50 protein-coding genes and 2 pseudogenes (2 of these 52 cut by a window edge) are annotated in these 57671 nt (G+C 43.4%); 31 read left to right on the forward strand and 21 right to left on the reverse strand.

Annotated features, from left to right (window positions below):
- Nucleotides 1-564 carry the 3' portion of a CatB-related O-acetyltransferase gene (locus VEZ01S_RS17030; RefSeq protein WP_021714253.1) on the forward strand. 141 nt of this gene lie to the left of the window's left edge, so only the last 564 of its 705 coding nucleotides appear in the window; its start codon lies off the left edge, out of view; it ends in the stop codon at nt 562-564.
- Here VEZ01S_RS17030 and VEZ01S_RS11695 read toward each other — a convergent pair.
- From VEZ01S_RS11695 to rfaD, 5 genes are read right to left on the reverse strand one after another with little or no spacing between them, the layout of a single operon-like run.
- Nucleotides 561-1637, reverse strand: coding sequence for a glycosyltransferase family 4 protein (locus VEZ01S_RS11695; protein ID WP_021714254.1), 1077 nt, complete (start codon nt 1635-1637; stop codon nt 561-563). The two genes, VEZ01S_RS17030 and VEZ01S_RS11695, sit on opposite strands and share 4 nt — an antisense overlap.
- Nucleotides 1634-2839: an O-antigen ligase family protein gene (locus tag VEZ01S_RS11700; protein ID WP_021714255.1), complete on the reverse strand. Its 1206-nt coding sequence runs from the start codon at nt 2837-2839 to the stop codon at nt 1634-1636. Before VEZ01S_RS11700 ends, VEZ01S_RS11695 begins: the two co-directional genes overlap by 4 nt.
- Nucleotides 2832-3866: a lipopolysaccharide heptosyltransferase II gene (gene waaF / locus VEZ01S_RS11705; protein WP_021714256.1), complete on the reverse strand. Its 1035-nt coding sequence runs from the start codon at nt 3864-3866 to the stop codon at nt 2832-2834. The genes VEZ01S_RS11700 and waaF overlap by 8 nt, the downstream gene beginning before the upstream one ends.
- 5 nt (nt 3867-3871) lie before the next feature.
- The gene (gene lpxM / locus VEZ01S_RS11710; RefSeq protein ID WP_021714257.1) at nt 3872-4840 is read right to left on the reverse strand and encodes a lauroyl-Kdo(2)-lipid IV(A) myristoyltransferase; all 969 of its coding nucleotides are present in this window, start codon (nt 4838-4840) and stop codon (nt 3872-3874) included.
- Between the two features lie 7 nt (nt 4841-4847).
- The gene (gene rfaD, locus VEZ01S_RS11715) at nt 4848-5789 is read right to left on the reverse strand and encodes an ADP-glyceromanno-heptose 6-epimerase (RefSeq protein WP_021714258.1); all 942 of its coding nucleotides are present in this window, start codon (nt 5787-5789) and stop codon (nt 4848-4850) included.
- Nucleotides 5790-5959: 170 nt separating this feature from the next.
- On the opposite strand from rfaD, the gene VEZ01S_RS11720 reads away from it, so the two are divergent.
- Nucleotides 5960-7090: an LPS O-antigen chain length determinant protein WzzB gene (locus tag VEZ01S_RS11720; RefSeq protein ID WP_021714259.1), complete on the forward strand. Its 1131-nt coding sequence runs from the start codon at nt 5960-5962 to the stop codon at nt 7088-7090.
- 15 nt (nt 7091-7105) lie between these two features.
- Complete coding sequence (locus VEZ01S_RS11725) at nt 7106-8272, forward strand: nucleotide sugar dehydrogenase (protein WP_021714260.1); 1167 nt, start codon at nt 7106-7108, stop codon at nt 8270-8272.
- A gap of 83 nt (nt 8273-8355) precedes the next feature.
- On the opposite strand, the gene hslU is transcribed toward VEZ01S_RS11725, so the two are convergent.
- The 5 genes from hslU to priA all read right to left on the reverse strand — a co-directional run bounded on the left by hslU (nt 8356) and on the right by priA (nt 14406).
- The gene (hslU, locus tag VEZ01S_RS11730; protein WP_021714261.1) at nt 8356-9690 is read right to left on the reverse strand and encodes an ATP-dependent protease ATPase subunit HslU; all 1335 of its coding nucleotides are present in this window, start codon (nt 9688-9690) and stop codon (nt 8356-8358) included.
- Between the two features lie 9 nt (nt 9691-9699).
- A complete protein-coding gene (gene hslV / locus VEZ01S_RS11735; RefSeq protein ID WP_021714262.1) occupies nt 9700-10224 on the reverse strand; it encodes an ATP-dependent protease subunit HslV in 525 nt (174 codons plus the stop codon).
- Nucleotides 10225-10381: 157 nt separating this feature from the next.
- Complete coding sequence (locus VEZ01S_RS11740) at nt 10382-10942, reverse strand: SPOR domain-containing protein (RefSeq protein WP_021714263.1); 561 nt, start codon at nt 10940-10942, stop codon at nt 10382-10384.
- A 66-nt stretch (nt 10943-11008) separates the two neighbouring features.
- Nucleotides 11009-12013, reverse strand: coding sequence for a DNA-binding transcriptional regulator CytR (gene cytR, locus VEZ01S_RS11745; RefSeq protein WP_021714264.1), 1005 nt, complete (start codon nt 12011-12013; stop codon nt 11009-11011).
- A gap of 191 nt (nt 12014-12204) precedes the next feature.
- Nucleotides 12205-14406 (reverse strand): primosomal protein N', encoded by a 2202-nt coding sequence (gene priA, locus VEZ01S_RS11750; RefSeq protein ID WP_021714265.1) that lies wholly within the window; start codon nt 14404-14406, stop codon nt 12205-12207.
- Nucleotides 14407-14707: 301 nt separating this feature from the next.
- On the opposite strand from priA, the gene rpmE reads away from it, so the two are divergent.
- A complete protein-coding gene (gene rpmE, locus VEZ01S_RS11755; protein ID WP_021714266.1) occupies nt 14708-14926 on the forward strand; it encodes a 50S ribosomal protein L31 in 219 nt (72 codons plus the stop codon).
- Nucleotides 14927-15135: 209 nt separating this feature from the next.
- Nucleotides 15136-16398, forward strand: a complete 1263-nt coding sequence (locus VEZ01S_RS11760) for a malic enzyme-like NAD(P)-binding protein (RefSeq protein ID WP_021714267.1) — start codon at nt 15136-15138, stop codon at nt 16396-16398.
- A gap of 91 nt (nt 16399-16489) precedes the next feature.
- Here the strand turns inward: VEZ01S_RS11760 and metJ are convergent, their stop codons facing one another.
- Nucleotides 16490-16807 carry a met regulon transcriptional regulator MetJ gene (metJ, locus tag VEZ01S_RS11765; RefSeq protein WP_021714268.1) on the reverse strand — a complete coding sequence of 106 codons (318 nt, stop codon included), beginning with the start codon at nt 16805-16807 and terminating at the stop codon, nt 16490-16492.
- Nucleotides 16808-16994: 187 nt separating this feature from the next.
- On the opposite strand from metJ, the gene VEZ01S_RS11770 reads away from it, so the two are divergent.
- The 3 genes from VEZ01S_RS11770 to metF all read left to right on the forward strand — a co-directional run bounded on the left by VEZ01S_RS11770 (nt 16995) and on the right by metF (nt 21626).
- Nucleotides 16995-18158: an O-succinylhomoserine (thiol)-lyase gene (locus VEZ01S_RS11770; protein WP_021714269.1), complete on the forward strand. Its 1164-nt coding sequence runs from the start codon at nt 16995-16997 to the stop codon at nt 18156-18158.
- A gap of 2 nt (nt 18159-18160) precedes the next feature.
- Complete coding sequence (locus VEZ01S_RS11775) at nt 18161-20569, forward strand: bifunctional aspartate kinase/homoserine dehydrogenase II (RefSeq protein ID WP_021714270.1); 2409 nt, start codon at nt 18161-18163, stop codon at nt 20567-20569.
- 172 nt (nt 20570-20741) lie between these two features.
- On the forward strand, nt 20742-21626 hold the full coding sequence (gene metF / locus VEZ01S_RS11780) for a methylenetetrahydrofolate reductase (protein ID WP_021714271.1): 885 nt from the start codon (nt 20742-20744) through the stop codon (nt 21624-21626).
- A gap of 169 nt (nt 21627-21795) precedes the next feature.
- On the opposite strand, the gene VEZ01S_RS11785 is transcribed toward metF, so the two are convergent.
- From VEZ01S_RS11785 to argE, 3 genes are all read right to left on the reverse strand, one after another.
- The gene (locus tag VEZ01S_RS11785; RefSeq protein WP_021714272.1) at nt 21796-22326 is read right to left on the reverse strand and encodes a PadR family transcriptional regulator; all 531 of its coding nucleotides are present in this window, start codon (nt 22324-22326) and stop codon (nt 21796-21798) included.
- 421 nt (nt 22327-22747) lie between these two features.
- A complete protein-coding gene (gene ppc / locus VEZ01S_RS11790; protein WP_021714273.1) occupies nt 22748-25378 on the reverse strand; it encodes a phosphoenolpyruvate carboxylase in 2631 nt (876 codons plus the stop codon).
- Nucleotides 25379-25555: 177 nt separating this feature from the next.
- A complete protein-coding gene (argE, locus tag VEZ01S_RS11795) occupies nt 25556-26722 on the reverse strand; it encodes an acetylornithine deacetylase (RefSeq protein ID WP_021714274.1) in 1167 nt (388 codons plus the stop codon).
- A gap of 131 nt (nt 26723-26853) precedes the next feature.
- On the opposite strand from argE, the gene argC reads away from it, so the two are divergent.
- From argC to oxyR, 6 genes are all read left to right on the forward strand, one after another.
- Nucleotides 26854-27873, forward strand: coding sequence for an N-acetyl-gamma-glutamyl-phosphate reductase (argC, locus tag VEZ01S_RS11800; protein ID WP_021714275.1), 1020 nt, complete (start codon nt 26854-26856; stop codon nt 27871-27873).
- Nucleotides 27874-27895: 22 nt separating this feature from the next.
- Nucleotides 27896-28678, forward strand: a complete 783-nt coding sequence (gene argB / locus VEZ01S_RS11805; RefSeq protein ID WP_021714276.1) for an acetylglutamate kinase — start codon at nt 27896-27898, stop codon at nt 28676-28678.
- 77 nt (nt 28679-28755) lie between these two features.
- A complete protein-coding gene (locus VEZ01S_RS11810; RefSeq protein ID WP_021714277.1) occupies nt 28756-29970 on the forward strand; it encodes an argininosuccinate synthase in 1215 nt (404 codons plus the stop codon).
- 56 nt (nt 29971-30026) lie between these two features.
- Nucleotides 30027-31901, forward strand: a complete 1875-nt coding sequence (argH, locus tag VEZ01S_RS11815; protein ID WP_021714278.1) for an argininosuccinate lyase — start codon at nt 30027-30029, stop codon at nt 31899-31901.
- A gap of 279 nt (nt 31902-32180) precedes the next feature.
- On the forward strand, nt 32181-32528 hold the full coding sequence (locus tag VEZ01S_RS11820; RefSeq protein WP_021714279.1) for a RidA family protein: 348 nt from the start codon (nt 32181-32183) through the stop codon (nt 32526-32528).
- Between the two features lie 158 nt (nt 32529-32686).
- A complete protein-coding gene (oxyR, locus tag VEZ01S_RS11825; protein ID WP_021714280.1) occupies nt 32687-33580 on the forward strand; it encodes a DNA-binding transcriptional regulator OxyR in 894 nt (297 codons plus the stop codon).
- A 113-nt stretch (nt 33581-33693) separates the two neighbouring features.
- Here the strand turns inward: oxyR and VEZ01S_RS11830 are convergent, their stop codons facing one another.
- Entirely contained in the window at nt 33694-36369 is a 2676-nt protein-coding gene (locus tag VEZ01S_RS11830) for a penicillin-binding protein 1A (RefSeq protein ID WP_021714281.1), read from the reverse strand.
- Nucleotides 36370-36501: 132 nt separating this feature from the next.
- Here VEZ01S_RS11830 and VEZ01S_RS11835 point away from each other — a divergent pair, with 132 nt between their 5' ends.
- The 16 genes and pseudogenes from VEZ01S_RS11835 to VEZ01S_RS11910 form a co-directional block, all read left to right on the forward strand.
- On the forward strand, nt 36502-37365 hold the full coding sequence (locus VEZ01S_RS11835; protein ID WP_021714282.1) for a hypothetical protein: 864 nt from the start codon (nt 36502-36504) through the stop codon (nt 37363-37365).
- Nucleotides 37362-37907 carry a PilN family protein gene (locus tag VEZ01S_RS11840; protein ID WP_021714283.1) on the forward strand — a complete coding sequence of 182 codons (546 nt, stop codon included), beginning with the start codon at nt 37362-37364 and terminating at the stop codon, nt 37905-37907. Before VEZ01S_RS11835 ends, VEZ01S_RS11840 begins: the two co-directional genes overlap by 4 nt.
- Entirely contained in the window at nt 37904-38464 is a 561-nt protein-coding gene (locus tag VEZ01S_RS11845) for a hypothetical protein (protein ID WP_021714284.1), read from the forward strand. Before VEZ01S_RS11840 ends, VEZ01S_RS11845 begins: the two co-directional genes overlap by 4 nt.
- Nucleotides 38465-38633: 169 nt before the next feature.
- Nucleotides 38634-39602, forward strand: a pseudogene (pilQ, locus tag VEZ01S_RS11850) (type IV pilus secretin PilQ); the annotation flags it as partial.
- A 151-nt stretch (nt 39603-39753) separates the two neighbouring features.
- Nucleotides 39754-40272, forward strand: coding sequence for a shikimate kinase AroK (gene aroK / locus VEZ01S_RS11855; protein ID WP_021714286.1), 519 nt, complete (start codon nt 39754-39756; stop codon nt 40270-40272).
- 35 nt (nt 40273-40307) lie between these two features.
- Nucleotides 40308-41411, forward strand: a complete 1104-nt coding sequence (gene aroB, locus VEZ01S_RS11860) for a 3-dehydroquinate synthase (protein WP_021714287.1) — start codon at nt 40308-40310, stop codon at nt 41409-41411.
- Nucleotides 41412-41434: 23 nt separating this feature from the next.
- Nucleotides 41435-42871: an SPOR domain-containing protein gene (locus VEZ01S_RS11865; RefSeq protein ID WP_021714288.1), complete on the forward strand. Its 1437-nt coding sequence runs from the start codon at nt 41435-41437 to the stop codon at nt 42869-42871.
- A 67-nt stretch (nt 42872-42938) separates the two neighbouring features.
- Entirely contained in the window at nt 42939-43760 is an 822-nt protein-coding gene (locus tag VEZ01S_RS11870; RefSeq protein WP_021714289.1) for a Dam family site-specific DNA-(adenine-N6)-methyltransferase, read from the forward strand.
- A 104-nt stretch (nt 43761-43864) separates the two neighbouring features.
- Nucleotides 43865-44536 (forward strand): ribulose-phosphate 3-epimerase, encoded by a 672-nt coding sequence (gene rpe, locus VEZ01S_RS11875; protein ID WP_021714290.1) that lies wholly within the window; start codon nt 43865-43867, stop codon nt 44534-44536.
- A 2-nt stretch (nt 44537-44538) separates the two neighbouring features.
- A complete protein-coding gene (locus tag VEZ01S_RS11880; RefSeq protein ID WP_021714291.1) occupies nt 44539-45222 on the forward strand; it encodes a phosphoglycolate phosphatase in 684 nt (227 codons plus the stop codon).
- Between the two features lie 133 nt (nt 45223-45355).
- On the forward strand, nt 45356-46378 hold the full coding sequence (gene trpS, locus VEZ01S_RS11885) for a tryptophan--tRNA ligase (protein WP_021714292.1): 1023 nt from the start codon (nt 45356-45358) through the stop codon (nt 46376-46378).
- A gap of 101 nt (nt 46379-46479) precedes the next feature.
- Nucleotides 46480-47070 (forward strand): aminodeoxychorismate/anthranilate synthase component II, encoded by a 591-nt coding sequence (locus VEZ01S_RS11890; RefSeq protein ID WP_021714293.1) that lies wholly within the window; start codon nt 46480-46482, stop codon nt 47068-47070.
- A gap of 271 nt (nt 47071-47341) precedes the next feature.
- Nucleotides 47342-48550, forward strand: coding sequence for an aspartate aminotransferase family protein (locus VEZ01S_RS11895; protein WP_021714294.1), 1209 nt, complete (start codon nt 47342-47344; stop codon nt 48548-48550).
- 24 nt (nt 48551-48574) lie between these two features.
- Nucleotides 48575-49594 (forward strand): arginine N-succinyltransferase, encoded by a 1020-nt coding sequence (gene astA, locus VEZ01S_RS11900; RefSeq protein ID WP_021714295.1) that lies wholly within the window; start codon nt 48575-48577, stop codon nt 49592-49594.
- Nucleotides 49595-49617: 23 nt separating this feature from the next.
- Nucleotides 49618-51081 carry a succinylglutamate-semialdehyde dehydrogenase gene (gene astD / locus VEZ01S_RS11905; protein ID WP_021714296.1) on the forward strand — a complete coding sequence of 488 codons (1464 nt, stop codon included), beginning with the start codon at nt 49618-49620 and terminating at the stop codon, nt 51079-51081.
- Nucleotides 51082-51120: 39 nt separating this feature from the next.
- Nucleotides 51121-51930, forward strand: a pseudogene (locus tag VEZ01S_RS11910) (DUF1338 domain-containing protein); the annotation flags it as partial.
- Nucleotides 51931-52035: 105 nt separating this feature from the next.
- Here VEZ01S_RS11910 and crp read toward each other — a convergent pair.
- The 6 genes from crp to VEZ01S_RS11940 all read right to left on the reverse strand — a co-directional run bounded on the left by crp (nt 52036) and on the right by VEZ01S_RS11940 (nt 57434).
- Nucleotides 52036-52668: a cAMP-activated global transcriptional regulator CRP gene (crp, locus tag VEZ01S_RS11915; protein WP_017029447.1), complete on the reverse strand. Its 633-nt coding sequence runs from the start codon at nt 52666-52668 to the stop codon at nt 52036-52038.
- Between the two features lie 225 nt (nt 52669-52893).
- A complete protein-coding gene (locus VEZ01S_RS11920) occupies nt 52894-53763 on the reverse strand; it encodes a phosphoribulokinase (protein ID WP_021714298.1) in 870 nt (289 codons plus the stop codon).
- Nucleotides 53764-53828: 65 nt separating this feature from the next.
- Complete coding sequence (locus VEZ01S_RS11925; RefSeq protein ID WP_021714299.1) at nt 53829-54050, reverse strand: YheU family protein; 222 nt, start codon at nt 54048-54050, stop codon at nt 53829-53831.
- A 20-nt stretch (nt 54051-54070) separates the two neighbouring features.
- Entirely contained in the window at nt 54071-55051 is a 981-nt protein-coding gene (locus VEZ01S_RS11930; RefSeq protein ID WP_021714300.1) for a hydrolase, read from the reverse strand.
- On the reverse strand, nt 55044-55508 hold the full coding sequence (locus tag VEZ01S_RS11935) for a TIGR02444 family protein (RefSeq protein ID WP_021714301.1): 465 nt from the start codon (nt 55506-55508) through the stop codon (nt 55044-55046). The genes VEZ01S_RS11930 and VEZ01S_RS11935 overlap by 8 nt, the downstream gene beginning before the upstream one ends.
- A 6-nt stretch (nt 55509-55514) precedes the next feature.
- The gene (locus tag VEZ01S_RS11940) at nt 55515-57434 is read right to left on the reverse strand and encodes an ABC transporter ATP-binding protein (protein WP_021714302.1); all 1920 of its coding nucleotides are present in this window, start codon (nt 57432-57434) and stop codon (nt 55515-55517) included.
- Nucleotides 57435-57552: 118 nt separating this feature from the next.
- On the opposite strand from VEZ01S_RS11940, the gene kefG reads away from it, so the two are divergent.
- Nucleotides 57553-57671 carry the beginning of a glutathione-regulated potassium-efflux system ancillary protein KefG gene (gene kefG, locus VEZ01S_RS11945; protein WP_021714303.1) on the forward strand. It continues 478 nt past the right edge of the window, so the window shows 119 of its 597 coding nt (coding positions 1-119); its start codon is at nt 57553-57555; its stop codon lies beyond the right edge, outside the window.

Consider the following 57671-nt stretch of genomic DNA (forward strand, 5'->3'; position numbering starts at 1 on the left):
TTCCAAGGAGAGCGCCTTTGGAGTATGGGGGCTTTTTCTTATTCACATTCTAAATTAATCACTCATGGAAACTTAACGGTAGGTCGCTATACATCAATAGCGAATGATGTGGAGTTCATGGGGGCTAGTCACCCAATAGAAAGATTTACTTCATCTCCCATTACTTATGATAAAGGGTTTCTGGGCCTTAAACATTTAAAAACAGTCGCCACTCCTCAGCAACCAGATACAACGATAGGTAATGATGTATGGATAGCTTCCAATGTCATACTTAAACCAGGAATCCGTATTGGAGATGGTGCAGTAATAGCAGCAAATGCTGTCGTTACCAGTGATGTGGAACCGTATTCTATTGTTGGTGGTGTACCTGCTCGAAAAATTAAGATGAGGTTTCCCGAAAAGCAAGTCGAGGCTTTAATGGAGCTACAATGGTGGAATTATGATTTACATCAGTGCCTGGATTTTGCGGCAGATATTAAACTTAATGAGTTTATTGCAAAACTATCAGAGAAGAAGCTCACGGGAGAGCTTCCTCTCTATAAACCGAATACTTTTGAATTCTAATTTAGTAGTTGAGAGAAATACTTTATATGGTCCGATACACTCTTCTGCAGGCTGAATTCAGCTTCCATTTTTTGTTTTGACTTTTTCCCCATAGTAATAAGATCTACGTTCGGCTCTAAAAACTGCTCAATTGCTTGGGTTAAAGCTTGTTGATCACCTGTATCAACGACAATGCCATTACTATTATTTATGATCAGTTCAGCAGAACCGCCGGCAGTTGTGACGATTGAAGGTTTAGAAACCACCATTGCTTCAATAATAGTTTTGGGTAACCCTTCTCCACTAATCGATGGCTGAATCTGAAAGTCCGACATGGCCATAAGGTTTGATATGTCTTTTCTAAAGCCTAAAAAGTGAATTCGTTCAGACATTTTGCTTTGTTTTGCTATTGCCTGAAGTGTTTCCATTCCATTTCCTACAAGCAGCAAATGAAAATTAGGGTCGTTGATTTCTTTTACCGCTTCAAGTAAGACTTGAACCCCTTTAGAGGGTCTGGAGTTAGCGACACATATGCCAATTTTGCTGGTTGATGGGATATTAAACTCATCTCTAGACGCTGAAGAAGTATCATACCAGTTTATATCGTGACCTTTATAAATCGTAACAACTTGATCTTTATTTTTCCAAACCTTAGTCAAAACATCTTGTCTTACGGCTTCACTGACACAGATTACTCCATCAACTCGTGGATGTAATATTGTTAGATAGGCAGAGGGATCATGGCGATAGAGGCCACCCGTAGTACCTCTATATGCAATGAGTTTTGCTTTAGAACCGATACATGCAAATGCTGCATTCGGAATAGTTTTGGAGTTTAATGCGTAACAGATATCAATATTATTTTGCTCTATTACTTTTTTTAAGTGTCGAATAGTACGCAAACATATCTTTTTACTTGGATAAGCATCGACTACTTTTATGCCAAACTCTGTGAAACGTTCACAATACTCTGCATCGCCTTGTGTCGCGATAGTTATATTGTGTCCCTGTTTTGCTAATTCTATAAATACCTCAGCTTCAGGGCGTACGGCATGCCAATTATTGTTGTAAGAACTACAAATTAGGATATTCATATTCGTTCCTCTGAATAGTGCTTACTATAGCTATAGAATATAATGGTAAACATGATGTAAAATAACATGCCAGAATGATGATTGATAAAGTTTTGTGTTAAACAATAACTCATGACAGAGATGATATGTATAATACCTAAGTATGAATATATATTTCTATTATCTCGATAATCTCGAATGAATACATATAGAGGACCACAAAAGAAAATTAGTAAAACAGTAATTCCTATAATACCTTTAATGGATGCTTCTTCTATATAATTGTTATGTAATCGTGAGTGACGAAGGATATTCTTAGTCGCCCAGCCATCTTTTATAGCATCCAGTTTACTTTGATTTCTTTGTTCATAACCAGTACCAAAAAGTGGATTATTTAGAAACGCATGTGCTCCTCCCTTCCACATTTCGAATCTCACACCTACAGAGGAGTATGAGGCGTCTCCAGATACATATTTATGGATATCATTGGAGGCTCTTTCAACTCTGTCTTCAACCATAGGATAGCTAAGGTACCCTATAACGAGCATAGTTATTACTATTACTACTTTAGTTTTGAGGTGAATTAAATGGTTGAAGATTAAATAAATCATAAATAAGATGAATGGACTAATTACCCATCCTCCTCTAGCTCCAGATAGTAAGCTAGCAAGTATCCCCATTCCAGCACAAACAAAAGCAAGAAATATGAGTAAAGGATTACGTTTCTCTTTTATCAGGTGGCAGGCCCATACAGTGGAAAAGAGGCCCATGCTCATAGCTATATTTCCTGATTGTATTACCATAAATCGCCATATTTGATTAAAAGGGCGAACATCTAGCACGAAGTTTTGATAAAGAGCAATGCTCCCTGCAATTGCAGAACCAATCGCTAGTCCCCAAGATAAAGCTTTTTTATTTGGTTTGAAGCTAAGTAGTAGGATAAAGGAAGGTATAATTAATAGTGCTCTACTAGGAGCGTCAAGGTTTCCATAATCACCTTTTAGAATTAACAGTGATGCAAGAGTACAAAAAAAATATGCACTGAAACTGAATGCTATAATTTTAGCTTTCTTATCAAATTTATTCTTATCACACCAATATAGACTTATGAGACCAATGATCATAAATGGGATTATTGTATACGAATAACTCTTTCCATAAGCCAGAATTGTAGCTGGAATAATAAAACAGAAAAAACTTGTTATTAAATATAGATTAATCATTAATAATTCTTTCTACAATTGATGTTGGAGATATTTCATTTAGACACTTTAAGTGATGAAGAGGGCATTCCCTTTTAAAGCATGGTCTACACTCAATATCTGTATTTACGATATCTAGTTTATTAGTTAACGGCGGAGTGTAGTCTGGAGATGTCGAACCATAAATACCGATAACATGACAACCAACAGCTGCTGATACATGCATTAAACCTGAATCATTGCTTACAACATATTGGCATACTGATAGCAAATCAATAGCTTCTTCTAAAGATGTTTTACCAGCTAAATCTACGATATTATTTTTGTATTCTAAACTTTGTTTTTGAAGTATTTCTGATGTTGTTTCTGCATCTTTGTTAGATCCAAATAGCCAGACATTATAACCGTTTGCTAATAATTGAGTTGCTAACTCGGCATAGTGCTTTGTTGGCCATTTCTTTGCCGGACCAAATTCTGCTCCTGGGCATAGCCCTATAACTTTTGATTCGGTACTTAAGCTGAATTTTGTTGTTGTTTCTAGTACTTGGTTTTTATCTATCTCTAATTGAGGCCAGAGTATATTGCTTAATCCACCAAGACTGCTTGAATTGTTCATTTGTTGCTTAGGGTGAGCTAAAGCAACATATCTTTCAGACATAAAAGTAAAAGATTGTTTGTTTAGTCGAATATCATTGAGTAGTCCAAATCTACTTTCACCCTTCCAGCCAATTCGTTGTGGGATTCTGGCAAAAAAAGGAATAAGAGCTGATTTCGCTGAGTTTGGTAGAACATAAGCATGGGTATATTGATTAGAGCGTAAGCTTTTTCCGATTTTGTACCTTTGAGCTAGCTTAAACTCACCATGTGCTAGAGGCATTTCAATAGCCTGATTAACCTCTGGCATACGAGATAATATTGGTTTACACCATGCGGGTGCGAGTACATCGATAATAGCGTCAGGGTTTTGCTCTTTTAACGTACGATAAAGCGACTGGCTCATCACCATATCACCTACCCAAGAAGGACCAATTATTAGTATTTTTTTCATTGAGATTAATTGCTCACAGGATTGTCGTAAATATATGTCCCATCTTGCTGGGAAAGTAGTAGCTTTAAGTTCCACATATACTGCTCGGGTTTATCTTCACAGCACTGTGCTATAAATCGGTTCATAGCTAAAGCATCATTTTCTGGAGAATCAGTTGGAAAATCAGCTAATGCGGGATATACATCGATTTCAAACTTTCCGCTTTCAGTATTAAATTCAGTCCAGAGTGGAATAATCTTCGATTTCGTCGCTTTTGCTAAGAAACCCATAACAGGTAGGGTAGCTTTGGTAGTGGCGCAGAAATCCACAAAGACACTTTTGTTTGGACCATGATCTTGGTCAGGTAAAAAATACCCGGTATACCCATCATTAACCGCTTTTATAAAGGGTTTTATGCCCCCTGAACGTTCATAAAGGCGACCGCCATAATGTTTACGTTGTTTGGACATTGCCCATTCGCTCAGCTGATTTTTTTGGCTCTTGACCATGGTACACATTGGGTATCCTTTGGAAGCCAATAACATGGCGAATACGTCGACAGACCAAGTATGAGGAACCAAGAAGATGACATTTTGCTTATCTTCTTTAAGTGCAGTGAAATGCTCGAGACCATTTACAATGGTATTTTTGTCTAACCACTTTCGACTACGTAGCGTAAGCAGAGGAAAACGCATTAAATACGTTCCTGCAGTGGTCAGCATTTGAGAAATTATTTCTTCTCTTTTAGTGCTTGGCATTTCTGGATAGCAATAGCTAAGGTTTACTCTTGCTCGCTGTGCTTGACCACGACTTTTTGAGCTGATTCTTCTAGCTGCATAAGAAGCCAACTTGCGATGTAATGCAATCGGTAAAAAACTAAATGGAATAGAAAATAGTATCCCAAGCCAAGTGCTCCAGAATTTTGGCGCAAGAAAGCACCATTTAAACTCTGGGTTATAGGCTTTAGGATCAAAATCATTGCGAGTTTCTTTCATTGTGCAGCTACTTATTGATGATATCTAGATACTCAGCAACACCTTGAGCCACTGATTTAAAGGTGTGGTCACAGCCTGCTGCTCTTAGTTTTGTAAGATCGGCTTGAGTGTATTCTTGATATGCGCCCTTTAAATGTTCAGGGAAAGGAATCGTTTCTACTTGTCCTTTTTGATGGTGTTTGATGACAGCTTTTGCGACTTCATTGAAAGATTCAGCATTACCTGTACCTAAGTTGAAAATACCAGATACTTCATTTTCTAAGAACCAAAGGTTTACCGCGGCTACGTCGCCCACATAAACAAAATCACGCTTAAAGTGTTCGCTACCCGCAAACAGTTTGGCATTCTCACCTGCATTCAATTGATTGTTCAGATGAAACGCTACAGAAGCCATTGAGCCTTTATGCTGTTCTCTAGGACCGTATACATTGAAATATCGGAAGCCGGTAATTTGCGACAATGTTTCGTTGTGTGCTTTGGCATCTTCAACGAGTCGACGAACATAGTTATCAAACTGTTGTTTTGAATAGCCATACACATTTAAAGCGCCTTCATACTGCTTTTCTTCAATGAAGGTGTTTGTTTCGCCATAGGTTGCCGCTGATGAAGCGTATAAAAATGGGATTTGTCGTTCTAGACAGTAGTGAAGTAACTCTTTTGAATATTCATAGTTATTCAACATCATATACTTGCCATCCCATTCCGTTGTTGCCGAGCAAGCACCTTCGTGGAATATCGCATCGATTGGACCGAAGTCATCGCCAGCCATGATTTGAGTGAGAAAATCATCGCGATCCATGTAGTCGGTGATATCAAGGTCAACAAGATTGACAAATTTCTTGCCATCTTTGAGGTTGTCAACCACTAGAATATCATTAATGCCCTTGTCATTTAGAGCCTTAACAATATTGCTGCCAATCATTCCAGCGCCACCGGTTACTATGATCATTTTGTATTTTCCTTCAAATTCAACTATTCCTGAGTATAACAAGGAACTAAAATCTAGGGAATTAAAGCTCGATTTATGAGAAACTTAAATGTAATGCGAATGATCAATCGCCTAGCTTATTGGTGTTGGTTATGACTCCCGTAGAAACGATAAGATAAAGTTATAGAGGAATGAACTTGAATCAATCTAACCACCCGACATCATCCAATCAGTCTCCTGCCGTGGATGCTCATTATCAAGATGATGAAATCGATCTTCGTGATTTATTTGTAGCGCTCTGGAAGGGCAAGTTTCTTATTATCATCTCTACCTTTATTTTTGCATGTGTGGCTGTAGTGTATGCACTGAATGCGCAAGAGTGGTGGAGTTCTAAAGCAAAAATTGTTGAACCGCAAGTTAATGATTTTGCAATCTATCGTCAGCAAGTAAAGTCTTTTCAGCCAATTTTTGATACTTATCAAGATGATGGTACGGTGCGAATCAGCAAAGAACTGGATAACCTTGTTAATCCAAGTCAGATATTTGCACAGTTTGTGCGTTCATTTAATGCAACAGCAAATAAGAAAACCTTTTTTGATAACAATGAAACGTTTTTAGCGTTTAAAGAACAACTTGAACAAGACGCTGATGTGGATACTGACGCACAACAAAGACGCCTATATAGTGAGTGGTATCAAAAAATTTCGGCATCGCCTGCAGAGCGTCGTGATGAGTACAGCTTATCATTGCAAGCGACCACTCAGTTAGATAGCTACAAGCTTCTGAATGACTATGTTGCAATGATCGAAAAGAAAGTAAAAGCTGATGCATTTAGAAACCTACAAGCGACATTAGATGCCAAACAAGTGCAATTACAGCAACAGAAAACCATTTTAGAATCTCAAGCAAAGCAGGTTTTAAGTGTTGAGTTGCAGCGCGCTAAATATGCGTATGATATTGCTAAAGCGGCATCAGTGAACTCACCTGTTCAGAATTTAGGTGATAAAGAATTATTTGCCATAAACTTAGGGGCGAAAGCGATCAAGGCTAAAATAACGGCTTTGGAGAGCGTTAAAAACTTAGCCGTAATTGAGCCAAGGTTACAACAGATTGATGCCAAATTAGATTTATTAAGTAAGTTGTCTATTGATGAAAATATCGACTTTAAATCATATCGTTTTATTGAAGATGTAGAACAACCGATTAATCGTGATGCGCCGAAGCGAGCTCTTATTGCAGTATTAGGTGTTCTGTTTGGCGGTATGTTTGGTGTGGGTATTGTTCTAGTCCGTTTTGCCTTTGGCCGCAAAGAAGATAATTAATTTAAGAGAAAAAGCATGAAAATAGCTATCGCAGGAACAGGCTACGTAGGCTTGTCAAACTCAGTGTTGCTCGCACAGCACAATGAAGTGGTTGCAGTGGATATCATCCCTGAGAAGGTTGAACTGCTAAATAAGAAAAAATCTCCAATTGCAGATGTAGAGATAGAGCAGTTTCTTGCCGAGAAAGAACTGAATTTTGTGGCGACGTTGGATAAAGAACTGGCATACAAAGACGCTAAGTTTGTTGTGATTGCAACGCCAACTGATTATGACCCGCAAACGAATTATTTCAATACTTCGTCAGTAGAAGCGGTCATTAAAGATGTCATGGCGATTAACCCGCAAGCGGTTATGGTGATTAAGTCAACAGTCCCAGTAGGTTATACTGCTCGCATTAAGCAAGAGTTTGGCTGTGACAATATTATCTTCTCACCTGAATTCCTGCGTGAAGGTCGAGCTTTGTACGATAACTTGTACCCATCGCGCATTATTGTTGGTGAGCGCAGTGAACGTGCTGAAACTTTTGCTGGCCTATTGGTTGAAGGTGCGCAAAAAGAAAATATCGATGTTTTGTTTACTGATTCAACAGAAGCCGAAGCCGTTAAGCTATTTTCAAATACGTACTTAGCACTACGTGTTGCTTACTTTAATGAGTTGGATTCTTACGCTGAAGCTATTGGCTTAGATTCTCGTCAAATTATTGAAGGTGTAGGCTTAGACCCACGCATTGGTAATCACTACAATAACCCTTCCTTTGGTTATGGCGGTTACTGTTTACCTAAAGATACTAAGCAGTTATTAGCTAACTATCAGGAAGTGCCAAATAATATTATTGGTGCAATCGTTGATGCTAACCGTACTCGTAAAGACTTTATTGCTGACTCTATCATTAAGCGTAGCCCTAAGATTGTTGGGATTTACCGTCTTATCATGAAAGCGGGTTCCGATAACTTCCGTGCTTCTTCTATTCAAGGCATTATGAAGCGCTTGAAAGCTAAAGGCATTGAAGTGGTTGTTTATGAACCTGTGTTGCAAGAAGAGCACTTCTTTAACTCACGTAATATTCGCGACCTAGAAGAGTTTAAAGCAGTATCTGATGTGATTGTGTCTAACCGTATGGTCGAAGAGATCAAGGACGTAGCAGAGAAGGTTTACACTCGCGATTTATTCGGCAGTGATTAATTGCTTTCGATATTAAATACGATAAAAGGCGCTCATTTTGAGCGCCTTTTCTATTTTTGATAGCCAACTTGAAGGATTTCGAGCTACAGAATAAAGCGACTCAAATCTTCATCTTCAACCAGCTTACCTAGTTTACTTTCAACATAGCTAGCATCAATTTTAAGTTCAGAGCCTGACTTTTCAGTGGCGTCATAAGAGATTTCATCCATTAGACGTTCCATCACAGTATATAAGCGACGCGCACCGATATTTTCAGTAGTTTCATTTACCTGCCATGCGGCTTCAGCGATATGCTTGATGCCATCTTCGGTAAATTCTACATTCACATCTTCGGTTTTTAGAAGGGCAACATATTGCTCAGTCAAAGACGCTCTAGGCTCAGTTAGAATGCGCTCAAAGTCATGGCTTGAAAGTGCTTCTAACTCTACACGGATCGGCAAGCGACCTTGCAACTCAGGGATAAGGTCGGAAGGCTTAGCCACTTGGAATGCACCCGAGGCGATAAACAAGATATGGTCAGTTTTTACCATGCCGTGTTTGGTCGATACTGTGCTGCCTTCAATCAGTGGCAACAAGTCACGTTGCACACCTTCACGAGATACGTCAGGGCCTGAGCTTTCACCGCGTTTACAGATCTTATCGAATTCGTCGATGAAAACGATGCCGTTGTTTTCAACGTTGAAGATAGCGTCTTCTTTAAGCTCTTCTTGGTTGACCAGCTTAGCGGCTTCTTCTTCAACTAACGCTTTGAATGCTTCTTTAATTTTCAGCTTACGGCTTTTCTTAGTATTACCGGCAAGGTTTTGGAACATCCCTTGTAGCTGGTTAGTCATCTCTTCCATGCCAGGAGGTGACATGATTTCTACGCCCATTTGTGGTGCGGCAACTTCGATATCAATTTCTTTGTCGTCCAGTTTGCCTTCACGCAGTTTTTTACGGAAGATTTGACGAGTATTTGAGCTGGTATCTTGTGGCTTTTCGTTTTCACCCCATGCATCGCGTGCCGGTGGCAATAAGGCATCGAGAATGCGTTCTTCGGCTTGTTCTTCAGCGCGGAATTTTACTTTTTCTGTCGCTTGTTGGTGAGTCATCTTCACTGCAACTTCGGTCAAGTCGCGAATGATGGTTTCGACTTCTTTACCTACATAGCCCACTTCGGTGAATTTTGTCGCTTCCACTTTCATAAAAGGTGCGTTGGCCAGTTTTGCCAGACGACGAGCAATTTCTGTTTTACCCACGCCTGTTGGGCCGATCATTAGGATATTTTTTGGTGTTACTTCAGCGCGCAAATCTTCGTCTAATTGCATGCGGCGCCAGCGGTTACGCAGAGCAATAGCTACAGAACGCTTGGCATTGTCTTGACCGATGATGTGTCGGTTCAGTTCATGTACGATTTCACGAGGAGTCATCTCAGACATATTAATTCCTTAGTACTCAAGTTCATCAATAGTGTGATGATGGTTAGTAAATACACAGATATCGCCTGCGATCTTGAGAGCTTTTTCTGCAATCTCTCTTGCGTCTAGATCTGTATTTTCTAGTAATGCAGTTGCGGCTGCTTGAGCAAAGTTGCCACCAGAACCAATAGCAACAAGGTCGTGTTCAGGTTGAACAACATCACCATTACCAGTAATGATGAAAGAGGCGGTGTCATCGGCTACCACAAGCAGTGCTTCTAGGCGACGCAGGGCGCGGTCGCTACGCCAATCTTTAGCCAGCTCTACAGCGGCGCGAGTCAGATGGCCTTGGTGCATTTGCAGCTTGCTTTCTAGTCGCTCAAATAGGGTGAATGCGTCAGCGGTACCGCCAGCAAAACCAGCAAGTACTTTGTCGTTGTAGAGTCGGCGAACTTTCTGTGCGTTGCCTTTCATTACAGTGTTGCCTAGAGAAACTTGTCCATCACCAGCGATGACGACTTTATTGTTTCGGCGTACGGATACTATGGTAGTCACGAGGTTTCCTTCTAATTTTAATTTCACCAGTGAGATTAAAATGAAGTGGGGACGGACGTGGGCAAATTCAAGGTGACAGTAGAGAGGAGTGCAGGCTTATAGTAAATCAAATCAAAGAAAAACAGCCTTGGTTATAATGTTAACCAAGGCTGTTAGATTAGTAACCGGGATCTTTTTGGATCATACAAGGTTCAATTTTGGCACGTTGCAGTTTGTGCATATCTCGCACGGCATCGCGTTTACGAGGGTAAGGCCCTAGAATAACACGATGATAATGACTACCCGATCTTTGTCGTATTTCACTTTTTATACCTTGAAAAGCAATGTCTACTTTGCGCGACTTGGCTTGCGCAACAGTGCGGTAAGCGCCACATTGCATTATGTAAGGTATTTTAGGCAGCTTCTCTTCTTTGGCGACGACTTTAATTTCACGCTCAGGCAATGTTTTCACATATTCCCACTGCTCTTCTGGAGGAGGTGGTAGGTTTTCTGCGCTCTTATTTACCGTCGATTGCTCTTTTGCCGTTAGGTCAACGTCTACTGGCTGTTGAGGCTCTGGAGTTTTGCTTAAGGAATATAACCCATAGCTAAATGCACCAATCAATGCGCCAGCAAAGACGATCATCTTCCAAGGTTTTTTGGATTGTTTTGATGGGGCTGGTTTACGCGTTTTTTTAGGTTGCGTACGGCCACCCTTTACATAGTCTTTTCTTGCCACTCGAATTAATCTATTCCATTGCTCACGTTTTCTATGTTAATGCAGAAAACGTTCAGATAACAGACCCTAATAACTTGGTGGTAGGGTACTTTGTCGAATGATCAGTTCTGTTTCCAATAATCGCGAGCCAGAACTGATCTCGTTGCCACTGAGTATCTCAAACAACATCTGAGTGGCTTGATAGCCTATATCATAACGGGGTTGAGAGACAGTTGTAAGTGGGGGATCACAGTATTCTGAGAACTCTATATTATCAAAGCCAATAAAAGAAATATCTTGTGGGACCCTAAGCCCCATATTTTTGGCTTCTTTGATTGCACCAATCGCCATCATATCGTTATGGCAAAAAATAGCGCTAGGTGGGGAGCCGGCATTCATGAGTTTACGTAATGCAGCAGCGCCTGACTTGAAGGAGAAATCTCCCGTTGCGGAGTTGCTAAGATCAATACTCAGCCCGGCACGGCGTAGAGCTTGCTGAAACCCTTGGCTACGGAAGCTGGAAAGAGGCGCATCGGCTGGGCCACAAATTTCACCAATGCGTTTGTGCCCAAGCTTGGCAAGATAGTTAACGGCTTGAAAAGAGGCTGTCAGGTTATCAATATGCACTGTGGGCAGCTCTAATTCAGGTGCATACTCACAAGCCATAACCATAGGTGGAAGGTTTTTTTGCTCGGTAATACTGGCATCAATGGGTAAATCAGTACCCAGTAAGATAAGCCCATCGGCTTGTTTAGAATAGACGAGATTGACCAATGAATTATCTCGGCATTTTTGTTGAGAGCTGTCACCGTGCAGGACAAGGTAGCCTTGTTTTGATGCTGCAGCTTCAATGCCTCGAATAATTTCGGCAAAATACGGGTCACAGAGGTCGGGTACAATAACCACAAGAGTTTTTGACTCATTGCGTTTCATGCTACGCATGATCGTACTAGGGCAATATCCAGATTCAATTACGGCTTCTTCTACTCGCTTGCGAGTGGAAGAGGAGACTTTTTCTGGGTTCATTAATGCTCTTGATACGGTTGCCGTTGATACTCCAGCCAGCCCAGCAACATCCTTCATCGTCGCCATAGTACGTCGTCCTCTATGAAATTTAGCACGTGTTTGATTCAATCCATGACGCAAACTTATTTCAACTTACCTAAGCTTAATTGCGAGTGAAAAATAAGTGTAACCAGTTTTCGCCAAACAGTTTAAGGGGCATGTAGCAAAATCACATAACTTACTGTGAAGTGACTCGCATTTTACTATATGCATCAGGTTTAACTTAAGTCCATCGGCTCCACATCGATGTGCCAACGGACTTTTTTTGCATTTGGAAGCATGTCTAGCGCAGGTTTTGCACTCATAAGCAGCTTTTGCATCGTTGATCGTAATTGGCACTGCAAAATAAGTTGCCAACGAGATTTTCCTGCTCGTTTTGCCATTGGTGCGGGTGTGGGGCCGAGCACCCAGCATTGCTGATCAAATAAAGGATGGGCTTCTAATGTTTGCCTAACCTGTCTTAAAAAGTCTTCAGCCAATTGTGAGTGATTGGATTCAGCTCTAAACAGAGAAAGGCTGGCATAGGGCGGCAACTGCGCCACTCTGCGCTCCATTAAGGCACTTTGTGCAAATTCTGGATACCCTTTGTGTAGTAGAGCTTGCAGCAGAGAGTGCTCTGGATGGTGCGTTTGTAAAACAACGTGTCCGGGTTTGCTGGCGCGTCCTGCTCGTCCCGCTACCTGTATAAATAATTGCGCCAGTTTTTCTGATGCTCGGAAATCACTGCTGTATAGCGATGAGTCCACATCGAGTAACGCCACTAAAGTTACATCGGGAAAGTGGTGTCCTTTGGCGAGCATTTGTGTACCAATAAGAATTTGATATTCACCATTGCGAATAGACTCCAATGCGCTCTCTAGACTGCCTTTACGACGTGTATTGTCTCGGTCAATACGAATGGTTTTAAACTCTGGAAATAAGGTTTCTAAGTGCGCTTCAAGCTGTTCTGTGCCAACGCCAACGGTGACTAGATGCGTTGAACCACAACTGTGACATTGATGAACGACGGGTTTTTGTGAACCACAATGGTGGCATCGCATCTCACTGCTGCCTTGATGGAAGGTATAGTACGCATCGCATCGGCTACATTCAGCAATCCATCCGCATTCATGACACATTAATGCGGGAGAAAAACCACGGCGATTTAAAAACAACATCACCTGATTACCTTGTTGAAGGTGCTTGCGCATTTGTGCGATCAGTGGGGCGCTCAAACCACTTTCTAGATATAAACCTTTTACATCAATCACGCTGTTTTTTGTAGGGCTTGCACCGCCGGCGCGCTCAGTCAATTTAAGGTGTAAGTATTTTCCTGAAAGGGCGTTATTTAGAGTTTCTAATGAGGGGGTTGCAGAGCCCAATACAACAGGCACATTTTCAGAGTGAGCCCTCATTATAGCCATGTCTCTGGCATGATAGCGTAGGCTATCTTGTTGTTTATAAGATGAATCATGCTCTTCATCGACAATGACAATGCCAAGGTTGGCAAAGGGAGTCAGCAAGGCTGAACGAGTACCAATCAGAATGCCACATTCTTTATTTTTAGCCGCTAGCCACGCATTGAGGCGCTCGCTGTCATTGAGCCCAGAGTGAATCGTCTCAATGGGAACGTTAAAGCGTCGTTTAAAACGGTTGATGGTTTGTGGCGTTAAACCAATTTCGGGTACTAAGACTAAGGCTTGCTGACCTTGCTGGATGACCGACTCTATAAGTTGAAGATAAACCTCAGTTTTGCCAGAGCCGGTGACCCCATCCAAAAGAGCACATTCGTAACCTTCGATGTGGTTGACTGTGACCACAGACAACATTTGCTCATGATTAAGTTGACGCTTGTCTTCTTCATTAATGAGCTTGCTAGGCCACTGGTCGTTAATTTCAATACTTTCTGAACAAGTCACCCATTGCTTTTGTTCTAATGTTTTTAACACTGAGCTAGAGATATCGAGAGTGGCAAGCTCATGTTGAGCAAGCGCAGCGTACTGCAACGTATGCATAACCTTAGCTTGCTGTACCGCGCGTCCAAAGCCTTGCATTAATTGGTTGCGTCCAGATTCTGTAAGCTGCCAAATTTTTTGCGGTTGTTTATGGGCGGGTTTGCCTTTACGTAGGGCGCCAGGCATTGCCCCATTTAATGTTTCCCCAAGAGGGTACTGATAAAATCGACTTGCCCAATAGATCAGTTTATATAATTTCTCTGGCCAGATAGGTTCGAGATCCAGCACTTCAGTTAAGGGCTTGAGCTTATTAATATCATATTCTGATTGATGAGTGAGGGCTGTGATAACGCCCAGTCGCTTTTTGGGGCCAAATGGCACCCACGCACGCACGCCCACCACAGGAAATAAGTGTGAAGGGATGAGGTATTCAAATTCTTTATCTAGAGGTACGGGCAAGGCAACTCTAGCGATTGTTGGGCGCATGGGGTCTCTTAGGTGTTTCTACTATCTGGATTATTACCGTGGTGATCATACTAGAAAAAGACCGCGGACATGACGAAAAATGTGTACTACCTGACTCAGTATTGCTTTGCTGAGGTAAAGATATAGGAATAATATAGTGAATGTGGTGAAAAAAGGGACAAATCAGTTGATCCCTAAAGACTAATTCATTACTATACTGCGCCTTGAAGATGCTGTATTACGCGGTGTCACTGTTAGAAACTACGTGTGGTGTCCAACCTTAGATTTGGATAGCGACGCGGCCTATAAATGAGGTTTTCCCATGAAACCAGGTATCCATCCTGAATACAAATCTGTAACAGCTAACTGCTCTTGCGGAAATACTTTTGAGTTCAACTCAACTCTAGCTAAAGAATCTATCCACCTAGACGTATGTGACAAATGTCACCCGTTCTACACTGGTAAGCAACGTATCGTTGATACTGGCGGCCGTGTTGATCGCTTTAACAAGCGTTTCGGTGCTCTTTCTTCTAAGAAATAATCTTAGTTGTAAAGATACAGAAAAAAGGTCGCTTAGGCGGCCTTTTTTGATCGCGCCAGAAAACCATTCTATCTACTTGCCTTTATTCTAAGTTAATCATCTAGCGTATTCCTTTTTACTCTAGTGACCTTGTAGTACATTTCGTTTTTTTTATTTACAATCACAAATTATTTTCTTTTCTCCTAATATCTACGAAGGGATGCTCTTTGATGTCAGATGACCAACCGATAAATGATTTCCGCCAACAAGCTCTTGATTATCACGAGTTTCCTAAGCCAGGAAAAATAGCTGTTGAATTAACAACTCCTGCTGATTCAGTACATGATCTAGCGTTAGCTTATAGCCCCGGAGTTGCTGAGCCTGTACGCGAAATCGCTCAAAATGCGGACAACGTGTACAAGTACACGGCAAAAGGAAATATGGTCGCGGTCATTTCAAACGGCACCGCTATTTTGGGTCTAGGTAACTTAGGGCCAATGGCTTCTAAGCCTGTGATGGAAGGCAAGGCATTATTGTTCAAACGTTTTGCAGGGCTAGATTCGATCGATATAGAAGTTAAGCACCGTACTATTGATGAGTTCGTCGATACCGTTGCAGCGATTGCCGATACTTTTGGTGGCATTAACCTAGAAGATATCAAAGCACCAGATTGTTTTGAAATTGAGAGTCGACTTATTGAACGATGCGATGTCCCTGTATTTCATGATGATCAACACGGCACAGCGATTGTGACCGCAGCGGGTATGCTTAATGCAATTGAGCTGCAAGGAAAGCAACTGTGCGACTCAACGATTGTTTGTCTAGGTGCTGGCGCTGCTGCAGTAGCGTGTATGGAGCTATTGATTAAATGCGGTGCTCAGCGTGAGAAAATCTACATGCTAGATCGTAAAGGCGTTATTCATACTCGTCGTGATGATTTAAATGAATACAAGCAGTTATTTGCCAATAACACCGATAAGCGCACTCTTGAAGATGTGATTGAAGGTGCGGATCTGTTCCTTGGAGTCTCGGGTCCGAACCTATTATCACCTGAAGCATTAGCGCTGATGGCAGACAAGCCTGTGGTGTTTGCTTGTTCTAACCCTGATCCTGAGATTAAGCCAGAACAGGCACATGCGGTGCGCAGTGATCTTATTATGGGGACTGGCCGTTCAGACTACCCAAACCAAGTGAACAACGTGATTTGTTTCCCGTTTATTTTCCGTGGCGCTTTAGATGTCAGAGCCAGTGAAATTAATATTGAAATGAAATTGGCCGCTGTTGAGGCCATTCGTCAGTTGGCAAAAGAACCGGTGCCAACGGAAGTCATGCAAGCGGCTGGAGTGAGCTCATTGGAGTTTGGTCATGGCTACATCATTCCTAAGCCTATGGACCCACGTTTGCTGCCTAGAGTCGCTCGAGCAGTAGCAGAAGCTGCGGTTGCTTCAGGCGTTGCTCGCATTGAGCTACCAAAGGGTTATATGCAAGAATAATATCAGTTGAAAGTAAAGAGGGTTAGAGTGCTGTCACTCTAACCCTTTTTTATTATCTCTATTTAGGCATTATGCTAGTTTAGTATTACTGTTAGTCATCAAAGACTTCTAATTCGATACCAAGATCTGACATGATTTTTTTTGCCTCAGTGGGGATTTCATCAGGGCAATCTTTTCTCAGGTCTTCATCGGTTGGCAGAGGTTGGCCAGTATAAGCGTGTAAGAAAGCTTCACACAAAAGCTCACTGTTGGTTGCATGGCGTAGGTTATTAACCTGACGGCGTGTTCGCTCATCCGTTAGGATTTTGAGAACCTTAAGCGGAATAGACACAGTGATCTTTTTAACTTGAGTGCTTTTCTTACCGTGCTCAGCATATGGGCTGATGTATTCGCCATTCCAGTCTGCCATTAGAAACCTTTATTACCTAATATAAGTGTGAGTGCCTAATTCTAGCGATATTTACCGCTATATGTAAAGGCCTTTAGACGTCTAGATGTGTTGAAGTCTAATTCTGTTCACGGTAATCTAGTAATAGATTCAGATTAATTTGATTGGCTGCAAACTCTCCAGTCATCGCCAAAGGAAGGACCAGAAAATGAGCCGTAAACATAAGTCATCGACAATTGCCGTGCGAACCGGCATAGAGTCTGATACACAGCACCATGCTGTTGTTCCCCCGATTTACCTGTCCACTAACTACGGCTTTCCTTCATTTGGGGATGTACCTAAGTATGATTATACCCGTTCTGGAAACCCCAATCGTGGACTGTTAGAAACAGCATTATTTGAACTAGAATCTGGTAAAGGTGCGGTTGTCACTAACTGTGGCACATCAGCATTAAACTTATGGGTCTCCGCATTTTTAGGTCCTGATGATTTAATTATTGCACCGCATGATTGCTACGGTGGTACTTACCGCTTGTTCAATACTCGAGCGCAGAAAGGTGACTTTAAGGTTGAGTTTGTCGATCAGTCAAACGATCAAGCACTGGCCGCTGCGATTGCAAGAAAACCAAAATTGATTCTTATCGAAACGCCATCTAACCCATTGGTTCGTGTGGTCGACATTAAAAAAGTATGTCAGCAAGCCGCTGAAGTTGGCGCATTAGTTGGCGTCGACAATACGTTTTTAACGCCTATTTATCAAAAACCGTTAGAGCTTGGCGCAGACTTTGTTATCCACTCCACAACCAAGTATATCAATGGTCACTCAGACGTGATTGGCGGCGTTGTCGTGACTAAAACGGAACAGCATGCAGAAGAGCTGGGCTGGTGGGGTAACTGCATTGGAGCGACAGGAACGCCTTTTGATAGCTATATGACATTGCGCGGCATTCGTACGTTGGGAGCGCGCATGCGTGTGCATGAAGAAAGCTCACAAGCAATTTTAAATTTCTTACAGTCTCAAAAGCGTGTGAAAACCATTTACCATCCAAGCCTACCGGATCATCCCGGCCATGAGATTGCTAAGCAACAGCAGTCAGGTTTTGGCAGTATGCTGAGCTTTGAGTTTGATGGTGATATTGAGCAGCTGAAAACCTTTATAAACAGCTTAACCTTGTTCTCTTTAGCTGAGTCACTCGGTGGAGTAGAAAGTTTGATTTGTCATCCAGCGACGATGACGCACAGAGCAATGGGTGAGAAAGCACTGGCAGAAGCTGGGGTTTCTCACTTCTTATTACGTCTATCTGTTGGGTTAGAGGATAGCGGTGATCTTATTGATGATCTTGCCCAAGCATTTGATTCGGTTGAGGGTTAATTATGAACAATGCAACGCAACTGCATAAGTTTGGTGGTAGCAGTCTGGCCAATGCAGAGTGTTTTGACCGTGTAGCAAATATCTTAGCTGAGTACTCTAATGTCGGTGATTTAGTGATTGTATCGGCCGCGGGTTCCACGACGAATAACTTACTTCGCTGGTTGACGGCTTTAGAGAAAGATGGGCGTATTGCTCATGAGATTTTATTGGAACTGAGAAGTTACCAGAATCAACTGATTTCCGATTTGCTTCCGCAAAAAACAGCCGCTCTTTTGCAAGATTTACTCAATAGTGAATTTACTGCGTTAAGTGCTTTAAATGCACCGTTAACTGAGCCTCAAAAGTCCGCAGTATTAGGGCATGGTGAAGTGTGGTCATCTCGCCTGTTAAGTGCATTGCTTTGCGAGAGAGACATGCAAAGTGTCGCCATTGATTCTCGTGATTTTTTACGTGCAGAAGCGGGGACTCAACCAGAAATCGATCGCAATTTATCCTGGCCATTAATGAAATCAGTGCTCGTTCAGCATCCACATAAGCGATTGGTTATTACTGGCTTTATGGCGTACAACCAACAGGGTGAAACTGTGCTGCTTGGCCGCAATGGTTCTGACTATTCGGCGACGATTGTCGGCGCATTAGCGGAAGTATCAAAAGTCACAATTTGGAGTGATGTAGCGGGTGTTTATAGCGCCGATCCTCGAATTGTAGAAGACGCTTGTTTACTGCCATTACTTCGTCTTGATGAAGCCAGTGAACTGGCACGCTTAGCCGCTCCTGTATTACACAGTCGAACGCTACAGCCTGTAGCACAAAGTGCTATGGACTTGGAGCTACGTTGTAGCCATCAGCCAGAATCAGGTTCAACGCGCATTGAACGCGTATTAGCTTCTGGTCGAGGCGCTAAAATAGTGACTTCATTAGATGATGTTAACTTGATTGAGCTAACGTTAAGCCAGGCACATGATTTTGAAAGCTTGGAACCGCAAGTATTGGCTTTGCTAAATAAAGCGCAATTAGCGCCTCTGGCTTATGAATCACAATCGGATCAGCACTGTCTACGCCTTGCTTACACTAGCGAGTTATTGGCGGGTGCTCTAGCGTGTATCGAATCAGCAAACTTTGAGGTGGCGATTGAGGTTAAGACCGGCTTATCGCTATTGGCGGCCGTTGGCGCGGGTGTGACCAACAACGCCAACCATTGCTTTGGTTTTTACCAAACATTGAAGAGCGTGAATGTTGAATTCATGTTTGAAACGGAATCAGAGCTGAGCATTATTGCTGTTGTCAGAACTACAGCGATCCCATCGTTATTGAAAGTGTTACACAAACAGCTATTTCAAGCTCAAAAACGTGTTGGCATTGTACTGTGTGGCAAAGGCAATATTGGTTCTAGTTGGCTTGATCTGTTTGCTAGCCAAAAAGACGAATTGGAAAAACGTCGAGGCATGAGCTTTGATCTTATTGGCGTTATTGCCAGTCAGCATTATTGGTTTGATGAAAAGGGCATTGATGCAAGCAAGGTTAATAGTCAGTTCTCGGAGAAGGCCGTTGCTGCTGAAGAAGATTGGCTACCTTTAGTCAATCGTCAAACTAGCTTTGATGAAATTGTGGTGCTCGATGTTACTGCCAGTCAGCAGGTCTCTGATCGCTATCTTGAGTTTGCAGAGCATGGGATGCATCTCATTTCAGCAAATAAACTGGCGGGTTCAGCGCCGAGTGAGTTTTACCATCAGGTACAAGACGTGTTTGCAAAAACAGGGCGTCACTGGTTGTATAATGCAACTGTAGGCGCAGGGTTGCCGGTAAATCATACCGTAAGAGACTTGCGTGAAAGTGGCGATGATATTGTCGCATTATCTGGGATCTTTTCTGGCACCTTATCGTGGCTATTCCAGCAATACGATGGCTCAATTCCGTTTAGCGAGTTGGTTGATTTAGCCTGGCAGCAAGGATTGACGGAACCCGACCCTAGAGCGGATTTAGATGGCACTGATGTGATGCGCAAATTGGTGATCTTGGCACGCGAATCTGGCTTAGAGCTTGAACCTGAAAGTGTCAAAGTGGAATCGTTAGTACCAGAGAGTTTGTTAGCACTGTCCGTTGATGAGTTCTTCCACCAAGCGAGCATCTTAAATGAGGCATTAGCGGAGCGCTTAGATAAAGCACAAAGCGAAGGAAAGGTTCTTCGATACATAGCACGGCTTTCTAAAGAAGGAGAGGCGACAGTGGGCGTAGAGGCGCTTGAAGCGCATCACTCTTTAGCGAATCTATTGCCTTGTGACAATATCTTCGCCATAGAGAGCAAGTGGTATAAAGATAATCCACTGGTTATTCGTGGCCCGGGTGCGGGACGAGAAGTCACTGCGGGTGCTTTGCAATCTGACCTAAATCGTTTATCTAGTCTATTATAATTCCTATCTCAAGCCTCTAACGGACTCTCGTTAGAGGCTTCCTCTCTTAAAAAGACTCAACTTTTGTACGAATTTTTGTTGACATCCCTCTCATAAATTTACATTATCTAGACATATAGACGTCTAAACGTTTAAAGTTATGTGATTGTGCGAATGCACAGGGAGAGGAAATATGGGTTATACACACGCAAGCCACATTGATGCACTCAATCAAAATGTTGCTGAGCTTTCTGATAATATCAATGTCTCTTTTGAGTTCTTCCCTCCTAGCAGTGAAAAAATGGAAGAGACCCTATGGAACTCAGTGCATCGCCTAAAAACATTAAAACCAAAATTTGTTTCGGTTACCTATGGTGCTAACTCTGGTGAGCGAGATCGTACTCACTCAATCATCAAAGAAATCAAAACTCAAACCAACTTAATTGCTGCGCCACATTTAACGTGTATTGATGCTTCTCGCGATGAGCTCATCACGATTGCTGATGATTATTGGAAGAACGGTATCGAAAGCATTGTTGCGTTGCGTGGTGATATACCGCCAAACGGTGGCACGCCAGATATGTACGCCTCCGATCTGGTTGAGTTACTTAAATCTCGCCATGACTTTGATATCTCAGTAGCGGCTTTCCCAGAAGTACACCCTGAAGCAAAAAGCGCTCAAGCGGATTTACTTAACCTGAAACGTAAAGTGGACGCAGGGGCAAACCGAGCGATTACTCAGTTTTTCTTTGATGTTGAAAGTTACCTTCGCTTCCGTGACCGCTGTGCGGCAACGGGTATCGATGTGGAGATCATCCCTGGTATTCTGCCGGTTTCTAATTTCAAACAAGCTTCTCGCTTTGCTGCGATGAACAACGTGAAAGTCCCTGGATGGATGGCGAAACAGTTTGAAGGGTTGGATGATGATCCTATGACTCGCCAGCTAGTAGGTGCAAGTCAGGCGATTGATATGGTGCGTATTTTAAGCCGTGAAGGAGTGAAAGACTTCCACTTCTATACCCTGAACCGTGCTGAGATGACGTATGCGCTATGCCACACTTTGGGTGTTCGCCCGTAGCGATTAGGTACGACATTCAATAACAATTAACGTTGCAATTATGATGGATATTGGCGGATGTGGATAAAGGGAATTTAGCCTAAGAAAACGCTATCGTTGTGGCTGTATATTGGTGTGAAATAAAACAAAGGACCTAGTGCATAAAAGCTAGGTCCTTTTGTTTTTTCAGTTAAGCAATCTCGCCCAACACTTCTTCAGCCCACTCATTCCAAGCTTCACGAGTCAAAAGGTTACGACGTAAAGTTAGTCGTTCAATTTTCTCTTTTTGGCTCAGGATACGGGTATCAGAGTAATGTGTATGTTCGATTTCTTTGTAAAACTGAACCAGTTTACGTGAATCGTTTAGTGCAAGTTGCAGTTGGTCAGAAAAACCTTCAGCAGGCTGAACTTCACATGCATAAAGTTTAGCTGCAAACTCATCTCTCACGGTTGGGTGCGAAATAGGTTGTTCAAACCATTTAGCCAGTGCCTCACGGCCGCGCTCTGTGATTGAGTAAATCTTTTTATCAGGCTTGCCTGATTGAGGGAATAGCTGACAAGTGACTAATTCTTTTTCTGCCAGTTTATTTAGCTCACGGTAAACCTGTTGGTGGCTTGCTTTCCAAAAGTAGCCAATGCTATAAGAAAACTCTTTTGTAATGTCGTAACCGGTAGCATCTCGTGTGCTTAGTACGGTCAATATAACGTGTGGTAATGACATGTTGTTCTTCCAAATTACTGCATATAAAAAACAACGCACAGTTCAGACTCTAGTTGGTCATCATTGAAGAGTGCGAGCCACTCAAGAAGTTCATGAGTGCATGTATTACCTTTTAAGCCATTCTCACCTGATAATAGTGTGTTTTATTATGGTTAATAAATAGGAGATATTGCGTCTCTTTTTTTAATGAAATACAAGATCCCTTACCTATAAGCTCACAGTTTACTATCATTTTTGGGGGTTGGATTAACGAAAAATAAGTATTACAAAAACATGTTTACTGCTTTCGGTCTCATATTGTGTTTGAGTGCAATCGGCTTGCTAGTGCGCAATGGATTAAAAAAGAGGGGAGAAGGGTACGGATATGAAAAAGCCCTAGCTCGAAGAGCTAGGGCTTAAGGATTAGCCTGACAGACTGAATTTAACCTGTGTTGCGCATTCCTGCTGCAATACCGGCAATAGTAATCATCAGTGCTTCTTCAAGCTCTGGATTATTCTGTTCTGTTTGTCTGGTGCGCTTCAGAAGCTCAACTTGCAACATGTTCAATGGATCAACATAGATGTTGCGTAGACGTATAGACTCTAGACCCCATGGGTCACTTTGCATTAGGTTCTCGTTATTTTCTACTTTAAGAACAGTTTGAATGTCTTTTTGTAGTTGTTCACGAAGGTTTTCACCTAAACGCCATAGTGATGGGTCTGTAAGCTTCTCATCATACAGTTTAGAGATATCCATGCTGCACTTGTAGTACACCATTTCAAGCATACCTAAGCGAGTAGAGAAGAATGGCCATTCACGACACATCTCTTCTAGTAACTCTAGGTGGCCTTTATCAATTGAGTATTGAATCGCTTCGCCTGCGCCTAACCATGCAGGAAGTACCAGACGGTTTTGGCTCCATGAGAAGATCCATGGGATAGCACGTAGGCTTTCTACGCCACCTTTCGGGTTACGCTTCGAAGGACGAGAGCCTAGAGGCAGTTTACCTAACTCAAGTTCCGGTGTTGCCGCGCGGAAATAAGGAACAAAGTCCGCTTCACCACGTACGACATTACGGTAAGACTCACAAGAAACCTGTGACAATACTTCCATCAGATCACGCCAATCTTGTTTTGGCTCTGGAGGTGGAAGAAGGTTCGCTTCTAAAATGGCGCTAGCGTATAAGTGCAAGCTGTTTACTGCTACTTGTGGTAGACCAAGCTTAAAGCGAATCATCTCACCTTGCTCTGTCACACGTAGGCCACCTTTTAAGCTTTTTGGTGGTTGCGATAGCAATGCTGCGTGCGCAGGAGCGCCACCACGACCGATAGTGCCACCACGACCATGGAACAATGTAAGGTCGATGTTTTCAACTTCAGAGACCTTAACCAGCTTATCCATTGCATCGTATTGTGCCCAGCCAGCAGACATTACACCGGCATCTTTTGCTGAGTCAGAGTAGCCAATCATGACCATCTGTTCGCCTTGGATAAATCCGCGATACCAATCAATGCTATACAGCTGTTGCATGACGGCTTCTGAGTTATTTAAATCTTCTAGAGTTTCAAATAATGGACAAACGCCTAAGCGGAACTTACAGCCCGCTTCACGTAGCAATAAGTGAACAGCAAGTACATCAGAAGCGGTACGTGCCATTGAAATAACATAAGAGCCAAAGGCTTCTTTAGGGTGAGCTGCAACCGTCTTACAGGTTTCAATCACCTCTTTAACCATTGGTGATGGTTCCCAGTTGTGTGGGATAAGAGGTCGGTTATCGCTCAGCTCTTTTACTAAGAAGGAAACCTTGTCTTGTTCACTCCACTGGTCGTAGTCACCCAGACCTAAGAAACGCGTTACTTCAGATAGAGCATTAGAGTGTTCTGTGCTTTCTTGGCGAATATCGAGTCGAACCAAGTGAACACCAAAACATTTGATGCGACGAAGTGTATCAAGCAGTGAGCCTTCAGCAATGACACCCATGCCACACTCATGTAGCGAGGTGTAGATGGTATGCAGTGGTTCCCACAGTTGGTCAGCTGTTTCTAAGATAGTGACATTTGGAATCGTATCGCCAGCCAGTCTTGCAGCAATAGACTTACGAGTGTTATTAAGCAGAGTGCGAATTTCTTTTAGGATGCCACGATACGGTTCGTGACTATCGCCAGCAAGCTCACGTACGGCTGCGTTACACTCAATCATAGAGAGTTCAGTAATCAGCTCTTCAATATCAGTGTGGTATAGATCCGCCGCTTTCCAGCGAGATAGCCAAAGTACTTCTTGAGTAATGTTATGAGTCACAAACGGGTTACCGTCTCTGTCTCCACCCATCCAAGAAGAGAAGTGCACTGGGCGAGCATCGATAGGTAGAGGCTCATCAAGGTGAGTCGATACTCGTTCGTCTAACTCACGTAAGAAGTCAGGAACTGCTTCCCAAAGAGAGTTTTCAACAACAGCAAAGCCCCATTTAGCTTCATCAAGAGGGGTAGGGCGTTGTTGACGAATAACGTCAGAGTGCCAGCTTTGAGCAATAAGTTGCTCTAAACGACGTTCTGTTTTAGTGCGCTCAGAGTGACCAATATCGCTAAGCTCTAGCTTAGACAAACAATCGTTTATCTTAAGTAGCTTATTGATCATGGTGCGACGAGAGATTTCTGTAGGATGCGCAGTAAGTACTAATTCAATATTGAGGTTTTTGATTGCGTCTGAAGCTTCTTTTTTAGAGATCTCTTTCGCATTTAGCTTATTAAAGAGAGTTTGAAGTACATCAGGTTCGCAAACATGCTCTTCGCAATGACGAGAAATTGTATGGTACTGATCGGCTATATTAGTCAGATTCAAAAATTGGTTGAATGCGCGAGCTACTGGGATAAATTGCTCATCCGGCAGGTTCTCAATCTCATGGATGAGAGCCTCTCTATCTTCTTTGTGACCGCTACGAGCTGACTTAGACAATTGACGAAGAGCTTCGATTTTATTAAAAATCTCCTCTCCGTGAGCGTCTTTAATGGTTCTGCCAAGTAGATTACCAAGCATCTTGACGTTACTGGTAAGTGCAGAATATTTCTTATTCATTTCATTGAGCCTCGTAATTAAATTACACATCTTTCCTTGAGTTAAGATCCAATCTATCCAAGAAAAGGGGTAAGAGTCAAACTTTGAACAAATTTGATTGAAAAACCAACATCTGAATTGATTTGAATCATAATTGATATCTACAACAATTCAGATGCTGAAACTTAATTTCACATACTATTCAGCTGAATTTGTGAAACAGTACTGGTTAATCGATTTTTGCAAAATATTAATCGTCGGATTAATAAAATCTAAACTCAAAAACTCATCAGGTTGATGCGCTTGATCAATAGAACCGGGTCCCATGACTAAAGTTGGACATAATTCTTGTAAAAACGGTGCTTCGGTACAGTAGTTGACGGTTTGTGACTCTGTTTCACACAGCTGTTGCATATCTTGTACAAAATGATGCTCAGCATGACATTCATAGCCTGGGATAGGTGGGTGTAGTGGATTAACCTCGATTCGTCCCGGCCATTTTTGCATTACAGTTTGTAAATGTTCTTGTAGTAATTGATCTAAGCTCTCAAGGCTTAATCCGGGTAAAGGCCTTAAATCGTAGTGCAGTTCACAACATCCACAAATACGGTTAGGGCTATCACCACCGTGAATGTGCCCAAGATTTAGGGTCGGATTAGGGATAGCAAACCCTGGGTGATGATAATCTTTAATTAAGCGTTGTTTGAGCTGCATTAATGAGTACATCACCTCGTGCATGATTTCGATAGCATTGACTCCCAATGCCGGATCGGAAGAGTGACCCGATTTACCGGTAATGCGAATGGCGTTTGCCATATGGCCTTTATGGCCCCGAATTGGCACTAAGTTCGTCGGCTCGCCTATGATGCAGTAGTCCGGTTTAAACGGAGCATCTTTGGTGAAATGTTTAGCGCCAAGCATGGTGGTCTCTTCGTCGCAAGTTGCGAGTATATAGAGTGGCTTCGTTTGCGTGCCCCAATCGGTACCGTTTTGTTGCATTTGTTTGACTGCATCTAAGATAAACGCAAAGAACCCTTTCATGTCCGCTGTTCCCAATCCGTAATAGCGATTGTCGGAGAGTGTTAATTGGTGAGGGTCAAAATTCCAGCGTCCTTGGTCAAAGGGAACGGTATCAGTATGTCCTGCTAGCAATAAGCCACCTTCGCCAGTGCCAAGCTGAGCCATTAGATTGAGTTTTCCAGGTTCCACTTCTTCAGTCGTTACGACAAAGCCAAGATCTTCAAACCAAGTGGCAAGTTTAGCAATAACTTGCGCGTTTCCTTGGTCCCATTTGGGGTCGGTAGAGCTGATGGAAGAAGTACTTATCAAGCCTTGATAAATATCAACAAATTTAGGTATTGGCATATTATCTTTACATCCACTATTGACAGATAACTAATGAAAGGTTAAAACACATACTAAGTCACAAAGAATGAATAAAAAAGCGAAATAAGCCTTTTTATTTACATTAATAATCAACTTTGCAGAGTCGGCTGATGATTAACGAAAAACAACTTAAAGTAGCGATTATTGGAGCTAGCGGTTATACCGGCGCTGAACTTGCCAATATGGTACTGAAACATCCTAGTCTCACGCTATCAGGTTTGTATGTCTCAGCCAACAGTCTAGACGCAAATAAGCCTATCAGTCAGCTGCATGGTAAATTGCTAGGTAAAATTGATATGCCACTGTTGCCATTGAATGATGTGGATGCCGTTGCTCAACAGGCTGATATTGTTTTCCTTGCTACCGCTCACCAAGTGAGCCATGACTTAGCACCGGTATTTTTAAAGCATAGCTGTCAAGTTTTTGACTTGTCTGGTGCATACAGAGTGCAAGGCGATGATTTCTACACTCAATACTACGGTTTTGAGCACGAACATTTAACTGAACTTGAACAAGCCGTGTACGGCCTAGCGGAATGGAATAAAGAGCAGATTTCGCAGACTGATCTAGTCGCTGTGGCAGGATGTTACCCAACTGCGTCGCAATTGGCGATTAAGCCAATTATTGAAGCGGGTTTACTGGATAGTAAGCAATGGCCGGTTATCAATGCGGTGAGCGGCGTTTCTGGCGCAGGAATCAAAGCCAGCAAAACCAATAGCTTTTGCGAAGTGAGCTTACAGGCGTATGGTGTATTTACTCACCGTCATCAACCTGAAATTTCAAACCACTTAGGGCAAGAGGTGATCTTTACTCCCCACCTAGGTAATTTTAAACGCGGTATTTTAGCGACTATTACGCTCAAGCTGGCTGACAACGTGAGCGCAGAACAAGTAGAGCAAGTGTTTACCGCAGCCTACAGCGACGCTGAGTTAGTAAGGCTAAAGCATCAAGACATGCCTAAGATTCAAGACGTGGAATACACACCGTTCTGCGATATTGGTTGGAAAGTACAAGGTCAGCATCTTATCGTCGTTTCTGCGATTGATAACCTATTAAAAGGGGCATCTGCGCAAGCAATGCAATGTTTGAATATTCGTAATCAATTCCCTGAAACAACAGCGTTGTTTTAAGTCGTCGCAAAGGAAGTCATTTATGAGCACATTACCGTTGGTTATTAAGTTAGGTGGAGCTGCACTTGAATGTAGCGAAACTTTGTCAAAACTATTTAAAGCGATTGAACAGGCATCTCAACAATCTCAACGTTCAATTGTTGTAGTACACGGAGGTGGTTATTTAGTGGATGAATTGCTAAATAGCTTACAACTTACTTCCACTAAAAAAGATGGACTGCGTGTGACTCCACAAGAGCAGATCCCTCTAATTACAGGCGCACTCGCGGGCACGGCCAACAAAATGCTACAAGGTGAAGCGATTAAAGCGGGTTTAAAAACCGTAGGTTTATGCCTTGCCGATGGCGGATTGTGTCATATTGAACAGCTTGATCCTGAATTGGGTGCAGTTGGTAAAGCAACGCCTGGTGACGCAAGTTTATTACAAGCCATTTTGGCGACCAACACATTACCTATCATTAGCTCAATTGGTTTAACAACAGCTGGGCAAATGATGAATGTGAATGCAGACCAAGCCGCCGTAGCCGTTGCGGGTGCTTTGGATGCGGAATTGGCATTATTGTCTGATGTGAGTGGTGTATTGGATGGCAAAGGACATTTGCTTGAGAGTCTAGATAAACCTCACGCAGATGAATTGATTCATGGACAAGTGATTACCGACGGAATGATCGTCAAGGTTCAAGCTGCGCTGCAAGCGGCTAGCGATTTAGGTCGACCTATCCAAGTCGCTTCTTGGCGCTACCCAGAAAAATTAGAACAACTGTTTGCCGGACAAAATGTTGGCACCCTTTTTCAGCCTGAATAGTAGGCAATTACATTTAGTAAATAACAATTATTAGGAATGTTCCACAAGCAACGTTCCTATTTATCGGAGAATTTAGTATGAGCAAAGTTAAAGTAAATAAGGTTGTTGTAGCCTATTCTGGTGGCCTAGATACATCAGTTATCATCCCTTGGCTAAAAGAAAACTACGGCTGTGAAGTTGTGGCATTTGTGGCGGATGTAGGTCAGGGCGAAGAAGAGCTACAAGGCATCGAAGAAAAAGCGAAAGCATCAGGTGCATCGGCTTGTTACATTGCTGACCTAAAAGAAGAAATGGTAGCAGATTACATCTTCCCAACCCTAAAAACAGGCGCATGCTACGAAGGTAAGTACCTACTAGGCACTTCTATGGCACGTCCTATTATCGCTAAGGCTCAAGTTGAAGTAGCACGTAAAGTAGGTGCAGACGCACTCTGTCATGGCTGTACAGGTAAAGGTAATGACCAAGTTCGTTTTGAAGGCGCATTTGCTGCTCTAGCACCAGACCTACATGTAATTGCTCCTTGGCGTGAGTGGGATCTAGTAAGCCGTGAAGAGTGTCTAGATTACCTAGCTGAGCGTAACATCCCTTGTTCTGCATCACTGACTAAGATCTACTCTCGTGATGCAAACGCATGGCACATCTCAACAGAAGGTGGCGTTCTAGAAGATACATGGAATGCGCCAAATGATGATTGCTGGGCATGGACAGTCGATCCAGAGCAAGCGCCAAACGAATCAGAAACAGTGACTGTTAAAGTTGAAAAAGGCGAAGTGACTGAGATCAATGGCGAGAAAATGACGCCATACAACGCGCTAGTATTCTTAAATGAAAAAGGCGTTAAACACGGTGTTGGTCGTATTGATATCGTAGAAAACCGTCTTGTTGGTATGAAATCTCGTGGTTGTTACGAAACTCCAGGGGGCACTATCATCATGGAAGCGCTACGTGCTGTTGAGCAACTTGTGCTGGATAAAGCCGCTTTTGAATTCCGTGAAGAGTTGGGCGTAAAAGCGTCTCACCTTGTCTATGATGGCCGTTGGTTTACTCCATTATGTCGTTCAATCCTTGCTGCTTCAGATGAACTGGCTCAAGATGTGAATGGTGAAGTAGTGATTAAATTGTATAAAGGTCAAGCCACCGTTGTTCAGAAACGTTCTGACAACAGCCTTTACTCTGAAGAGTTTGCTACATTCGGCGAAGACGAAGTGTACGACCAAAGCCATGCTGAAGGCTTTATCCGTCTGTACTCGCTTTCAAGCAGAATCCGCGCTCTTAATGAATTAAAGAAATAGCGTTAAAAATAGAATAAAGTAAGCAGCATTAGACTAAGGAATTTCAGGAGAACACAATGGCATTATGGGGCGGTAGATTTACCCAAGCAGCAGACACTCGGTTTAAACAGTTCAACGATTCACTTCGCTTTGATTACCGATTGGCTGAGCAAGACATTGTTGGCTCGATCGCTTGGTCTAAGGCTCTGCATTCGGTCAATGTTCTAACAGAAGAAGAGCAACAGAAACTTGAGTTAGCACTTAACGAGCTAAAACTGGAAGTGATGGAGGATCCTGAACAGATCCTTCAATCTGATGCTGAAGATATCCACTCATGGGTAGAGCAACAGTTAATCGGCAAAGTAGGGGATCTGGGTAAGAAGCTACACACCGGTCGTTCACGTAACGATCAGGTAGCAACGGATCTTAAACTGTGGTGTCGTCAGCAAGGTAATCAACTGTTGATTGCGCTAGATAAACTGCAAACCAAAATGGTTTCTGTGGCTGAGCAACATCAAGGCACGGTATTGCCAGGTTACACGCACTTACAGCGTGCTCAGCCGGTGACGTTTGCACACTGGTGTCTTGCCTACGTTGAAATGCTAGAGCGTGATTACTCAAGATTGAGTGACGCAATCAAGCGTTTGGATACTTGTCCGCTCGGTTCTGGCGCATTGGCGGGTACGGCTTATCCAATGGATAGAGAGCAACTTGCACATTCACTGGGCTTTCGTCGTGCAACCCGTAACAGTCTAGATTCTGTTTCTGATCGTGACCATGTTATGGAGCTGATGTCGATTGCATCACTGTCAATGTTGCACCTGTCTCGTCTGGCAGAAGATATGATCTTCTACAACTCAGGTGAGTCTAACTTCATTGAATTAGCGGATACTGTGACTTCAGGTTCTTCATTGATGCCACAGAAGAAAAACCCAGATGCACTAGAGCTGATTCGTGGTAAGTGTGGCCGTGTGTACGGTTCACTGGCTGGCATGATGATGACAGTTAAAGCATTGCCACTAGCGTACAACAAAGACATGCAAGAAGATAAGGAAGGTCTATTTGACGCCTTAGACACTTGGAACGATTGTATGGAAATGGCAGGTCTGTGTTTTGAAGGCATTAAAGTGAACGGTGAACGTACACTTGAAGCGGCGAAACAAGGCTATGCGAACTCTACTGAGCTTGCTGATTACCTAGTAGCGAAAGGCATTCCATTCCGTGAAGCGCACCATATTGTTGGGGTTGCGGTTGTAGCGGCCATTGCTAAAGGTTGCGCTCTGGAAGAGTTGAGCATTGAAGAGCTGAAACAGTTCTCTGATGTGATTGAGCATGATGTGTACGAGATTCTGACTATAGACTCTTGTCTTGAGAAGCGTTCGGCACTGGGCGGCGTAAGCCCGCAACAGGTGGCGCATGCGGTTGAACAAGCACAGCAACGTTTAGAGCAAAGAGACACCTCTGGCGTTAAAGTTCGCGCTGCTCGCCTCACTGATATCGATACCTTAGAAGGTATGGTGGCTTACTGGGCTGGCTTAGGTGAAAACTTGCCGCGTAGCCGCAGTGAACTCATCCGTGATATTGGCTCTTTTGCGGTCGCAGAGCATCTCGGTGAAGTGACCGGTTGTGCTTCTCTGTATGTGTATGACTCAGGCTTAGCTGAAATTCGTTCTCTAGGTGTAGAAGCGGGTTGGCAAGGGCAAGGTCAAGGTACTGCGGTTGTACAGCACTTGGTAGAACGAGCTCGTCAAATGGCGATTAAGAAAGTCTTTGTACTGACTAGAACGCCAGAGTTCTTTATGAAGCATCACTTCATTCCGACCTCAAAAATGCTACTGCCAGAGAAAGTACTAAAAGACTGTGAACAATGTCCACGTCAACATGCGTGTGATGAAGTGGCATTAGAACTGAATCTTAATGAGCAAATCATTGCTACGGTTAACGTCGCTTAATATTGCCATCCTTACATACCAAGTGCTGCTCTAAGTCGCTGTAGCGGTATGACAAAGTAAGGGACTTCTTCGGTGACTCTCTAATCGCCCTTGAACAATACTGTTCAGGGGCTTTTTTATTTTTCCTGCGCTATTTCTAATCACTGACTTAGTGTGATTGGTACGATAGCGGCTTTTTGCACATTGCTATTCGATCTCGTCGACATTTCAGAGCATATATAAATGCTAGAAATTTCAACCTATTTACAATGCTATCTCTATTTTAGGAGAACGAAGATCATGATTGAACGCCAACAAACCAAACAACGAATGAGCCGTATTGTTAAGCACAATGGCACAATCTACCTCTGCGGTCAGGTGTGTGCTGATGCGACTCAAGGCATTACTGAGCAAACGCAAACCATGTTAGATAAAGTTGAACAATTATTGCTCGAAGCAGGTAGCGATAAACAACACATGCTCTCAGCGACCATTTACATCAAGGACATGCAATATTTTCAGGAAATGAATGCTGTTTGGGATGCTTGGGTGCCTGAAGGGTATGCTCCTGCAAGAGCGTGTGTGACGGCAAATATGGCAAGGGAAGCTTTGTTGGTTGAAATTTCAGTGGTTGCGGCTGAAAAGTAGTAGCGGGTACTTTCCTCACTTTCTATGAAAGAGAGTGCATCTAAATCTATAACTAAAATATTGTTTTCGAAGCATTTCTAAGTGATTTAGGAATTCTTTTGATAGGTGGTGAGGTTTGGTGGTATCTTTTTCACAGATAAACCTATAGAGAAAAACTTGTGAATATTAGAGATTTTGAATATTTAGTGTCTTTGGCTGAGCACAAACATTTTCGCAAGGCGGCTGAAGCATGCTTTGTTAGTCAGCCGACGTTGAGTGGTCAAATTCGTAAGCTTGAAGATGAGTTAGGCACCGCGTTATTAGAAAGAAGCAGTCGCAAAGTACTGTTTACAGATGCAGGGCTGTTACTTGTCGAGCAGGCTAAGAAAATACTGGTCGATATTAAGCAATTTACCGACATGGCCAGTGCGCAGGGTGACTCTATGCAAGGGCCGGTACATATTGGATTTATTCCGACGGTTGGTCCATATCTGATGCCGCGCATTGTACCGAAGATCAAACATGATTTTCCTGATTTAGAAGTGTTTCTTTATGAAGCTCAGACCCATCAGTTGGTGGCACAACTGGAAGAGGGGAAATTGGATTGTTTGATTCTGGCTGCAGTAAAAGAGACGGAACAGTTTAATGAGCTGGCTATTTATGATGAGCCGTTAGTGCTTGCTGTTCCTGAAAATCACAAGTGGAGTGGCTTGTCTCAGCTGGATATGCAAAAGCTTGAGGGCAATACGGTTCTTTTCCTTGGCGATGGACACTGCTTACGTGACCAAGCATTAGGCTTTTGTTTTGCCTCTGGCGCAGTAGAAGATCAACGCTTTAAAGCGACCAGCCTAGAAACGCTAAGAAACATGGTTTCAGCAGGCTCTGGTGTGACTTTATTGCCAGAATTGGCCGTGCCTCAAGAGAAGTCAAAAGATGGCGTTTGCTATATCGAAGCAGTAAATCCAAAACCATTTAGAAAGTTAGTTTTGGCTTATCGACCAGGTTCACCATTTAAACCAAGATTTGAAGCACTAGCGAAGTACATTGCCAATAGTTTGAGTGATAGTGAGTAATGCAGTGAGTTAAACGCCCTACAGAGGTGTTGCCACTGTTGTAATGAGCGTTATCCATTGGATACAAAAAGGCCCAGACATTAAGTGTCTGGGCCTTCTTATTTATGACAGAACTAGAATAAGCTTCCGCTATTTTCTCCATCGTCACCGTCAGTTGAATCATCAGAGAAGATGTCTTCTCCATAGAATCCATTGCTGGTGTTTTCTGGTTCGTATTCTGTTGGCGCTGTACCTTCTAGGAAATACTCAAAGCGAGATGTTTCATCTGCTTTATGGGTGAGTAAGCCTGAGTTTCGGTCAATGCGCGCTTGAATGATATGACGAGGTACTTGTTTGCGTTGAGCCGGTTTATCTGCCAATGCGATACGCATAAAGTCAATCCAAGCTGGTTGTGCTGTTTTGGCACCTGCTTCGCCCCCAGCAGCTTGTTTAGAGCCTAAGTTGGCATTTCTCGTAGTGCGACCTAGATCTCGGTTGTGATTATCAAAACCAACCCAAGTTACTGCCACTACATTCGGTCCGAAGCCGCTGTACCAAGCGTCTTTCGAGGAGTTTGTTGTACCTGTCTTACCGCCAATATCACGACGTTTTAGTGCTTGAGCACGATAACCTGTACCGTTCCAGCCTGTACCTTTAGACCAGCTACCGCCACCCCAGATGTTGCTGTACATTAGCTCTCTAACTAAGAAAGCGGTTTGTGGGGTGATGACTCTTGGCGCATATCTTGGCTGAGTATGTTCAGCCTTAATATGTTCGCCTTTGTCATTGGTCAACTCAGTCAGCTTCACTTCATGATCTTGAGCGTGTTTCGTCACGTCAGTTACTAAAGAGTTGTTACAGTGAGTTTTACAGATCACGGTAGGGTTAGCTTGGAAACGAACTTCACCGTATGGATTTTCTACACGTTCAATATAGAAAGGTTCCACATAGTAACCGCCGTTAGCAAATACAGAATAACCTTGTGCCATTTGCACTGGTGTTAAGCTGCCTGCACCTAGCGCGATGGTCTCAGAACGAGGTGTGTTCTCTTTAGCAAAACCAAAACGAGTCAGATAGTCACGAGTCTCATCTAAACCTACGGCACGTAGTACACGTACAGCCATGACGTTTTTCGATTGAGCAAGGCCGATGCGAAGACGTGTTGGACCTAAATAGTTTGGTGGTGAGTTTTTAGGTCGCCACGCGGTGCCAGCACTTTCATCCCATTGGTTAATCGGCGCATCATTGATTAATGACGCAAGCGTCATTCCATCATCAATTGCAGCAGAATAGATGAAAGGCTTAATGCTTGAACCTACTTGACGCAATGACTGAGTGGCGCGGTTAAATTTGTTATGTACAAAGTTAAATCCGCCGACCAAGGAAGTAATACGTCCTGAGGTAGGTTCAATCGAAACCATAGCGGTATTTGCACTTGGTATTTGGCTGAGTCGCCAAACAATCGGTGCCGGCTCTTCTGCAGGTGTTTGTTCTGCAGGTGTTTGTTCTGCGTCAGAGGTTGCTACTGTGTCTGGTGTCTCAGTCGGAGTCAATGCACGTGCAATATCCGTTGGGCGAACCCAAACCTGTTGACCTACTTCTAGAATATCTTTGGCGCTTTTCGGTGCAGGCCCTTGACGCTTATCTGTTTTAAAGCGACGAGCCCAACTCATCCCATCCCATTCAATGGTTTGGTAGCCATAATTCTTAATGAAGACTTGAGCGGTTTTTCCCTCAACTTTAATGACTACGGCAGGGTGCATAGCACCATAGGTAGGTTGAGTGCGTAGATATTTCTGTAAAGCATCCTGATCCATCGGCGCTGCATCAGGAGCCCAAACAACTTTCTCTTCACCATGGTAACCGTGACGTTCGTCGTAGTTCACAAGGTTTGTGACAGCGGCGATGTTGGCAGCATTTTGCAGTTTTGAATCTACCGTCGTATAGATACGCATACCAGAGGTATAAGCGGCTTCTTCACCAAATTTTTTCACCATCCAAGCACGGGCAATTTCAGCCACGTATGGCGCTCTTACCTGTGGTTGAGCACCATGAGTTTCACCTCGTAGGTCCTCTGCTGTCGCATCATCAAACTGCTGTTGAGTGATTTTTTGCTCGGCAAGCATTCTTCCAAGCACAACATTACGTCGTGTCGTGGCGCGATCAATGGAATAGATAGGGTTCATTGTTGACGGTGCTTTTGGTAGACCGGCGATGACAGCTAATTCACCAAGAGTGAGGTCTTGCAGGCTTTTACCAAAGTAAACTTGGGCCGCTGCACCGACACCATAAGAACGATGTCCGAGATAGATTTTATTGAGATATAACTCGAGGATCTCTTGTTTACTCAATAACTGCTCAATGTGAACGGCGATAAATATCTCTTTAATTTTACGCATTACTTTCTTCTCATTGGATAAGAAGAAGTTTCGAGCTAACTGCTGAGTAATGGTACTGGCCCCTTGGCTGGCTGAACCGGTTGAGATTACGGCAACAGCGGCACGAGTAATACCAATCGGGTCAAAACCATAGTGCTCATAGAAGCGGCTATCTTCAGTAGAGATAACAGCATCAATCAGTTCTTGAGGGATTTGATCCAGTTTTAAAGGGATACGACGCTTCTCACCAAACTGGGCGATCAGTTTACCGTCGTGTGTGTATACCTGCATTGGTGTTTGCAGTTCAACATCTTTCAGCGTTGCCACATCTGGCAATTGGGGCTTCAGATAATAGTAAAAACCAAAAATTGTACCTAGCCCAAGAACGATGCAAATCAGTGCAAGGACTAATGTAATCTTTATGAACTTCACCCAAGTTTCCTTGTTTTTGAAAGATTTAAATTTGCTCATATTCACAATGAGCACAAACAATAACTTAGTGTAACCGCTTTTTTGCTTAGCTACCTAAATTTTTGATATTTACTGCATTTAACAGGGATTTGTATGCTTTATTCCGTATTTTCCGGCATTACTGTACGTCAAAACAAACTGATTTGTGTGGTGCTAAAAAACAGTCAATCGGGGTGGAAAATACAAGATTGCCTAACTTATCCCATACAGAGTAAAAATGATTGGAAATCTGTTACTACAGAGCTTAATAAGCATTTACCAAAATGGCGGAATTGTGTCGCAATAAGCTTAGAATTTGAAGAGGTGTTACGTAAGAGTTCTGTTATAAATTCATCGCTCTGTGCTGATGAAGAGTCTTCTTATGTGCGTGAGCAGTTGTCCCAAGTGTTAGGGCAAGACCCTCTGGCCTATGATTATAGGTGCCGTGCTGATCATCACGCGCAACAGGATATCGACCTTTTTATCTGTAAACAGGAGACACTGGATACTCTACTAAACGACAGTGGCTTGAGTATCAATGTCGTTGGTTGGGCACTCACCGATTTAGTGACTTTGAGCCAGCAATTGTTATCCATAAAGCAGATGACGGCGCACTATGCGTTAGAGATAACCGATGACAAGCTGCAAGCCGTATCCCTTGATGGGTGTCTGACAACTTACACTTTTGACCTTAACTTATGTTGCTTTGCTGAGCTTGTACAAAGTCTGCGTCAGCATCAATTGACTCTGAATTCTCACTCAGAAACCGTGGATTTAACCCTATTACTGTTTGGTACTGCAACACAAGTAGAACACTTCCTCCAGCAAGTTTCCGATGACTCTGCACTATCTTGTATTGATGCCTCTTTGTTGGCGCAGGGTCATATAGGGGAAATCGAACGACTAGCATTTGAACGTTATTATCCAGCACTTGGGTGTGCATTGGGCGCTATGTCGTGGTGTAAGGCGCTCCAATGATCAATTTTTTACCTTGGAGAGAAGGTATTGCCCGTCGCCGAAAGTGGCTGTTTATCTTACGCCTGACGTTACTCCCCGTTTTAGTTTTGTTGATCTCGTTGCTAGCGCTTAGCTTTGCGATGCAATATCAACAACAACTGCAGCGCAACTTACATGCATTAACCTCGGAGGTGAAGCGCACTCAGCGTGCCCATGTAGAGGCGACTCAAGCTGCAGAAGAGCAGCAACGCTGGTATGAACGTGTATTATTGATACAGCGTCATCAAGCTCAAACAGAGCGTCCTTTTCCTATTGATCTTTTGCCACACAAACCCGCTACGCAAGGGATCAGCCTACTGCGTTTCGTGTGCGAGCTTTCAGCATGTGAAATTGAAGGACGAGCACAGCACATTCATCAACTGAGCCCTTTTATGGATGCACTGTCACAAGCACCATGGATTCATTATTTGCAGATTGAACAACTACTTCCTGAAGTGAATCTGGATAGTCAATCCAGCACTCGCTTTTTAATTTCGTTTCACATTCGAAGTCAAACACCATGAATTGGCTGCTATTTTACGATTGGGGTCGTTGGCTGCATTTACCTAAATATAAGGTATATGGCCTCAGTGTACTGCTTGCTAGCGGTGTTTGTGTGGGAGCGTGGGGCATTTGGAGTGAGGTGCTCAAACCTAAACAACAACAGCTCATAGAACAATTGTCATCTAGGCAACATGAGCATCTTATCTATTTAAAGAAGCTAGAGCTATTGGCTCAGCCACAACCAGATTATCAGGCTCAATATCAACAATTGCTTTTGCATCGCCCCGTAATTTTGTCAAAAGTGGATTTATTTAATTATGTTTCGACAGATTTTCAGTCTTCATCTGCATTGGTCACGCTTTGGCAATGGGACACGGCGCCAAATAGCCAGCGCCTCACTATTGGCTTGCGCGGGGAGTTTTCTGCGATTCGTCGTTTGGTGAAAAGTGTTTTGAGTTACTCAAACTGGGTAACTTTAGAAAGAATGACGCTTGAGCGAGATTCAGTGCATGCCAACAGTGTCGATGGGCAGTTTGTTTTCGCCTTTTTTATTGAGGATGAAAAAGGGGAGCAATGATATGCAACGCGGCATTTTTATCTTGATGGTCTGCTGTTTCTTTAAAACAGGCTTTGCCACTGAATCAGAATGGTTTTCAGTGCCTGCTCCAGAGGCTACAGTTGCTTCGGAGAGTACCGTCATAGCAAATGAATTGTTACCAATAGCGCCTGCCGAAATGGCAAAGGTTAAGCCGACACCGCGTTTATCATCGCAACTGTTTGCGATTAAATACGCTAAAGCATCAGATATTGCTGATATTTTGGATCATCACCGTAGAGTCGGCACGGTCTCTGAGTTGGGGTCTATTGCTGTCGATGAAAGAACCAATTCTTTACTCATCTATGACCACCCAGATAATTTACTACGTGTGGTCGAGATCATTGACGCTTTGGATATCCCCGTAAAGCAGGTACAAATTGAAGCTAGGATTGTCACAGTAAATGAAGGTGAATTGGATGAGCTAGGGGTGCGTTGGGGGTTTACCAACATCAATACAGAGTTCAACGTAACCCCCAGTATTGAAGCATCTAAAGGCAGCGTCGATATTGCCGATCACCTGAACGTGAATCTGGGGCTTGCTAATCCCAATGCTTCTACCATTGCCTTTCAATTGGCGAAGTTGGGTTCAGACACGTTGCTTGATTTGGAATTGTCTGCTTTACAAGCGGAATCAAGAGCTGAAATTATCTCAAGTCCAAGGTTAGTCACTACCAACAAACAGGCCGCTTATATTGAGCAAGGTTCGGAAATCCCATATTTAGAAGCGGCGGCCAGTGGCGCGACGTCCATTTCGTTTCGTAAAGCGGTGCTGAGTTTAAAGGTGGTTCCACAGATTACTCCTGATAATCACCTGGTTTTAGATTTGGTTGTGACTCAAGACCGACCCGGGCAAGTAGTCAAAACGGGCATCGGTGAATCGGTGGCTATCGACACCCAGCGTGTGCAAACGCAAGTTTTGGTTGAAAATGGTGAAACTATCGTACTGGGTGGAATTTATCAGAAAAGCATTGTTCGAAATGTAGAGAAAGTCCCGTATCTTTCTGATATTCCTTGGTTTGGTCGCTTTTTTAAGCGAACTTCGGACAAGTTTGGGCGCAGTGAGTTATTGATATTTGTTACTCCTTCCATCCTCTTTCCAAAAAAAGATAAAATATAATTTGCAATGTAGTGATCAAATCCAGATAATTTCGGGTCTTATCACGATTCATATGTGAGGAACTTGGCGTCATTTCTCTATACCGACTATTTAGCGGTACAATGAAGGTGGCGGTGTAATTTGACTTTAACGTTGTAAAATACTGCTTAACATGGCTGAAAAACGTAATATTTTCCTTGTTGGCCCAATGGGCGCCGGCAAAAGCACAATAGGTAGACACCTAGCACAGCAACTTCATATGGAGTTTGTTGATTCTGACACGGTAATCGAAGAGCGCACTGGCGCTGATATCGCTTGGGTATTCGATGTGGAAGGCGAAGAAGGCTTCCGCAAGCGTGAAGAAGGTGTGATCAATGATCTTACCCAAGAACAGGGTATCGTTCTTGCGACCGGTGGTGGCTCAGTAATGAGCAAAGAAAACCGCAACCGTCTATCTGCACGTGGCGTGGTAGTGTATCTAGAGACCACTATCGAAAAACAACTAGCTCGCACCAATCGCGATAAAAAGCGTCCGCTTTTGCAAACTGATGAACCTCGTGAGGTTCTTGAGGCTTTGGCTGCACAGCGTAACCCACAGTATGAAGAAGTTTCAGACTATACGGTTAAAACTGACGATCAAAGTGCAAAAATAGTTGCAAATCAAATCGTTAAAATGCTGGAAGAACGTTAATCTTTCAGCGTTAATCTTACTGAGGAGAGCATCCCATGGAACGGATCACGGTAAGTTTAGGGGAGCGAAGCTACCCAATTTCAATTGGTGCTGGGTTATTGGGTAACCCGGCCCTCTTTTCAAGTTTATTCCCATCGTCAAAAGACTTATCACAGCAACAAGTGGTGATTATCACCAATACAACGGTTGGTCCTCTCTACGCTGATAGAGTTGAACGTCAATTTGTTGAATTGGGGTGCAATACTAGAGTCTTAGAGCTTCCCGACGGTGAGCAATACAAATCGTTAGAGACCTTCAATGATGTGATGAGCTTTTTGCTCAAGCATAACTACAGCCGCGATGTACTTTTAGTCGCATTAGGTGGTGGTGTGATTGGCGATCTTGTCGGCTTTGTGGCGGCGTGTTACCAGCGCGGTGTAGACTTTGTGCAAATTCCAACCACCTTATTGTCTCAAGTTGATTCATCGGTTGGTGGAAAGACCGCCGTTAACCATCCTTTAGGTAAAAATATGATAGGTGCCTTCTATCAACCTAAAGCGGTGATTATTGACATCAATACCTTAGCAACTTTGCCAGACAAAGAGTTTGCGGCAGGTATGGCTGAGGTGGTGAAGTACGGTGTGATTGTCGACAAGCCATTTTTTGAATGGATAGAACAACATATCGAATCGCTAACCGAGCTAGAAAGTGCTGCTGTTATCAAAGCCGTTGCTAATTGTTGTCAAATCAAAGCGGATGTTGTTGCCCAAGACGAAAAAGAGTCAGGTATTCGAGCGTTATTGAATCTGGGTCATACTTTTGGTCATGCTATTGAAGCGGAACTGGGTTATGGTAATTGGCTGCACGGTGAAGCGGTATCATCAGGTACCGTTATGGCTGCAAGAGCTGCAGCATACGCTGGAATGCTTGATAGTATTGATGTTGACAGAATTGAATCACTTCTTGTTGCTTGTGATCTGCCGGTACATACACCTGAAAGTATGTCAGGTGAAGATTTCATGAAGCATATGATGCGCGACAAAAAAGTATTGTCGGGACGTTTACGTTTAGTGCTACCAGATGCTATTGGTAGTGCAAAGGTCATCAGTGACATCGATCATGCGCATGTGTATCAAGCCATCGAGGACGGACGTAAATAGAAGTAATTGACTAAGGATAGTTGATGAGCCAGCCTGATAAGGCCAGAACATTGGAATTGAAATCACAGACGTTATTGCTAGAAAAGCTGCGTTTGATGACTCGTTTTGGCTCAAACCTTATTACTTTAATTGGCTCAAGGGGTGCAGGTAAGTCCTGGCTTCTTGAGCGTCATTTCTCACACAGTGTGGCGGAGCACAAAGCGAGACTGTTAGGTGATGTTGCTATCTCCGAACAAGAGATGCGCAGTACCTTACTCACGCAACTTATTCCTAATGGCCGAGACTCTTCAGACAACAGCATTTTTGATAATTTAGACCATGAATTAGGCTTAAACCAAGCTCATTTTACGATTCTAGTGGATGATGCAGGTTTATTTTCAGAAGAGATTTTACTGTCTTTATGGCATTTGGTTGAGCGTATTCAAGCTCACCCCACTTGGACTATCAATGTCATTATGGCATGCGGCCCAGACTTGTTATCCAACAAGATCCTCCCTTTGTGTCATCAATTTAATACGCAGCCTGTACAGCTTAATATTGATCCTTTACCCAAAGCTGAAGTGGAATTCTTCTTGGAATTGATGGTACTTAGACAATTTGAAAGTTTGAATAAACGCGACAGTATTCGTAAAAAAGCGAGTCGTTGCCCTCAGTATCCCGGCGAACTAATGACACTAGGAAGTAAAGTGAAACCAATGAAAACCGCATTATCTTCTCATAATGGCTCGGCCAAATCGGGCGTTATTGTGATGATTCTGATTGCTGTCATCGCACTCATCGCTTGGTGGGTATTATCAGGCTCCAATAGCGAACCACAAACAGAGACGTCAAATCAGACATTGAGTAGTCACAATACCGAAAAACGACCAACTGGCTCTCAAGCAATACACAGCCAAGAGATGGTCGACTTCTCAGCGAAAGAAGAGCAAACACTGACCGATGATGCACATCAATTACCACCTCCAGTGACAGAGAAAACCATTACTTTAGATGACAATAGCCGTGGTCAAGAGCGAGTGGTGGTTCCTGATCAGGTGGTGGACTCTTTGATTGATACTGAAACACAGGTGGTGAAACCGACCATTAAATCATCGGTGTCTGCGCCACAAGCGGCTGTGTCGGTTGAGCAAAGTGAGCATACCCAGTCAAGGGTTCACTTTTCTTTCTCGCGAGATGAGTTGCTTGCCATCAGCAGTAAGCGCTATACCGTACAGTTGGGAGCACTACGCAGCATGGGGGAAGTTCAAGCATTTATTGACGAACACCAATTGCAAAGCAAAGTGCGAATTTACCCAACTCCTCGCTCTGGTAGCACTTGGTACATCGTTACCTATCAAGACTTCCGCTTTGTAAAGCAAGCTAGCGCTGCAATTGAGCAACTGCCTGCTGAGCTACAAAGTCTTGGCCCTTGGGTTAAGTCCATGTCACAGGTACACAAAGAAGTTGTGGCAGGAAAATAACGCTGAGAGATGTGTCATTTTATGATACATTCCGCGTCCTAGAAACTATGGGTAGTGAAGACCAGCAATGAAAAAACAACGAGCCTTTTTAAAATGGGCAGGTGGTAAATATGGACTCGTTGATGATATTCAACGTCATCTACCACAAGCAAAAAAGCTAGTTGAACCTTTTGTTGGTGCGGGTTCAGTGTTTTTGAACACCGATTATGAACACTACCTATTGGCAGACATTAATCCAGATCTTATTAATTTGTATAACTTGTTGAAGCATGATCCGCAGCCTTATATCAATGAGGCAAAGCGTCTGTTTACCGCTGAATACAATCAAAAAGAGGTCTATTTAGATATCCGTAGGCAGTTTAATGCCAGTGATGATATTCAATTTCGCTCAGTGGCGTTTTTGTATATGAATCGCTTTGGCTTTAATGGTTTGTGTCGCTACAACAAGAAAGGCGGTTTTAACGTACCGTTTGGTTCGTATAAAAAACCTTACTTCCCTGAACAAGAACTGGAGTTTTTTGCCGAAAAAGCCAGTAAAGCAACCTTTGTCTGTGAAGGGTATTTAGAGACGTTTAAACGTGCCAGAAAAGGCAGCGTTATTTATTGCGATCCTCCTTATGCGCCTTTGTCGACCACCTCAAATTTCACCACTTACTCCGGTAATGGTTTCTCTTTAGATGATCAGGCTGCTTTGGCCGATGTGGCTGAGCGTACGGCCACTAAGCGTGGTATTCCCGTGTTGATTTCAAATCATGACACGGTACTGACTCGACGTTTGTATCACGGCGCAGAGCTGAATGTGGTCAAGGTTAAGCGCACTATTAGTCGAAATGGCGCAGGACGCAACAAGGTTGACGAATTGTTAGCTCTGTTTAATCGGGATGCTTAACGACGGTCGCAACATTGACATTCATTTGTAAATTGTCCTTTTAGTTTACGGTGGGCTTTTGTAGAATTGCGCGCAAATTGAACGCCTTACTACAGGGAACAGCGATGAACGACTTTCTAATTGCACCATCTATTTTATCCGCAGATTTTGCGCGTTTAGGCGAAGACGTTGAGCGTGTATTGGCCGCCGGTGCCGATGTCGTACACTTTGACGTGATGGATAATCACTATGTGCCAAACCTGACTTTTGGTGCTCCTATTTGTAAAGCGTTGCGTGATTACGGTATCACCGCTCCCATCGATGTACATCTCATGGTGAAGCCTGTTGACTCTATCGTTCCTGAGTTCGCTAAGGCGGGCGCAAGCATGATTACTTTTCATATTGAAGCTTCAGAGCATGTTGATCGCACTTTGCAACTTATCAAGCAACACGGCTGTAAAGCGGGTGTGGTATTAAACCCAGCAACGCCTCTTAGCCACTTAGATTACATTATGGATAAGGTTGATATGATCTTATTAATGTCAGTCAACCCAGGTTTTGGTGGTCAATCATTCATCCCGAATACGTTAGACAAACTGCGCGCCGTTCGTGAGCGTATTACTGCGAGTGGTCGTGATATTCGACTAGAAATTGACGGTGGGGTTAAAGTGGATAACATTCGTGAAATAGCGGAAGCCGGTGCAGATATGTTTGTGGCAGGTTCGGCGATTTTTAACCAGCCTGATTACCAGCAGGTGATCAATGAAATGCGTGCTGAATTAGCTAAGGTCAAATAACCATGTCTTTACGTTTCACTAAGTTATTGGCTTTCGATCTGGATGGCACATTACTCGACAGTGTGCCCGATCTCGCTATTGCGACCGATCAAGCTGTACAAGCCATGGGGCACCCAAGCGTTTCCGAAACGCAAGTACGCGAGTGGGTGGGTAATGGCGCGGATGTTTTAGTAGCACGCGCCTTAAGCCAAAGTATGGATGTAGATCCAACATTGAGTGACGAAACTAAGCAACAAGCGCGACAGTATTTTGACCGCTTCTATGCTGAATGTGGGCATACGCAAAGTAACTTATACCCTAGCGTCGCAGAATCACTATACAAGCTTCACCAAGCTGGCTATCTATTGGCGATTGTGACCAATAAGCCTTGTCAGTTTGTACCAGAAATCTTATCTCAGCATGGTCTTAGCGAACTCTTCATCGATGTGTTGGGTGGTGATGCGCTGGAAAAGAAAAAGCCAGATCCAATGCCATTGAATCACCTGCTTGAAAAGCATCAGCTTTCAACGGATGAAATGATCATGATCGGGGATTCTAAAAACGATATTCTGGCAGCAAAGAATGCTGGAGTCACATCAGTTGCCTTGCCTTACGGGTACAATCACGGTGAGCCAATCGAGTTATCTCAGCCGGATTACCTCATTGACGACTTATCACAGTTGGTCGAACTACTTCCTTGTCATTGATGCATAGTGAATGAGCCTGAATTGTCAACTTAGGCTCGTTTTACGTTTTTTTTTCTTCCAATATATTTGTCGATGAGTACACTGTTTTATCGTACAAAACATTCATTTTAGAAGTATTGAGGAAGTAATTATCATGACCACTAAACCAATAGTGTTAAGCGGTGTTCAGCCGTCTGGTGAATTAAGCATTGGCAACTATCTTGGTGCTTTGCGTCAATGGAATCAGATGCAAGATGATTATGACTGCCAATACTGTGTTGTTGACCTCCATGCCATCACCGTCCGCCAAGATGCCAAAGCGTTACACGAAGCGACACTTGACGCTTTAGCCATTTGTCTAGCGGTTGGTGTGACTCCAGAGAAGAGCACTTTGTTTGTTCAATCTCACGTACCAGAACATGCTCAGCTAGGCTGGATTCTAAACTGTTACACCCAAATGGGTGAGCTTAACCGCATGACTCAGTTTAAAGATAAGTCACAACGCTACGCGAATGACGTCAACGTCGGTCTATACGACTACCCTGTATTGATGGCGGCCGACATTCTTTTGTATGGTGCTCATCAAGTTCCTGTGGGTAATGATCAGAAGCAACACCTTGAGCTTGCTCGTGATATCGCAAACCGTTTCAACAACATTTATGCGCCAGAATCTCCAATCTTCCAAATCCCTGAACCTTATATCCCAACAGTAAACGCTCGTGTAATGAGCTTACAAGACGCGAATAAGAAGATGTCGAAGTCGGATGACAATCGTAAGAATGTGATTACGCTTCTTGAAGAGCCTAAATCTATCATTAAGAAAATCAACAAAGCGCAAACGGATCCAGAGAACCCACCTCGTATTGCATACGATGTGGAAAACAAAGCCGGTATCGCTAACCTGATGGGACTTTACTCTGCAGCAACCAATAAAACCTTTGCTGAAATTGAAGCTCAATACCAAGGTGTTGAGATGTACGGTCCATTCAAGAAAGACGTGGGTGAAGCTTTAGTTGCAATGCTAGAGCCGATTCAGGCTGAATATCGCCGTGTTCGTCAAGACATGCCTTACCTCAACGAAGTCATGAAAGCTGGTGCGGAAAAAGCGTCGGCTCGTGCAGCAGTCACACTAGACAAAGTGTACCAAGCTGTGGGCTTTGTTAAGCGTCCGTTTTAAACATCTTGCTTAAGCCTTGCTTTTAAACGCGGGCGTAAATCAGTTGTGATAGAATGCCATTGCCTCAAAAGCGGTGGCATTTTTATTTGTTGGATTTTTGTATGCTGTTAATCATTGATAACTATGACTCTTTTACCTACAACCTGTATCAATACTTTTGTAAGTTAGGTTGTGAGACGAAAGTAGTGCGCAATGATGCGATTACCCTTGAACAAATTCATTCCTTAAAGCCACAAGCTATTGTGATTTCTCCAGGGCCTTGCACTCCAAATGAAGCGGGCATTTCGCTACAGGTTATCCAAGAGTTTATGGGTAAAGTGCCGCTATTGGGTGTGTGTCTTGGGCATCAAGCTATTGCTCAGGTACTGGGTGGAAAAGTCATTCGTGCAGACAAAGTCATGCACGGTAAAACCTCGCCAATCTGTCACACCGATAGCGGGGTATTTTCAGGTTTAAATAACCCACTAACGGTCACTCGTTACCACTCACTGATCGTAGAGAAAGCATCTCTTCCCCAATGCCTAGAAGTCACTTCTTGGACGGTCGATGATAACGGACAAATTAAAGAGATCATGGGCTATCGACACAAGACTCTGCCTATTGAAGGGGTTCAATTTCACCCTGAATCGATAAAAACGGAGCAGGGACTAGAGATACTCGCCAACTTTTTGAATGTTACTGCACGTCTATAGCGAATATCTATTGATATTACTTGCATAATATTTACTGCTGTTGCCTTGGTTTATCGCTGTTTTTGTTATGTAGAATGATATCTTTTTTCTGAATTACCCTTTCTAAGTCACACCGAGTACATTTTGTACGGTATACTAGGTCAATAAAACATATATTTAGCTTGAAATAGTTAATAACTTGTTGATACAATGCCTATATAGACGAAGTGTCTTCTGCAATGCATAAATAACGAATTTATCATTGCGAGAAAATGCGAAAGGAGTGATGGATATGACAGATGTAACGCGTAAAGACTTCGATGAAGTGATGGTTCCTTGCTATAGCCCAATGGCGGTTATTCCTGTTCGAGGACAAGGTGCGCGAGTCTGGGATCAGCAAGATAATGAGTACATTGATTTTGCTGGTGGTATAGCGGTTAGTTGCTTAGGTCACTGTCATCCAATCATGGTTAGTGCTTTGTCTGAACAGGCCAATAAATTGTGGCACCTCAGTAACGTAATGACAAATGAACCAGCACTTCGTTTAGCTAAAAAACTAGTAGAACTAAGTTTCGCGGACAAGGTCTTTTTTGCCAACTCAGGTGCAGAAGCAAATGAAGCTGCATTGAAGCTTGCTCGTCGCTATGCTGCCGATGAGTTTGGTGAGCAGAAATCAAAGATCATTGCATTTAATCAGGGGTTTCATGGCCGTACATTCTTCACCGTTACTGTAGGTGGGCAAGCAGCCTATTCCGATGGCTTTGGCCCTAAGCCTGGTGATATTGAACATATCCCTTATAACGATATAGAAGCATTTAAAGCGGCAATATCAGACGATACCTGTGCTGTAATGATGGAACCTCTACAGGGGGAAGGCGGTATTATTTCTCCATCAGCCGAGTTTGCTCAAACGGTGCGTGAACTGTGTGACAAACACAATGCACTGCTTATTTTTGATGAAGTGCAAACGGGTAATGGTCGTACAGGTGAGTTCTATGCTTATCAAGGACTCGGTGTCACGCCGGACATTCTTAGCACGGCAAAATCATTAGGCGGTGGTTTCCCAATTGCGGCTATGTTGACCACAGAAGCTCTCTCTAAGCACCTTAAAGTGGGTACACATGGTTCAACCTATGGTGGTAATCCATTGGCTTGTGCAGTCGCAGAAGCGGTGGTTAACCACATCTCACAGCCTGAAGTTCTGCAAGGAGTGAAGGATCGTGAAGCTCTATTTCTTGCTGAGCTTGAACGCATTAACACTCAATATCCAATGTTTGCAGAATTTAGAGGTAAAGGGCTTTTGCTTGGCGCTGTATTAAATAAAGACTGGGAAGGGCGCGCACGCGATGTGTTGGTCGCTGCTGGTGAAGAAGGGTTATTAGTCTTGGTTGCGGGAGCAAATGTGGTTCGTTTTACCCCTTCACTGGTTATTAGTACTGAAGAAATTAAACAAGGACTTGAGCGTTTCGAAGCGGCTATAGCTAAACTATATAACGCTTAACTTTCCATTAAGGGAGGAAGAGAGATGTTGGTAGTACGCCCGATTTTTAAGGATGACAGTCAGGCATTGTATTTGTGCGCAGAAGAATCTGGCCACGGTTTTACTTCTTTACCCGTTAATGAACAGTTGTTGCGAAATAGAATTGAACATTCGGTAGACAGCTTTTCAAAGCCCGGCGTTACTCAGCCCGGTAACGAAGGGTATTTAATGGTCGGTGTGGATTGTGATACGGGGGAAGTGGCAGGTACTACTGGCATCGAAGCATCGGTGGGTTGGGATGTACCATTTTACTCTTACCATATTAGTAAAGTGGTGCACTCATCGCCTAAGTTAGGCGTCAATAATGTGGTTAAATTACTCACTTTTGGCAATAACTATACGGGGTGCAGTGAGATCTGCTCCTTGTTTCTGCGCCCTAAATTTCGTGGTGGTCTTAATGGGCGCCTAATGTCTAAATCTCGCTTTCTTATGCTTGCTGAGCATCCTCAGCGTTTTTCTAAAACGATATTTGCAGAGATGAGAGGCGTCTCAGATGTAGAGGGAAACTCTCCGTTTTGGGATTGGTTACAAGAGCACTTCTTCTCTATCGACTTTACTATGGCAGACTACCTAACAGGTATCGGCAATAAAGGCTTTATCGCTGATCTTATGCCTAAGCTACCCATTTACATCAATCTATTGAGTAAAGAGGCACAAGCGGTGATTGGTCAGGTTCATGATAATACTCGACCTGCTTTAACGCTTTTGGAGAAGGAAGGTTTTACTTGTCGTGACTATATCGATATTTTTGATGCAGGACCAACCGTTGAGTGCGACCTCAGCAATATAGAGACTGTGCGTCACTCTTTTCGAGCTAAGGTGACTATTGCTGAGCATGGCAGCTCTATTTACTATTTGATCAGTAACACCTCATTTGAACACTTCAGAGCGGTAGCTCAACAAGCGGCATTTGATGCCGAAAGTCAAACCGTCATTATTAGCCCTAAAATAGCAAAAGCCCTACAAGTTGAAACGGGTGATTGGGTGCGTATGGCCGCAGTATAAGCAGAATAGCAAGGATGAATGGTATGCAGACGCATTTTGTAGCAGGCGAGTGGATTTCAGGACAAGGTAGTGAGATTCACTCTATATCGCCTTATAACTCAGAGGTTATTTGGCAAGGTCATGCTGCCAGCAAAGGGCAGGTAGAGCTGGCGGTATCGAGTGCGCGTCATGCTTTCATCAGTTGGAAAAAACGCACTTATGATGAACGAGAAAAAATCATTGTTCGTTTTGCCGAGTTGGTGAAAGAAAATGCACCGCTTATCGCCGAGACTGTAGCGAAAGAAACAGGTAAACCTTTGTGGGAGACTCGCACTGAAGCTGCGGCGATGGCAGGGAAAATTGCGCTCTCTATTCAGTCCTATCATGAAAGAACGGGCACTAAGCATAAGCAGGTAGCGGGTAATGACGTCACACTACAGCATCGCCCACTGGGTGTGTTGGCGGTGTTTGGCCCTTATAACTTTCCAGTACACCTGCCTAATGGGCATATTGTTCCTGCTTTGTTGGCTGGCAATAGTGTTGTATTTAAACCCTCCGATCTCACACCGCTGTGTGGTGAGTTAGCCGTTAAGCTTTGGCAAGAGGCTGGCTTACCTGCTGGCGTTATTAACTTGGTTCAAGGTGCTAAAGACACGGGAATGGCACTGGCTGAATCCACACAAATAGATGGATTACTATTTACCGGCAGTGCCAATACGGGGCATATCTTACACCGTCAATTTGCTGGACAACCGGATAAAATGTTGGCTCTGGAAATGGGGGGCAACAATCCTCTTATTGTCAGTGAGCAGTTTGGGGAGTTAGACGCTGCAGTGCACACCATCATCCAATCTGCTTTTATCAGCGCGGGTCAGCGTTGTACTTGTGCCAGACGTTTGTATATACCCGCTGGTGAGCGAGGAGATGCTCTGCTTACTCGCCTTATTGAGGTGACAGCAAAGTTGAAAATGGATCAGCCGTTTGCTCAGTCTCAGCCGTTTATGGGAACACTGATCTCTCGCTCCTCTGCTGAGCAAATTGTTGCAGCAAAACACTCTTTAATAGAGCTTGGAGCTAAACCTTTACTGGATGGACAATTGCTTAGCGATGCGTTTCTGTCACCCATTATTTTAGAGGTGACTGACATCTCAGATTTACCTGACGAAGAGTATTTTGGCCCACTGCTGCAAGTGGTGCGTTTCACACAGTTTAAGGATGCAGTTACGCAAGCGAATAACACGAAATATGGGCTTTCTGCTGGGCTAATTTCAACCTGTGATGACCAGTGGCTGTTTTTTTTAGATGAGATTCGAGCAGGGATAGTGAATCGTAATAGACCCATTACAGGAGCCAGTGGCGATGCTCCTTTCGGTGGTCCTGGTGCATCGGGCAATTTAAGGCCGAGCGCATTTTATGCCGCCGATTACTGCGCCTATCCAATGGCTTCTATTCAAGGAGATACCCCGATTCTACCAGAAACATTATCTCCAGGAATTCAGTTCGACTAATACTTTCATTAGGCAGTAGTTTCGTTTGGCTATCAAGGAGGGGTTATGGATGTACAAAAGCTATTTGACCTGTTGTGGGATGACTTTAACCGCAGGCTATGCCCGTCTTCACAGGTGATTCACGAGTTATTACAGCAAGACAATGCTTTGATTAATGACCATATTGCGCTGCGAACTTTTGCTTGTGCACCGATCGGCTTAGAGGTATTGGCTGAGCCTTTCCTTGAACTGGGTTATCAAGAGGGAGGTGATTATCTATTCAAAGCAAAGAAATTGGTGGCAAAACACTATCAGCACCCACAACCTAATTTCCCCAAAGTATTTATTAGCCAATTGCAGTTGGAGCAATGTTCGAATGAATTGCAAAGCATAGTCCGTCAATTGCTTGAGCAGATAACCCCACAACAACTTGCAGGTTCTGACTTTTTACATGGTGGGCGATTATGGGACTTAAGCTTTGAGCAATACCAGCAATTGGCGAAAGAAAGTGAATACGCTGCATGGGTTGCTGCGCACGGTTTTGGGGCTAATCATTTCACCGTCAGTGTTAATCACCTTACGCAGTTTACTGAAGTTTGTGAGGTGAATACTTTTTTGCAAAATAAGCAGTTTGCGATTAATGCCTCTGGTGGCGAGGTGAAAGGAACGCCTGACGTTCTGTTAGAACAATCGTCGACTATGGCGGATAAGGTAGAGGTTAAGTTCATTGAGGGCACACAGATCGTAGCGGGTGGCTTTTATGAGTTTGCTAAGCGTTACAAAGACAGTCATGGTGAGCTGTATCAAGGCTTTGTCGAAGCGTCAGCGGATAAGATTTTTGAAAGTACTAATACCAATCGCAGTCATTAATAGCCATTAATACCCAATAATGGTTAAGCGAAATAGACAAAGTTTAAGGCAATAAAAAACCGCTGTTAGATGAACAGCGGTTTTTATTTTTATAGCGAAAGGGGATTAACGAGTACCGTAAACCACAATCGTTTTACCGTGTGCAGAGATCAGGTTTTGCTCTTCAAGCATCTTCAAGATACGGCCTACAGTCTCACGTGAACAACCTACGATCTGGCCAATTTCTTGACGAGTGATCTTAATTTGCATGCCGTCTGGGTGAGTCATTGCGTCAGGCTGTTTTGCTAGGTTTAGAAGCGTCTGAGCAATACGACCTGTCACGTCTAGGAATGCAAGGTCGCCCACTTTTTGGCTTGTCACTTGTAGACGATTCGCCATTTGCGAAGAAAGACGCATTAGGATATCTGGGTTAACTTGGATTAGCTGACGGAATTTTTTGAATGAGATTTCAGCAACCTCACATGGCGATTTAGCACGAACCCATGCTGTACGCTCTTGATCATCTTCAAAAAGGCCTAGCTCACCGATGAAATCACCTTGGTTAAGGTAAGAAAGAATCATTTCTTTCCCTTCTTCATCTTTGATCAGTACCGCAACAGAACCTTTTACGATGTAGTAAAGAGTTTCTGCTTTTTCGCCAGCGTGGATCAATGTGCTTTTTGAAGGGTATTTGTGAATGTGGCAGTGTGACAAAAACCACTCTAAAGTTGGATCTGTTTGAGGTTTACCTAAAACCATATGCTTATCTTCCTCTCTCAGCGAGTATAATTATGTCCCCAGACATCGCCATCTATGGGGGCGAGGGGTTGTAGTTGCTGCTACTACGTTTAATTTTTTGCAGTACGAATAGTAACTTTTTTTCAGGGGAATTTCTTGATTTTGATCGTCATGTGTTGTCGATTTTTCACACAAAACCGTGCCCTTAATCACACTCTGCAATAAGAGTGTGATTAAGGTCGAACCTTAGCCTATTTTTCCTGTCTCTAACAGTTGCTGCAGAATAGGACGGATAATGAGTTCCATTGCGAAACTCATTTTCCCTCCGGGTACAACCAAGGTGTTATGTCGTGACATAAATGAGCCATCGATCATGGCTAAAAGATAAGGGAAATCGACGTTTTTAAAGCCGCGCATACGAATCACTACAAAGCTTTCATCTAAGCTAGGAATGCCTTTGGCGTTGAGTGGATTTGAGGTATCAACCGTTGGTACTCGTTGAAAGTTGATGTGGGTACGCGAAAACTGTGGAGTGATGAAGTTTAAGTAGTCGTCCATAGAGCGCACGATCGAATCCATCACCGCTTCTCTAGAATGGCCACGGTCACGAGTATCGCGAACAAACTTCTGAATCCATTCAAGGTTAACAATAGGCACCATGCCAATCAGTAGATCGACGTGTTTGGCAACGTTACAAGTGCTATCCACCACACCGCCGTGCAGTCCCTCGTAAAACAAAACGTCACTGTTCTCAGGAAGATCTTGCCATGGGGTAAAAGTCCCTGGCATTTGGTTGTATGGCACCGCTTCATCGAATGTATGTAAGTAGCGACGGACTTTACCTTCCCCTTTTTCCCCATACTCTTTAAAGAAATTCTCTAAAGCGGGAAAGTCGTTGGCTTCAGGGCCAAAGTAGCTAATGTGTCTACCTTGATCTTTCGCTTTGCGGATGGCGACATCCATTTCTGGACGAGTAAAGCGATGAAAGCTGTCTCCTTCAATCCAAGCAGCCTTGGTGTTCATCATGTTGAACATTTTGCGAAAGGCTTCAGAGGTGGTGGTAGTGCCTGCTCCAGAAGAGCCTGTTACCGCAATGATAGGATGTTTAGCTGACATGACTTTCCTTGTCTCTGTTTTAGTGTGAGTGAATAGTATACAAATAACAGCTGTGTATTTCAGTGTTATAACGGTTTCGAGTTATGACTTACTTTTATATCGATACTTTCATGTAGTTCAGAGTAAACAATCACAGCGGTTCCTTGTTGAAGCTGTTGTTTGATTTGCTCTACTTTATCCGCAAGAGAGATTTCGACTTCTCCGTAATCGGTGCCTTCTCGTAGAATGTACTCTTTAATCAGGCTTTCTAAGGTTTCAGGGACAATCTCTTTCCACGGCACAATCATGATAGGTACTTATTATTAAGTTATTGTTGAGGCGTAAATTTATCATAAAAACTGGGCACCGCCATCTCTAGCCAGAAATGAGGTGAACGTATTGAGCCACCAATAAAGCCTACATGCCCTCCATTATTGACCAAGTGATAGTGGAGGTTACTGTTTAACTTAAAGGTTGGGATCACCTCATCGGTCATGAAAGGATCATCCTTAGCATGAATGATGTGGGTTGGAATTTGAATATCATTCAGTCTTGGCAGCCCTGAGCAACGAGTATAGTAATCTTTCGCATCGATGTAACCGTGCAGTGGGGCAGTAATGGCGTTATCAAATTGATGCAGCAGTTGCATGTTATTGATAGTCTCAATATCGATGCCGATGGCTTCTTTCAGTAACTCAATTTTTTGCAGTGAGTGCTTTTTTAGTGAGTTCAATAAATAGTTTTGATAGAGCTTACTAAAACCTTGTTCAATGCGTTGCGAGCACACGGCTAAATCCAATGGCGCACAGATTACTGTCGCTTCATCCACTAAAGGTTGCTCGTTATAACGCGCCAGATAGTTCACCAACATATTGCCCCCAAGGGAGATACCTACGGCAACTTTAGGGTTGTTGGGAAAACGTTGATGGATTTGCTGGAGAAAAAAGCGTGCGTCTTCGGTTTCCCCTGAATGATAGGCTCGTGCTTGTTTGTTTGGTTTACCACTACAGCCTCTAAAATGCATCATCACTGATAGCCAGCCTTTTTTGGCAAAGGCATGCATCAGTCCGTGAGCGTAAGGGCTGTTAAAGCTTCCTTCTAGACCATGAAAGAGAATAAATAGGGGCTTATTCTGCGCCGATGGCGCTTGCCAGTGTTCACTCCATGCCAAATCAAGGAAATCGTCATCAGTGGTGATCAGCGTTTCCCAAACAGGAGTAAACAGAGGTTGCCTGCGAATAAACCTAGGCATGAGCGTTTGGATATGTGGGTTTTGAATGCTCCAGTGTGGAGAAAAGCGATTAATCATGAATTTGCTTATTAAATATCTCGGCGAGTTGCTGCGCACCTAGCTGGTGGCAATAGTCGTTGATTAAGTGGGGCTGAGTCACTGTTGTCAGTGGCAATTGATGAAGTAACGCGACAATATCGGCTTGTTGTTGGCGTTCGAGTTGCAATTCAAATTGTAGAGAGTCTCTGTATAAGGACTCAGGCAAATGCGCTTTGGATTTTCGTCTTAGTTCTCTAAAGTGCAGCAATAAAGGTTCGGTGCGGCCTAAGCTTTGTATCACTTTGGGCCACTGTGACTCAGTAAAAGAGAGATGCTGTTCATCTAGCCACTTCGCTGTAAGAAGCAGATTCACATTGCCGTGAAAATGGTTTTGTAGGTGTAAGCACGCCTCTTTGATCTCTTGCACACAGTAGTAGCGCAAACTAAATTGCCACAAACTATCTAGGGTCAAAAGACGGTTCGGCGTGCTGTTCATCCGTTGTTATTCGTTATCCAGCTCTTGTTGCATTTCTTCTAGAGTTTCTTGATCTGTCATCCATTCCATTTCCACTTCCTCAAGTTCCGATTTCGCACTGGCTTGCTGGCTGAGCACTTGAGTAAGTTTAGCTTTGTTTTCCGCCTGATACAGGTCGGTATCGCTAAGTTGCTCTTCGCATTGCTCTAACACCTTGTTGAGCTTATCCATTTTCTTTTCTAAAGCGGTGATATTTTTGCGAATGGGCGCGGTGAGTTTACGAAACTCGGCTTCTTTGCGTTTTTGATCTTTTTTTGCCGCCGCTGAATGCACGGAAGATTTAGGCTCATCACTTGATTGCGCTTTTTTGATCTCTTTTTGTTGGTCGGTTAGCCACTTGTAGTAGTCGGTTAAATCACCATCAAAAGGTTCAACTTGTTTGTCGTGAACGAGGTAAAGATCATCGGTGGTCGCGCGCAGTAGATACCTATCGTGACTGACGATAACCATGGCACCTTCAAAGGTTTGTAGAGCCATAGTCAAAGCTTGGCGCATGTCTAAATCAAGGTGGTTGGTTGGCTCATCCAGTAGTAGCAAGTTCGGTTTTTGCCACACCAGTAACGCCAGCACCAAACGGGCTTTTTCACCGCCAGAGAAAGGGGCAACTTTATCAAGCGCTTTATCACCTTGGAAACCAAAGCTACCTAAGTAGTCACGCAACTGCTGCTCAGTATGTTTGGGCGCAATTTGCATTAGATGCTGTAGCGGAGTTTCATCAGGATGCAGCGTTTCTAACTGATGCTGAGCAAAGTAACCAATTTTCACCCCTTGCGAGTAGGTAAAGTCACCGCTCTTAGAAGCCAGTTCGCCGGACAGCAATTTGATTAGCGTTGATTTACCCGCACCGTTACGACCAAGTAGGCCAATGCGACTACCTGGGACTAAGTTTAAGCGAATCTTTTCTAAGATCAGCGTGTCGTCATAACCCGCTGATACGTGATCCATCATGACGATTGGATTTGGTAGCGCCGCAGGTTCTCGAAATTGGAAGCTAAATGGATTATCAAATTGCGCAGGCAACACTTGCTCCATTTTCTCCAAGGCTTTAATACGGCTTTGTGCTTGACGCGCTTTTGAGGCTTTATAACGGAAACGGTCAATATAGCTTTGCATGTGAGCAACTTGCTTTTGTTGCTTTTGATACATGGCTTGTTGCAACACCAGCTTTTGCGCACGCTGACTTTCAAATGATGAGTAATTACCTGTGTACTCATTCAATTGTTCGTTTTCAACATGGATGATACGACCCACGACAGGATCGAGAAAATCCCTATCATGGGAAATGAGCACTAGAGTGCCTCGATAATTTTGCAGCCAACGTTCTAGCCACATTACCGCGTCTAAATCCAAGTGGTTGGTTGGTTCATCAAGTAGCAATAGATCAGAGCGGCACAGCAGTGCTTGGGCAAGGTTTAAGCGCATGCGCCAACCACCCGAAAACTGGGTGAGGTTCCATTGCATTTGCGCTTGAGAAAAACCTAAACCATCCAATAATTCAGCGGCGCGAGCACGAATTGAATAACCACCAATGGTTTCAATTTTGCCATGCAGTTCAGCGACCTTGTTGCCGTCGTCAGCCTGCTCAGCTTTGGCTAAATCAGCTTCAAGTTGACGGTATTCTCTATCGCCATCAATGACATATTCGATTGAAGTACGCTCTAAAGCAGGGGTTTCTTGGGCAACCCAAGCCAGTTCCCAGTGTTTGGGCTGTTTAAAGTCGCCGGCATCAATGCTCAATTCACCTTTCATTAAAGCGAATAAGGTGGATTTACCACATCCATTCTTGCCAACAAGGCCCACCTTGTCTCCCGGATGAATAGTGGCAGAAGCATCTTGCAAAAGTGCTTTACCGCCGCGCAATAATTGAATGTCTGAAATCGTAATCATGAAAATGCTAAGCGTTAATCGAATATGTTGCTCGCATATTAGGGGGAATAGGGGTAAAAGTCGATCCCTTGACATGATAGGATGAGGGCAATGTAACAGTTAAGGAAAGTGTCAAGGAATGACAAAGCTGTCTGCTTACCCCTCAAGTGTCCCTCGAGTGTTGGTCATATACGCTCACCCTGAACCGGATAGCTCGGTGGCTAATCGGTGCATGATTGATCAAATCAAAGAATTGCC

Source organism: Vibrio ezurae NBRC 102218 (assembly GCF_000467185.1).
Lineage (GTDB): Bacteria > Pseudomonadota > Gammaproteobacteria > Enterobacterales > Vibrionaceae > Vibrio > Vibrio ezurae.

Bases quoted from the DNA above. Each gene is read 5' to 3' on its own strand.
- astD (WP_021714296.1), top strand. From the start codon at position 49,618: ATGCAGACGCATTTTGTAGCAGGCGAGTGGATTTCAGGACAAGGTAGT.
- waaF (WP_021714256.1), bottom strand. From the start codon at position 3,866: ATGAAAAAAATACTAATAATTGGTCCTTCTTGGGTAGGTGATATGGTG.
- VEZ01S_RS11760 (WP_021714267.1), top strand. From the start codon at position 15,136: ATGTCAGATGACCAACCGATAAATGATTTCCGCCAACAAGCTCTTGAT.
- VEZ01S_RS11785 (WP_021714272.1), bottom strand. From the start codon at position 22,326: ATGTCATTACCACACGTTATATTGACCGTACTAAGCACACGAGATGCT.
- VEZ01S_RS11695 (WP_021714254.1), bottom strand. From the start codon at position 1,637: ATGAATATCCTAATTTGTAGTTCTTACAACAATAATTGGCATGCCGTA.
- rpe (WP_021714290.1), top strand. From the start codon at position 43,865: ATGAACGACTTTCTAATTGCACCATCTATTTTATCCGCAGATTTTGCG.
- VEZ01S_RS11890 (WP_021714293.1), top strand. From the start codon at position 46,480: ATGCTGTTAATCATTGATAACTATGACTCTTTTACCTACAACCTGTAT.
- VEZ01S_RS11845 (WP_021714284.1), top strand. From the start codon at position 37,904: ATGAATTGGCTGCTATTTTACGATTGGGGTCGTTGGCTGCATTTACCT.
- cytR (WP_021714264.1), bottom strand. From the start codon at position 12,013: ATGGCGACGATGAAGGATGTTGCTGGGCTGGCTGGAGTATCAACGGCA.
- VEZ01S_RS11865 (WP_021714288.1), top strand. From the start codon at position 41,435: ATGAGCCAGCCTGATAAGGCCAGAACATTGGAATTGAAATCACAGACG.
- argH (WP_021714278.1), top strand. From the start codon at position 30,027: ATGGCATTATGGGGCGGTAGATTTACCCAAGCAGCAGACACTCGGTTT.
- trpS (WP_021714292.1), top strand. From the start codon at position 45,356: ATGACCACTAAACCAATAGTGTTAAGCGGTGTTCAGCCGTCTGGTGAA.
- hslU (WP_021714261.1), bottom strand. From the start codon at position 9,690: ATGTCTGAGATGACTCCTCGTGAAATCGTACATGAACTGAACCGACAC.
- VEZ01S_RS11770 (WP_021714269.1), top strand. From the start codon at position 16,995: ATGAGCCGTAAACATAAGTCATCGACAATTGCCGTGCGAACCGGCATA.
- VEZ01S_RS11840 (WP_021714283.1), top strand. From the start codon at position 37,362: ATGATCAATTTTTTACCTTGGAGAGAAGGTATTGCCCGTCGCCGAAAG.
- VEZ01S_RS11935 (WP_021714301.1), bottom strand. From the start codon at position 55,508: ATGAACAGCACGCCGAACCGTCTTTTGACCCTAGATAGTTTGTGGCAA.
- VEZ01S_RS11940 (WP_021714302.1), bottom strand. From the start codon at position 57,434: ATGATTACGATTTCAGACATTCAATTATTGCGCGGCGGTAAAGCACTT.
- VEZ01S_RS11720 (WP_021714259.1), top strand. From the start codon at position 5,960: ATGAACTTGAATCAATCTAACCACCCGACATCATCCAATCAGTCTCCT.
- VEZ01S_RS11700 (WP_021714255.1), bottom strand. From the start codon at position 2,839: ATGATTAATCTATATTTAATAACAAGTTTTTTCTGTTTTATTATTCCA.
- VEZ01S_RS11725 (WP_021714260.1), top strand. From the start codon at position 7,106: ATGAAAATAGCTATCGCAGGAACAGGCTACGTAGGCTTGTCAAACTCA.
- rpmE (WP_021714266.1), top strand. From the start codon at position 14,708: ATGAAACCAGGTATCCATCCTGAATACAAATCTGTAACAGCTAACTGC.
- VEZ01S_RS11880 (WP_021714291.1), top strand. From the start codon at position 44,539: ATGTCTTTACGTTTCACTAAGTTATTGGCTTTCGATCTGGATGGCACA.
- aroB (WP_021714287.1), top strand. From the start codon at position 40,308: ATGGAACGGATCACGGTAAGTTTAGGGGAGCGAAGCTACCCAATTTCA.
- VEZ01S_RS11930 (WP_021714300.1), bottom strand. From the start codon at position 55,051: ATGATTAATCGCTTTTCTCCACACTGGAGCATTCAAAACCCACATATC.
- argB (WP_021714276.1), top strand. From the start codon at position 27,896: ATGAGCACATTACCGTTGGTTATTAAGTTAGGTGGAGCTGCACTTGAA.
- astA (WP_021714295.1), top strand. From the start codon at position 48,575: ATGTTGGTAGTACGCCCGATTTTTAAGGATGACAGTCAGGCATTGTAT.
- VEZ01S_RS11870 (WP_021714289.1), top strand. From the start codon at position 42,939: ATGAAAAAACAACGAGCCTTTTTAAAATGGGCAGGTGGTAAATATGGA.
- VEZ01S_RS11810 (WP_021714277.1), top strand. From the start codon at position 28,756: ATGAGCAAAGTTAAAGTAAATAAGGTTGTTGTAGCCTATTCTGGTGGC.
- VEZ01S_RS11775 (WP_021714270.1), top strand. From the start codon at position 18,161: ATGAACAATGCAACGCAACTGCATAAGTTTGGTGGTAGCAGTCTGGCC.
- VEZ01S_RS11925 (WP_021714299.1), bottom strand. From the start codon at position 54,050: ATGATTGTGCCGTGGAAAGAGATTGTCCCTGAAACCTTAGAAAGCCTG.
- VEZ01S_RS11820 (WP_021714279.1), top strand. From the start codon at position 32,181: ATGATTGAACGCCAACAAACCAAACAACGAATGAGCCGTATTGTTAAG.
- metF (WP_021714271.1), top strand. From the start codon at position 20,742: ATGGGTTATACACACGCAAGCCACATTGATGCACTCAATCAAAATGTT.
- rfaD (WP_021714258.1), bottom strand. From the start codon at position 5,789: ATGATCATAGTAACCGGTGGCGCTGGAATGATTGGCAGCAATATTGTT.
- crp (WP_017029447.1), bottom strand. From the start codon at position 52,668: ATGGTTTTAGGTAAACCTCAAACAGATCCAACTTTAGAGTGGTTTTTG.
- argE (WP_021714274.1), bottom strand. From the start codon at position 26,722: ATGCCAATACCTAAATTTGTTGATATTTATCAAGGCTTGATAAGTACT.
- VEZ01S_RS11835 (WP_021714282.1), top strand. From the start codon at position 36,502: ATGCTTTATTCCGTATTTTCCGGCATTACTGTACGTCAAAACAAACTG.
- lpxM (WP_021714257.1), bottom strand. From the start codon at position 4,840: ATGAAAGAAACTCGCAATGATTTTGATCCTAAAGCCTATAACCCAGAG.
- aroK (WP_021714286.1), top strand. From the start codon at position 39,754: ATGGCTGAAAAACGTAATATTTTCCTTGTTGGCCCAATGGGCGCCGGC.
- priA (WP_021714265.1), bottom strand. From the start codon at position 14,406: ATGCGCCCAACAATCGCTAGAGTTGCCTTGCCCGTACCTCTAGATAAA.
- ppc (WP_021714273.1), bottom strand. From the start codon at position 25,378: ATGAATAAGAAATATTCTGCACTTACCAGTAACGTCAAGATGCTTGGT.
- argC (WP_021714275.1), top strand. From the start codon at position 26,854: ATGATTAACGAAAAACAACTTAAAGTAGCGATTATTGGAGCTAGCGGT.
- metJ (WP_021714268.1), bottom strand. From the start codon at position 16,807: ATGGCAGACTGGAATGGCGAATACATCAGCCCATATGCTGAGCACGGT.
- VEZ01S_RS11920 (WP_021714298.1), bottom strand. From the start codon at position 53,763: ATGTCAGCTAAACATCCTATCATTGCGGTAACAGGCTCTTCTGGAGCA.
- VEZ01S_RS11895 (WP_021714294.1), top strand. From the start codon at position 47,342: ATGACAGATGTAACGCGTAAAGACTTCGATGAAGTGATGGTTCCTTGC.